This is a genomic window from Cecembia lonarensis LW9, assembly GCF_000298295.1.
Classification (GTDB): domain Bacteria; phylum Bacteroidota; class Bacteroidia; order Cytophagales; family Cyclobacteriaceae; genus Cecembia; species Cecembia lonarensis.
Genome location: NZ_AMGM01000003.1, coordinates 55,396 through 113,066, shown reverse-complemented (window position 1 = coordinate 113,066; position 57,671 = coordinate 55,396). Strand labels below are relative to the sequence as shown.

General features: G+C 41.8%; 50 protein-coding genes and 4 tRNA genes (2 of these 54 only partly in view). 41 read left to right on the top strand and 13 right to left on the bottom strand.

Annotated elements, in window-relative coordinates; all coding sequences use genetic code 11:
* Window positions 1-990 carry the 3' portion of a threonine synthase gene (thrC, locus tag B879_RS01865; RefSeq protein WP_040400110.1) on the top strand. The gene continues 315 nt to the left of window position 1, outside the view, so 990 of the gene's 1,305 nt are visible here — the last part of the coding sequence; its start codon lies off the left edge, out of view; the stop codon is at window positions 988-990.
* Between the two features lie 53 nt (window positions 991-1,043).
* Here the strand turns inward: thrC and B879_RS01860 are convergent, their stop codons facing one another.
* Both B879_RS01860 and B879_RS01855 read right to left on the bottom strand, forming a co-directional pair.
* A complete protein-coding gene (locus tag B879_RS01860) occupies window positions 1,044-3,011 on the bottom strand; it encodes a M56 family metallopeptidase (protein ID WP_009183429.1) in 1,968 nt (655 codons plus the stop codon).
* 5 nt (window positions 3,012-3,016) lie between these two features.
* Entirely contained in the window at window positions 3,017-3,391 is a 375-nt protein-coding gene (locus B879_RS01855; protein WP_009183428.1) for a BlaI/MecI/CopY family transcriptional regulator, read from the bottom strand.
* Between the two features lie 140 nt (window positions 3,392-3,531).
* On the opposite strand from B879_RS01855, the gene B879_RS01850 reads away from it, so the two are divergent.
* From B879_RS01850 to B879_RS01835, 4 genes are read left to right on the top strand one after another with little or no spacing between them, the layout of a single operon-like run.
* Entirely contained in the window at window positions 3,532-4,317 is a 786-nt protein-coding gene (locus tag B879_RS01850) for an NRDE family protein (protein ID WP_009183427.1), read from the top strand.
* A 15-nt stretch (window positions 4,318-4,332) separates the two neighbouring features.
* Window positions 4,333-5,310 carry a YpdA family putative bacillithiol disulfide reductase gene (locus tag B879_RS01845; RefSeq protein ID WP_009183426.1) on the top strand — a complete coding sequence of 326 codons (978 nt, stop codon included), beginning with the start codon at window positions 4,333-4,335 and terminating at the stop codon, window positions 5,308-5,310.
* Between the two features lie 44 nt (window positions 5,311-5,354).
* Window positions 5,355-5,588, top strand: coding sequence for a DUF433 domain-containing protein (locus B879_RS01840; protein WP_009183425.1), 234 nt, complete (start codon window positions 5,355-5,357; stop codon window positions 5,586-5,588).
* Window positions 5,588-5,932 (top strand): DUF5615 family PIN-like protein, encoded by a 345-nt coding sequence (locus tag B879_RS01835; RefSeq protein ID WP_009183424.1) that lies wholly within the window; start codon window positions 5,588-5,590, stop codon window positions 5,930-5,932. The genes B879_RS01840 and B879_RS01835 overlap by 1 nt, the downstream gene beginning before the upstream one ends.
* A gap of 187 nt (window positions 5,933-6,119) precedes the next feature.
* On the opposite strand, the gene B879_RS01830 is transcribed toward B879_RS01835, so the two are convergent.
* The 5 genes from B879_RS01830 to B879_RS01810 are packed head-to-tail and all read right to left on the bottom strand — an operon-like array spanning window position 6,120 to window position 13,291.
* Window positions 6,120-8,246 carry an outer membrane protein assembly factor BamB family protein gene (locus B879_RS01830; protein WP_009183423.1) on the bottom strand — a complete coding sequence of 709 codons (2,127 nt, stop codon included), beginning with the start codon at window positions 8,244-8,246 and terminating at the stop codon, window positions 6,120-6,122.
* Window positions 8,247-8,249: 3 nt separating this feature from the next.
* On the bottom strand, window positions 8,250-9,191 hold the full coding sequence (locus B879_RS01825; RefSeq protein ID WP_009183422.1) for a nucleoside hydrolase: 942 nt from the start codon (window positions 9,189-9,191) through the stop codon (window positions 8,250-8,252).
* A 49-nt stretch (window positions 9,192-9,240) separates the two neighbouring features.
* Complete coding sequence (locus B879_RS01820; RefSeq protein ID WP_009183421.1) at window positions 9,241-10,536, bottom strand: APC family permease; 1,296 nt, start codon at window positions 10,534-10,536, stop codon at window positions 9,241-9,243.
* 21 nt (window positions 10,537-10,557) lie between these two features.
* Window positions 10,558-11,616, bottom strand: coding sequence for an NAD(P)H-dependent glycerol-3-phosphate dehydrogenase (locus B879_RS01815; protein WP_009183420.1), 1,059 nt, complete (start codon window positions 11,614-11,616; stop codon window positions 10,558-10,560).
* The gene (locus tag B879_RS01810; RefSeq protein WP_009183419.1) at window positions 11,594-13,291 is read right to left on the bottom strand and encodes a 1-acyl-sn-glycerol-3-phosphate acyltransferase; all 1,698 of its coding nucleotides are present in this window, start codon (window positions 13,289-13,291) and stop codon (window positions 11,594-11,596) included. Before B879_RS01810 ends, B879_RS01815 begins: the two co-directional genes overlap by 23 nt.
* Before the next feature lie 181 nt (window positions 13,292-13,472).
* Between B879_RS01810 and B879_RS01805 the strand changes: the two genes are divergently transcribed.
* The gene (locus tag B879_RS01805) at window positions 13,473-14,447 is read left to right on the top strand and encodes a polyprenyl synthetase family protein (RefSeq protein WP_040400109.1); all 975 of its coding nucleotides are present in this window, start codon (window positions 13,473-13,475) and stop codon (window positions 14,445-14,447) included.
* Between the two features lie 45 nt (window positions 14,448-14,492).
* Here B879_RS01805 and B879_RS01800 read toward each other — a convergent pair whose 3' ends face one another.
* Entirely contained in the window at window positions 14,493-15,725 is a 1,233-nt protein-coding gene (locus B879_RS01800; RefSeq protein ID WP_009183417.1) for a TlpA disulfide reductase family protein, read from the bottom strand.
* A 468-nt stretch (window positions 15,726-16,193) separates the two neighbouring features.
* On the opposite strand from B879_RS01800, the gene mraZ reads away from it, so the two are divergent.
* From mraZ to ftsZ, 13 genes are all read left to right on the top strand, one after another.
* On the top strand, window positions 16,194-16,634 hold the full coding sequence (gene mraZ / locus B879_RS01795) for a division/cell wall cluster transcriptional repressor MraZ (protein WP_009183415.1): 441 nt from the start codon (window positions 16,194-16,196) through the stop codon (window positions 16,632-16,634).
* Between the two features lie 2 nt (window positions 16,635-16,636).
* On the top strand, window positions 16,637-17,542 hold the full coding sequence (gene rsmH / locus B879_RS01790) for a 16S rRNA (cytosine(1402)-N(4))-methyltransferase RsmH (RefSeq protein WP_009183414.1): 906 nt from the start codon (window positions 16,637-16,639) through the stop codon (window positions 17,540-17,542).
* Window positions 17,543-17,544: 2 nt separating this feature from the next.
* The gene (locus B879_RS01785; RefSeq protein WP_009183413.1) at window positions 17,545-17,925 is read left to right on the top strand and encodes an FtsL-like putative cell division protein; all 381 of its coding nucleotides are present in this window, start codon (window positions 17,545-17,547) and stop codon (window positions 17,923-17,925) included.
* On the top strand, window positions 17,922-20,027 hold the full coding sequence (locus B879_RS01780) for a penicillin-binding protein (protein ID WP_009183412.1): 2,106 nt from the start codon (window positions 17,922-17,924) through the stop codon (window positions 20,025-20,027). The genes B879_RS01785 and B879_RS01780 overlap by 4 nt, the downstream gene beginning before the upstream one ends.
* A complete protein-coding gene (locus tag B879_RS01775) occupies window positions 20,028-21,491 on the top strand; it encodes a UDP-N-acetylmuramoyl-L-alanyl-D-glutamate--2,6-diaminopimelate ligase (protein ID WP_009183411.1) in 1,464 nt (487 codons plus the stop codon).
* 2 nt (window positions 21,492-21,493) lie between these two features.
* Window positions 21,494-22,705, top strand: coding sequence for a phospho-N-acetylmuramoyl-pentapeptide-transferase (gene mraY, locus B879_RS01770; RefSeq protein WP_009183410.1), 1,212 nt, complete (start codon window positions 21,494-21,496; stop codon window positions 22,703-22,705).
* Window positions 22,706-24,058 (top strand): UDP-N-acetylmuramoyl-L-alanine--D-glutamate ligase, encoded by a 1,353-nt coding sequence (gene murD, locus B879_RS01765; RefSeq protein ID WP_009183409.1) that lies wholly within the window; start codon window positions 22,706-22,708, stop codon window positions 24,056-24,058.
* Window positions 24,058-25,227, top strand: a complete 1,170-nt coding sequence (locus tag B879_RS01760) for an FtsW/RodA/SpoVE family cell cycle protein (protein ID WP_040400107.1) — start codon at window positions 24,058-24,060, stop codon at window positions 25,225-25,227. The genes murD and B879_RS01760 overlap by 1 nt, the downstream gene beginning before the upstream one ends.
* A 3-nt stretch (window positions 25,228-25,230) precedes the next feature.
* Window positions 25,231-26,340, top strand: a complete 1,110-nt coding sequence (murG, locus tag B879_RS01755; protein WP_009183407.1) for an undecaprenyldiphospho-muramoylpentapeptide beta-N-acetylglucosaminyltransferase — start codon at window positions 25,231-25,233, stop codon at window positions 26,338-26,340.
* A complete protein-coding gene (gene murC, locus B879_RS01750) occupies window positions 26,337-27,740 on the top strand; it encodes a UDP-N-acetylmuramate--L-alanine ligase (RefSeq protein ID WP_009183406.1) in 1,404 nt (467 codons plus the stop codon). Before murG ends, murC begins: the two co-directional genes overlap by 4 nt.
* Complete coding sequence (locus tag B879_RS01745) at window positions 27,724-28,479, top strand: cell division protein FtsQ/DivIB (protein WP_009183405.1); 756 nt, start codon at window positions 27,724-27,726, stop codon at window positions 28,477-28,479. The genes murC and B879_RS01745 overlap by 17 nt, the downstream gene beginning before the upstream one ends.
* Before the next feature lie 11 nt (window positions 28,480-28,490).
* Window positions 28,491-29,807 (top strand): cell division protein FtsA, encoded by a 1,317-nt coding sequence (gene ftsA / locus B879_RS01740; RefSeq protein WP_009183404.1) that lies wholly within the window; start codon window positions 28,491-28,493, stop codon window positions 29,805-29,807.
* A gap of 93 nt (window positions 29,808-29,900) precedes the next feature.
* A complete protein-coding gene (ftsZ, locus tag B879_RS01735; protein WP_009183403.1) occupies window positions 29,901-31,547 on the top strand; it encodes a cell division protein FtsZ in 1,647 nt (548 codons plus the stop codon).
* A 3-nt stretch (window positions 31,548-31,550) separates the two neighbouring features.
* Here the strand turns inward: ftsZ and B879_RS01730 are convergent, their stop codons facing one another.
* On the bottom strand, window positions 31,551-32,075 hold the full coding sequence (locus B879_RS01730; RefSeq protein WP_009183402.1) for an NADPH-dependent FMN reductase: 525 nt from the start codon (window positions 32,073-32,075) through the stop codon (window positions 31,551-31,553).
* 119 nt (window positions 32,076-32,194) lie between these two features.
* On the opposite strand from B879_RS01730, the gene B879_RS01725 reads away from it, so the two are divergent.
* Both B879_RS01725 and B879_RS01720 read left to right on the top strand, forming a co-directional pair.
* Window positions 32,195-33,031, top strand: coding sequence for a purine-nucleoside phosphorylase (locus B879_RS01725; RefSeq protein WP_009183401.1), 837 nt, complete (start codon window positions 32,195-32,197; stop codon window positions 33,029-33,031).
* Between the two features lie 87 nt (window positions 33,032-33,118).
* Window positions 33,119-33,913 carry a purine-nucleoside phosphorylase gene (locus tag B879_RS01720; RefSeq protein ID WP_009183400.1) on the top strand — a complete coding sequence of 265 codons (795 nt, stop codon included), beginning with the start codon at window positions 33,119-33,121 and terminating at the stop codon, window positions 33,911-33,913.
* A gap of 165 nt (window positions 33,914-34,078) precedes the next feature.
* On the opposite strand, the gene frr is transcribed toward B879_RS01720, so the two are convergent.
* From frr to B879_RS01705, 3 genes are all read right to left on the bottom strand, one after another.
* Window positions 34,079-34,639: a ribosome recycling factor gene (frr, locus tag B879_RS01715; protein WP_009183399.1), complete on the bottom strand. Its 561-nt coding sequence runs from the start codon at window positions 34,637-34,639 to the stop codon at window positions 34,079-34,081.
* Between the two features lie 11 nt (window positions 34,640-34,650).
* Entirely contained in the window at window positions 34,651-35,361 is a 711-nt protein-coding gene (pyrH, locus tag B879_RS01710; protein ID WP_009183398.1) for a UMP kinase, read from the bottom strand.
* 102 nt (window positions 35,362-35,463) lie between these two features.
* Window positions 35,464-35,958 (bottom strand): acyl-CoA carboxylase biotin carboxyl carrier protein subunit, encoded by a 495-nt coding sequence (locus tag B879_RS01705; protein ID WP_009183397.1) that lies wholly within the window; start codon window positions 35,956-35,958, stop codon window positions 35,464-35,466.
* Between the two features lie 50 nt (window positions 35,959-36,008).
* Here B879_RS01705 and B879_RS01700 point away from each other — a divergent pair, with 50 nt between their 5' ends.
* The 15 genes from B879_RS01700 to B879_RS01630 all read left to right on the top strand — a co-directional run bounded on the left by B879_RS01700 (window position 36,009) and on the right by B879_RS01630 (window position 52,190).
* Complete coding sequence (locus tag B879_RS01700; RefSeq protein ID WP_009183396.1) at window positions 36,009-38,615, top strand: M1 family metallopeptidase; 2,607 nt, start codon at window positions 36,009-36,011, stop codon at window positions 38,613-38,615.
* Between the two features lie 153 nt (window positions 38,616-38,768).
* Window positions 38,769-38,851 (top strand) — tRNA-Tyr (locus tag B879_RS01695).
* Window positions 38,852-38,893: 42 nt separating this feature from the next.
* Window positions 38,894-38,966, top strand: a tRNA-Gly gene (locus B879_RS01690).
* Window positions 38,967-38,997: 31 nt separating this feature from the next.
* A tRNA-Thr gene (locus tag B879_RS01685) sits at window positions 38,998-39,069 on the top strand.
* Window positions 39,070-39,129: 60 nt separating this feature from the next.
* On the top strand, window positions 39,130-40,317 hold the full coding sequence (gene tuf, locus B879_RS01680; RefSeq protein WP_009183395.1) for an elongation factor Tu: 1,188 nt from the start codon (window positions 39,130-39,132) through the stop codon (window positions 40,315-40,317).
* A gap of 112 nt (window positions 40,318-40,429) precedes the next feature.
* Window positions 40,430-40,500 (top strand) — tRNA-Trp (locus tag B879_RS01675).
* 18 nt (window positions 40,501-40,518) lie between these two features.
* Entirely contained in the window at window positions 40,519-40,707 is a 189-nt protein-coding gene (gene secE / locus B879_RS01670; protein WP_009183394.1) for a preprotein translocase subunit SecE, read from the top strand.
* Window positions 40,708-40,727: 20 nt separating this feature from the next.
* Window positions 40,728-41,285 (top strand): transcription termination/antitermination protein NusG, encoded by a 558-nt coding sequence (nusG, locus tag B879_RS01665; protein WP_009183393.1) that lies wholly within the window; start codon window positions 40,728-40,730, stop codon window positions 41,283-41,285.
* Between the two features lie 3 nt (window positions 41,286-41,288).
* The gene (gene rplK / locus B879_RS01660) at window positions 41,289-41,732 is read left to right on the top strand and encodes a 50S ribosomal protein L11 (protein WP_009183392.1); all 444 of its coding nucleotides are present in this window, start codon (window positions 41,289-41,291) and stop codon (window positions 41,730-41,732) included.
* Between the two features lie 10 nt (window positions 41,733-41,742).
* Complete coding sequence (rplA, locus tag B879_RS01655; protein ID WP_009183391.1) at window positions 41,743-42,441, top strand: 50S ribosomal protein L1; 699 nt, start codon at window positions 41,743-41,745, stop codon at window positions 42,439-42,441.
* 2 nt (window positions 42,442-42,443) lie between these two features.
* Window positions 42,444-42,986: a 50S ribosomal protein L10 gene (gene rplJ / locus B879_RS01650; RefSeq protein ID WP_009183390.1), complete on the top strand. Its 543-nt coding sequence runs from the start codon at window positions 42,444-42,446 to the stop codon at window positions 42,984-42,986.
* A gap of 42 nt (window positions 42,987-43,028) precedes the next feature.
* Window positions 43,029-43,412 (top strand): 50S ribosomal protein L7/L12, encoded by a 384-nt coding sequence (gene rplL, locus B879_RS01645; protein WP_009183389.1) that lies wholly within the window; start codon window positions 43,029-43,031, stop codon window positions 43,410-43,412.
* Window positions 43,413-43,568: 156 nt separating this feature from the next.
* Window positions 43,569-47,444 carry a DNA-directed RNA polymerase subunit beta gene (gene rpoB, locus B879_RS01640; protein WP_009183388.1) on the top strand — a complete coding sequence of 1,292 codons (3,876 nt, stop codon included), beginning with the start codon at window positions 43,569-43,571 and terminating at the stop codon, window positions 47,442-47,444.
* Between the two features lie 47 nt (window positions 47,445-47,491).
* Window positions 47,492-51,802 (top strand): DNA-directed RNA polymerase subunit beta', encoded by a 4,311-nt coding sequence (gene rpoC / locus B879_RS01635; protein ID WP_009183387.1) that lies wholly within the window; start codon window positions 47,492-47,494, stop codon window positions 51,800-51,802.
* A 64-nt stretch (window positions 51,803-51,866) separates the two neighbouring features.
* A complete protein-coding gene (locus tag B879_RS01630) occupies window positions 51,867-52,190 on the top strand; it encodes a DUF3467 domain-containing protein (protein WP_009183386.1) in 324 nt (107 codons plus the stop codon).
* A 13-nt stretch (window positions 52,191-52,203) separates the two neighbouring features.
* Here B879_RS01630 and B879_RS01625 read toward each other — a convergent pair whose 3' ends face one another.
* Window positions 52,204-53,193 (bottom strand): NHL repeat-containing protein, encoded by a 990-nt coding sequence (locus B879_RS01625; protein ID WP_009183385.1) that lies wholly within the window; start codon window positions 53,191-53,193, stop codon window positions 52,204-52,206.
* A 534-nt stretch (window positions 53,194-53,727) separates the two neighbouring features.
* Here B879_RS01625 and rpsL point away from each other — a divergent pair.
* The 5 genes from rpsL to rplC all read left to right on the top strand — a co-directional run.
* Complete coding sequence (rpsL, locus tag B879_RS01620; protein ID WP_009183384.1) at window positions 53,728-54,117, top strand: 30S ribosomal protein S12; 390 nt, start codon at window positions 53,728-53,730, stop codon at window positions 54,115-54,117.
* A 23-nt stretch (window positions 54,118-54,140) separates the two neighbouring features.
* Window positions 54,141-54,608, top strand: coding sequence for a 30S ribosomal protein S7 (rpsG, locus tag B879_RS01615; protein ID WP_009183383.1), 468 nt, complete (start codon window positions 54,141-54,143; stop codon window positions 54,606-54,608).
* 6 nt (window positions 54,609-54,614) lie between these two features.
* Window positions 54,615-56,735 carry an elongation factor G gene (gene fusA / locus B879_RS01610; RefSeq protein ID WP_009183382.1) on the top strand — a complete coding sequence of 707 codons (2,121 nt, stop codon included), beginning with the start codon at window positions 54,615-54,617 and terminating at the stop codon, window positions 56,733-56,735.
* Window positions 56,736-56,747: 12 nt separating this feature from the next.
* The gene (gene rpsJ / locus B879_RS01605; RefSeq protein WP_009183381.1) at window positions 56,748-57,053 is read left to right on the top strand and encodes a 30S ribosomal protein S10; all 306 of its coding nucleotides are present in this window, start codon (window positions 56,748-56,750) and stop codon (window positions 57,051-57,053) included.
* A 251-nt stretch (window positions 57,054-57,304) separates the two neighbouring features.
* Window positions 57,305-57,671 carry the 5' portion of a 50S ribosomal protein L3 gene (rplC, locus tag B879_RS01600; protein ID WP_040400094.1) on the top strand. It continues 266 nt past the right edge of the window, so 367 of the gene's 633 nt are visible here — the first part of the coding sequence; it begins with the start codon at window positions 57,305-57,307; its stop codon lies off the right edge, out of view.

The following is a 57,671-nucleotide window of genomic DNA, read 5'->3' as shown; positions in this document are numbered from 1 at the left end:
TTTAAGGATTTTGGGGCACGCTTCTGTTCCAAGCTCATGTCCATGTTGATGGAAGGAGAGGAAAGGAAAGTTCGTGTTTTGGTAGCTACCTCAGGGGATACCGGTTCGGCAGTGGCTAATGGGTTTTATAAAGTTCCCGGGGTGGAGGTGATCATTTTGTACCCCAAAGGTAAGGTTTCGGCACTTCAGGAAATGCAGTTTACCACCTTGGGAGAAAATATCCATTGCCTGGAAGTGGATGGGGTCTTTGATGACTGTCAGCGAATGGTTAAAGAAGCTTTTTTGGATCAGGAGTTGAATGAAAAAATGCTTTTGACCTCTGCCAATTCCATCAATATTGCCCGGTGGATTCCCCAATGCCTCTATTACTTTTATGCCTGGTGCAGACTTCCGGAAAAGGATAAGAAATTGGCTGTATCTGTTCCCAGTGGTAATTTCGGTAATTTGGGTGCAGGGATTTTGGCAGAGCGCATGGGGCTGCCCATTGATGTTTTTGTGGCCAGCACCAATGTCAACAAGATCGTACCTGATTTCCTGCATGGGTTGAATTTTAAGGCTAAACCCTCCATTGCGACCATCAGCAATTCTATGGATGTAGGCAACCCCAGCAACTTTTACAGGTTGTTGGCTTTGTATGGGAATGACGAAGCTTTGTTAAGGAAAAAAGTGAAAGGCTTTTTCTTTGATGATGAAGATACAGCAAAGGTGATGAAGAAAGTCCAATGTGAAACAGGCTATACGTTGGATCCCCATGGGGCTGTAGGGTATTTAGGGCTTCGCAATTTCCTGAGGATGAATGGGGATGATTATGTGGGAATTTTTCTGGAAACAGCCCATCCCGGCAAGTTCAAGTCCGTTGTGGATAAGGTGTTAGGGATTGATCTGGAATTGCCTGATCGGTTAAAGGAATTTATGAAGGGTAAGAAGAAAGCTGCGGCACTTCCCAATGATTATGGGGCTTTTAGGGAGTTTTTGAGCTCGGCCAATTGAAAAAAATAAGGGCCTGGATAACTATTCCTGGCCCTTTTATGATTTATGTTGGTTTAGTCGTTCTTGCGCTGTGCTTCTTTAAGCTTTTGTTCAAGGGCTTTCATTTCTGCTTCATGCTTCTTTTGCCAGGCCTCCATTTTTTCCTGGAAAGCTTTCATTTTTTCTTCATTGGCCTTTTGCCATTCTTCCATCTTTCGCTGGAATTCTTCGATTTTTGGCTGGTTTTCTTTTTCCCAAGCTTTTACTCTGGCCTGATATTCCTCGATTTTAGGTTGGTTTTGTTTTTCCCACTCCGCCATTTTTTCCTGGAACTCCTTTACTTTGGGTTCGTAGGTTTTCTTCCATTCCTCGGTTTTGGCTATTCTCTCCTGATTCCATTCTTCCCGTTTTTCAGCCTGTGCTTGTTTCACTTTGGCCAAGAATATATTACTTTCTCGTTGTATCTGCTCCCATTCTTCTTTGGACATATTGCTTTTCTTGGCCAACTTTAATTGTAGTGTACTGTCAGCGAGTGAAATTCTGGCTAGGGACAATTCTTTTAACAGGGTGGAGTCAGGGAGTAATTTTTTAAAAGTTTCAGGATCCATTTCCCATTTTGGCATATTGTCAAAATTAAAATTGGGCATAGGTATTTCTATAAGTTCCAGCTGTGGCAGGTTACCAAAATTACCCCAGCCTGCATCGAAGCCCTCGAAAAGGCTTCCTGTTCCCTCAAAAAGGCTTCCCATACCCTCAAAAAAACCTTCTGTACCCTGGAAAAGAACCTCAAAATACTTTATAGGTTCTGCTTGCTTTGTATGCTTTTGAAAAAATAGGGTATCAACGCCTTCATTGGCAGAGGAGTCAATAAAAATTATCTTTCTTGTTGGTTTGGGGATAGTGTCAGCTTCATCATAATTATACACCATTTGATATTCCATATCAATGGTTTGGGTATTGGCTTGGGTCAGCAGCAGGTCTTCTGAAGATTGGCTGTTTTGGTCACTTGCTCCTACCAGGAGGGTTGCGCCCAGGATAAAGGTAATCATCATGGTAATTGTGGATAAAGTAGTTGGTTGTGTTGGGGAGGTTTTCACTCCCATAATTTTTTTGATTCTATCCAAAGTTGGATTTTGTTTTTTGGCAGCTGCCATGGCCATTTCAGGGGCATGATTTTGGGCATGGTTGATGACATTGGCCAAGCCATAGGCGAGGTCTTTTGGATTTGCGCCCAATGCTATTGCCATTTCATCACAGGCCATTTCTCTTTGCTTTTTGGCCTCATGGTTTATCCACCAAAATACGGGATGGAAAAAGAAAAGCATTTCCAAAATGGATTGGATGAGGTTCACCAGGTAATCATGCCTTTTGATATGGGCCATTTCATGGGTAATAATGGCCTCCAATTGCGTTGGGCTCATCTGGAATAACAAAGCGCTGGGGATCAGAATGACTGGCTTCAGTATCCCATAGGTCAGTGGAATATCGATATGGGTACTCGATAGAATTTGAATGGGTCTAGAAACCTGCAGTTTTTTACTGATTTGTTTGACCACAAGCCTTAACCTATCCGGAACTGGAGAATGGCTTTTTCGATGAAGTGAGCGAAGATCAGCCAGTCCGCTGGCAGTTTTGAAGAAAAATAGGAAGGCGCCTATCAACCATACATTCACCAAAAGCGGAATGTGCTTTTCTATTCTTCTAATGATAATCATCCCTTCCGGGCTAGCCTCTTGTGAAGCGTCTATTTGCTTCAAAAAATCAGGTTGGGTGTATAAATACGCCCATTCAGCTTCACTCAGTGTGCTTTCCGGGACCATTGATTGGTTATTTAATTGCCAATTGAAGGTAACCAGGGCGGCAATAGTAATCGTAGCCAAAGCTGCCAAACTCAGGTGATATTTAAAAGCTGCACTTTTCTGATTGAAAAGAGCCAGGCTTAACCATAGCAGTAAGCCTATACCTGCAATCTGCCATAAGGCATGGATAATCATCCAGCCAAGGGCATAGAGGTAAGGTTCGGGAACCAAATTTTCAAGCATTTCCATTATTTGTCTTTTTCCAGTTGGTCCAAAAATGCGCGGATTTCATCTAATTCCTCTCTGGAGGGATTGCTCTGCCCTAAAGCCTGCATGACCAGGTTTTTGGCAGAACCACCAAATGCTGTAGCCATAAAGTTGCCAACAAGGTGCTGCTGGGTAGCTTTTTCTTCTATCAAGGGAAAGTACAAATGGGTGCGACTTTGCTCATCCCTTCCTAAGATCCCCTTGCTGTGCATGATTTGCATGATCTTCAGGGTAGTCGTATAACCGGTATCCTTTGATTCGGCCAGTTTCTCATGGATTTCCCTGACCGTGGCTTTTTTCATTTGCCATAAAAGGGACAAAATTTCCAATTCAGATTCCGTGGGTCTAGTGTTCATAGCACTTAATACGATTTGTTTCGTACAAAGTTATACGAAGGGAGTCGTATATACAAAAAATATTACGATTTTTTTCGTACCCTCTCAAAGTTCTTTTAAAATGAAGACGAACTATTTCGGAATTTTCTTAATTTGCCTCCATGTGTTTATTAGCATTTAATTGGAACAATCATTCGGAATACAAATTGATCCTTGTCGCCAACAGGGATGAATTTTTTGAAAGACCTTCAGCGCCCTTGCAGCAGTGGGAGTCGGGATTTTATGGGGGAAAAGACCTCCGTGCCGGGGGCACTTGGTTGGGCATGCATCCCAATGGCCGCTTTGCTGCCATTACCAATTTCCGTGACCTGAAAAACAAACGGGAGTTTTCTAAATCCAGAGGAGATCTGGTCAAAAATTTCCTTGAAGGGGAGATGGACCCCAAGTCCTACTTGGAGGAAATTGAAAAGGAGAAAACGGAGTATGAGGGCTTTAACCTGCTTGTCGCTGACCAGGAAGGACTTTATTACCTTTCCAACAAGATGGAAGGTGTGCGCCAATTGAGGCCCGGACTTTACGGTTTGAGCAATGCGGTGCTGGAAACTCCCTGGCCTAAATTGACCAAAGCAAAGGAAAACCTAGCCCACCATATTTCCACAGCTTCTTTTGAGCCTCTAAGCCTGATGAAAGGGCAGCACTCGAAGGAGACCGATCCTCAGGAAATACTTCCCGATACAGGTGCTACACCAGAACAGGAAAAATTGCTTTCCGCACAGTTTATCAACGTGGGGAACTATTATGGCACCGTAAATTCGACAGTGTTGCTTTGGAAGCATTCTGGAGAAGTGGACATGATGGAAAGAAAGTTTGATCAGGTGGCGGAAACCTTCCAAGATACACAGGTCAAGTTTAAAGTGGAGAACTTTTTGGAACAGAAGCAGTCTTAAAGCTGTTGTAAAAACATGGAAAATCAAGAGATTTTAGATGTTTTTATCGTGGGAGGCGGGCCAATTGGTTTGGCCTGTGGGATTGAATGTGAGAAAGCTGGTCTCAACTATATCATTGTTGAAAAGGGGGTGCTGACCAACTCCCTTTTCAATTATCCTCTAAATATGACTTTTTTTTCCACCTCGGAGAAGTTGGAAATGGGAGGCATTCCTTTTATGTCCATTGCCCATAAACCTACCCGTACCGAAGCCTTGGAGTATTACCGGAGGGTGGCCAAAACCTGGAAACTCAAGGTGAACCTTTATGAAGCAGTGAAAACACTCCAAAAGAAAGAGGCGCTTTTTGAAATAGTTACAACCAAAGGCATATACCTTACTAGAAATATTATTCTGGCAACAGGTTTTTATGACCTGCCCAACCTGATGAAGGTGCCCGGGGAAGATCTTCCCAAGGTGACCCATTACTACAAAGAACCTTGGCCCTATATCGGTCAAAAGATACTGGTGGTTGGCGGGGGTAATTCTGCGGTTGATGTGGCCCTGGAAACCTGGCGCAAGGGTGCTGAAGTGACCATGGTCCTCAAAAATGAGAGCGTGGACCCCAATGTCAAATACTGGGTCAAACCGGATATTGAGAATCGGATCAAGGAAGGGTCCATCAGGGCTTTTACCCATTCTTTGGTCAAAGAGATCAGGGAAAAGGAGGTAGTTATCAACACGCCTAATGGGGAAGTAACTATTGAAAATGACTTTGTCCTGGCCATGACAGGTTATGTGCCCAATTTTGCCCTTTTGGATCAATTGGGTGTGGAGTTGAGCCTGGATGAAAAGCGGCAACCCTGCTACGATCAGACCAATCAGGAATCTAATGTGCCCGGCGTTTATCTGGCTGGAGTAGTTTGCGGGGGATTGAATACCAGGGAATTTTTTATTGAGAACTCCATCGTGCATGCCGAGCAGATAGTGGGGCATATTAAGACAAAGGATAGTTGATTAAACCCTGCTGTGTATTTAGGAGATAATGATTATATTTGAATATGAGTGAATTGATTTCCAGAATAACTATTGATCCTAATATTTGCAATGGGAAGCCTACCATCAGAGGGAAAAGGATTACCGTGCAAAGCATCCTTGAATTTTTGGCTGCTGGAGACTCTACTGAAGACATTTTGTATCAATTTCCCAGTTTAGCACCTGAAGATATCAAGGCATGCCTAGAATTTGCTTCAAAACTTATGAGCAATAGTTTCACAGTAAAATCAGTAGCCTGATGGCGAGATTTTTAATTGATGTAAACTTACCTTATTATTTTTCTTTATGGAATAATTCGGAATATATCCACCAACTCGATATTGATGATACTTGGACGGATGCTCAGATTTGGGAGTATGCGAAAAAGAAAAAATTAACTATAATCTCTAAAGATGCGGATTTTTACAATAAAATTTTGATGACGAATCCTCCACCAAAAGTAATTCATATCAAAATTGGAAATTTGAAGATAAGGGATTTTCACGAATTGATTTCAAAGAATTGGTCTGAAGTTTTAGAGCTTAATAAAGACAATAAATTGGTACTTGTTTACTCAGACAGAATTGAGGGAGTGAAAAGCTAAAATTGATTTTTTTAAACCACAACTTGTCACGAGCTTCGGGAAAACACAACAAAATCCATAAAAGTTTTTCCGATCCGTCCTGCAAAACCCTAACCATCTGCTATTGAGGCATGTGCTTTTCCTTTTGTTCCCCTTTTGTATCTTGTCCCGATATAAGGGTCAGGTTGTGGTTCACAGACTTTTTTGGTCAATCAGGTAAGGCAAAAGCCACATAAGCATCTCCGGACTTGGTGCCTTTTCCCCCACCGCAGGCGATTACCAGAAACTGTTTTCCTTTTACTTCATATACTGCTGGGGTAGCATGTCCTGCTGCCGGCAATTTGGCTTCCCATAAGATCTTTCCGGTATCTTTATCAAAAGCCCTGATTTTCTCGTCTTTGGTAGCAGCTATAAATACCAAACCACCTGCTGTGGTCACTGGTCCACCATAATTTTCTGTTCCCGTTGGGTCAAAACCTTTCTCAGTCAATTCGTCGAATTCTCCCAAAACAGATTGCCATTTGATTTTCCCGGTATTCATGTCAATGGCAGTCAGCGTTCCCCAAGGAGGCTTTATTCCAGGATATCCATCTTCTGTCAGTAAACGGGAATAGCCCTGCATATAAAATTGTGGTGTCAGCATTTCTTTTCCGCCTTCCAGTTCTTTCTTTTCCCCTAGATCCTCTTTTTCTTCTCCAAAAAGATAGGCGATCATGGCCTTGCGCTCATCTTCTCCTATATGGGAGAAGGCAGGCATGGCTCCTTTTCCGTTTTTGATAAGATTGTCCAGGCTATTTTCGGTATACTTTTTCTCCAAACCTGCCAAAGAGGGAAAGGCAGGAAGATTTCCCTTCCGGTCCATGCCGTGGCAATTGGCGCAATAGTTGGCGTAAATGCTCTGTCCCAAACTGGTGGATTTAGGGTTAGCGCCCATCCTTATTACCCAAGGGATTTCATTGGCATTGATATACAATGTCTGTGTAAATGGATCAAAAGATGAACCTCCCCATTCTGCCCCTCCATCCATTCCGGGGAATAGCACTATCCCATGCTCATGGCTAGGAGGCAACCACATATTTCCAAACTTAACATTATTGAGTTTGCTCCGAATATCAGCTTCCCATTCTGGTGTTAGCCGTAGAATTTCATCCTCCGTGTACACCATGCGCATGAAAGGTTCCGGTAAGGTAGGGTGGGGTTGGGTAGGCCAACTCTTTTCCCCGGGAAGGGTAGATTGAGGCACAGGAATTTGTTCTATAGGCCAAATAGGTTCGCCAGTTACCCTATCAAAAACGAACACATATCCCTGTTTGGAGGTCTGTGCTACAGCATCTATCCACTTGCCATCTTTTTTGATCCGTATCAAGTTAGGGTTGGCGGGAAAATCCCTGTCCCACATGTCATGATGTACGCCTTGGAAGTGCCAGATACGCTCACCTGTATTGGCATCTAAGGCAATTATAGAATTGGCAAACAAATTGGCTCCATGCCTGTAACCTCCCCAAAAATCATAGGTAGCTGAACCAGTAGGCACATACACAATACCCCTATTTTCATCCAGACTCATGCCTGCCCAGTTATTGGCCCCTCCTATGTATTGGATGTAATTTGGATCCCAAGTATCGTATCCGAATTGGCCTTCCTGAGGGATGGTGTGGAATATCCACTCCCTTTTTCCTGTTCGGACATTGTAGGCGCGAATATGGCCTGGTGCAGCATCCAAACCTTCAGAAAGCCGCATGCCAATAATGATTTTATCCTGATAAATCACCCCGGGACTGTTGCTGACCAACAGGAAGTCTTCCATGTCTGTGTCCAATTCTTTCTTCAGGTCCACCATGCCATTTTCTCCAAAATCCTCAATGGGTCTGCCAGTTGTGGCGTCCAAGGCAATAAGGTAATTGGACGCACTGGAAAAAATCCTTTTATCCTCCCCATCTTCCCAATAAGAAAGTCCCCTGTTCAGTCCAGCCCAAGAGTTCTCTCCGCCTAAAATTTGAAATGGATTGAAACGCCAAATGGGCTTTCCGGTATCTGCCCTAAGCGCAAATACATTCAATTGCGGACTGACTCCATAAAGAATACCGTCCACTACTATAGGCTGTGTTTGTATTTGACTCCTTTCGGTCGCATCACCGGTGTTGAATGTCCAGGCTACTTCCAGGTTTTTCACATTCTCCTTATTGATTTGGGAGATGGAGGAATACCTTGCTGCATCATTGGTACCTCCAAAATGCATCCATTTTGAATAATCGGGAAGGGATTGGTCTTCTTTAGACGAGCAAGCCAAAAAAGCCAAACATAACCCAAGGCTGAGTAAGCGTATCAATGTCATGGTTTATTGTTTTAATACTTTCCAGAAATCCTCTATCAGTGCATCTCGATCTATCTTTGAATAAATCCTCACCGTAAAGGATTTGTTTTCAGGAGGACTGTTGACGAGTAACATCTCTGAATGCTGAGGTAAGAGGTAAGCCTGTACCAAAGCCAAATCCCACATCACCCTGGTTTTATCTTGTGGGTTTTGCTCCCTCCATCGATCGGCCAGGATCTTTTCTATGGGTACATTGTCGTCTGTCCTTTCATAAGTATCTTCTCTGTCATACTTTAATGGGAGGGCTGTTTCCAAAGGCATGACCGTGAAATCAAAATCCCTCAAATCTAACAGGAAATCAAATGCATTCAGGTCATTGCGGATGTTGAACTCATTTTTGCTCCAGGCCCTGGTCTGTTGGTTGTACCTGGCTCCCAAAGCGAAAACCCTGATTTTAGGAAGGATTTCGGGGGCCAAAATGATGGCTGAAGCAATATTTGTCAAGGCGCCCAAGGTGAGAATGTCCAATTTTTCTCCTTCTGGAAGGCTTTTTGCGATTTGGATGATTTGTTGGGCAGCTGGAGAATCCCTGGGTTCTGTTCCGCCCCAAGCTCTTGCGATCTGTCTATCAGCTCCTCTGGGATGGGGAATATGTGCCAGACCCATGGTGTTTAGAATCAGCTCATTGAGCCTTTGGGAGTCTTCTAAAGTATTCAAACCCTTGGTGTCGTAGGCGTTCCATTTTTCGAATACCAAAAGGTCGGGATTATTGAAATGGGCTGAACTCAAACCCACTACTTCCACCGATGGCTCTTTCAACAAACGGACGATGGCATAGAGGTCATCCATTTCGTTGCCGGTATCTGAATCCAGCCATACTTTTTGTTTTTGGGCCATTGCAGAAAAAACCTGGGTATTTATCAAGAATATAATTAGGAAGAAGGGATAAATTTTTCGAAAAGACATGTGGTTCAATTAGGTTCTTTTAAATCTAATAAAATCCCATCATTTTCACCTACTTCCTTTTTCTGAGTTTGCTAAAAATCCTGTGAATGGCAAAAATCCCCAATCCCAAGCCTGTCCAAATCATAGTGTCCCAGATTTCTTCTGCCTGACTTCCGGATAATAGCCAGATGGTGGCTACAATGCCCGCAATGGCTAAATGTTCTCCATATGGTATTTTAAAATGATTGCCCTTTGGTTGGGTTTTCCTCAGCTTGATCAAAGCAGCCGAAACCATCGCATACAAGATCAAGCGGGAAATAACAGATACTGCCAAAGAACTCATAAAGCCCCAAACGATGGCTACAAAAGCCACCAAAGAAGCGAAAAAGGCAATTGAAACAAAGGGTGTAGCAAAGCGGGGATGTACTTTTCCAAAGAACTTGGGCAATTGATCTTCCAAGCTCAATGCATAAGGTAATCTTGAGCCGCTTAAGATCTGTACATTCAAGGTACCCATGATGGAAATTACCGCTCCAATGGTGATAAACATGCCGCCATACCAACCCATAAAACCAGTAGCTGCGTCGGCTAGAGGCTTGTCCGAACTGGCCAAATCGGGTAGAGTACCAATGGATACCACTTGAATCATGATATAAAAGCCAGCAATGATCGCAGCTGCAGTAATCAGACCAAAAGGTAAGTTCTTTTTGGGGTTGACAATTTCCCCACTATTGACCAATCCGGCCTCAAATCCTCCAAAAGCAAAAATCAACAAGAGGGTAGAGGCTGAGAAATCCTCCCAACTGGGCAATGTTCCTGGTTCAATCAGGTCAAAGTCTATAAAAAATAAGCCTACACCAATAAATACGGCCAAGGGGAAGAGTTTGGCCACGGTAAGGATATTGCTGATTCTAGCCGTATTTTTGACCCCAATCCAATTCACATAAGTAATCAGGCCCGTTATCAAAAGAATCATCCCAACCCTCACTTCTGTTTGATTAAATACATCAGAGAAGAAGGAGAGGTAAAGAACCATAAGGTTGATCAAAGTAGCGTAGCTGAATAGCCGGGTAAGCATCAACAGCCATCCTATGACAAAAGCCGGTATGGGTCCAAAGGCTTTGAGCGTATAAAGGTAGGGGCCCCCTGTCTGTTCAAATCTGGAACTCACTTCTGCAAATACCAAGATCAGCACCATCATCACCAAGGCACAAACCAAAAAAGCCAACACAGAATAAATTCCTGATAAGGCGAAGACTTTTGCGGGCAGAGCAAAAATTCCTGCCCCAATAACAGAATTGATGATCAGGAAGACCAAATCCCAGCGTTGTATTCCTCTATTAAGTGATTTTTCTGATGCTTTCAATGCGTGTTATTCTCTGATATTTTATAAAAAATCTACATCTACACTAAATGGATATTTCATCAAATACTGAAGGGCATCCTCTATTTTAAGATCTTCAAACAATACCTTGTATAGATTTTCGGTAATTGGCGCTCGCATACCCTTTCCTTCTACAAAAGCCTTCATTAAGCGGATCGTATTTATGCCTTCTGCTACTTCTTCCATGCTTTCAAGGATTTCAGTAAGTTTTTCACCTTTAGCCAATCTAAATCCCACTGTGTAGTTTCTGGATAAGGTAGAATTGCAGGTAGTTACCAAATCGCCTATTCCAGCCAATCCTATAAATGATTTTAGGCTACCTCCCAAGGCATTGCCCAAATACACCAATTCTACCATACCTCTTGAAACCAATAAACCTTTTGCATTTTCACCTAAGCCCATACCAGCTAAGGCTCCTGCTGCTATGGCGATTATATTTTTCAAAACACCACTCAACTCTACACCCACAATATCTGAATTGCCATAAACCTGGAATTTATCGGTTCTCAACAACCTTTGTCCTTCTAAAATGACCTCATTATACTTGCTGGCCACTACAGTAGCGGCTGGCTGACCGGCATATAGTTCTTTTGCTAAATTAGGGCCTGCAAGACAACCGACCCGGATAGCAACCGTTTCTTTCAGTATCACCTCACTCATGGTCAGTATATTGTCTCTACTGATGGTTTGTACATCTGTAAGTTTTTTGCCTTCAGGAAGGTTAAGACACAGACCTTTGGTTCCATGGATAACCAAGTGATAAGGATATAAATAAGGAGAAAATGATTTAATCACTTCCTGAAAAGCTGCTGAAGGTACCATGATGAAAATAGTATCACAGTTTTGACAAAGAAATTCAGGATCTTGGGTGCCTTTGATAGTGGGGTTGATAGAAACGCCATTTACCTTATGTTCGTGGTTGATTTCATCTACCACCTCTGCCCTGCGGGCAAAGGCTATTACCTTGCTTTTCTCTGCCAATATGTTGGCAATAGCAGTCCCGAAGCTACCCATGCCGACTACTCCGACCGATTTTTCTTTAGAAGAGCTTTTCAAGGTCATATCCTATCAATCTGTTGTGGTAAAAATATAAAACCGATAAATCCTGGGTTTCAATGTTCCCGTTGTTATTTTTGATCAGAGGTCTCTTGGCGTGATACATGCCAACATTATCTAACCCATGGCTAATAATCCCGTCTATATCCTGCATCATGTGCGGTGCTACCTGCAACTTGCCCTGTGCTTCCAAGTCCAGTATTTTATTCAATACCATTTCGCAGGCTTCTTTGAATTCAACATACACAATGAATATGTCTTCTTCCGGTAGCCTTAGTAAATTATAAAGATCGAGTTTTCTATTCTCTCTTTTTATCAGTTGAAACGCAGTAAAAGCTACCAGGTGAGAGCTGAACACGCGGTTATTAATATGGAATTCTTCTACAATTCTTCTGCCCAAGTGATGGGTATATTCTTCTTCCCTTTGTTGGTCAACGGTGACTTTTCCATTTGAAACAAAATAGTCACGGGTATCTAACTTCCTTCCGTGTTGGTCAAAACTATTTCCTGCATTATCCACGTAGTTTCCCATTACATCCATGGCTTTGCCAATGGATACGGAAATATCTGATCCCTTTGTAAAAAACTTTACCAGGAATTTTGAAATCTTATAAGAGGTTGAAAATTCATCCCTTTCTTTATAATATCGCTCTTGTCCGGTAATGCTTAAATATTCCTGAATCAGACTAGGTGCTTCCAGTACAAAGTGATAATTTATGGTAACTGGAACTATGAATATTTTCCCCCCAACATTCTGCTGGCCTTTCTGGTAATTAGCACGCTGGGCTTCTACTGCTGTGCTCAACAAGCCCAGTTTTAACTTTTTTTCAATCATCCCACTTCTTGAGCGTGTTCCACCCGGGAAGAAAAGACTGTGTACGCCAAATTGTATCGCTTCAGAGGAGTAAGTTTTTAAAGTTTCCAGGTATAATAGGTTCTTTTTTCTTCGATCTACTTTGTAGGCGCCTAATGCATTCATGAAATATGCAAAAATGCCAATATTGAATAGATTAAGTCCTGCACCATAGATGAAGGGCGGAAGCCCCAAAACTGAGATGATCCAACCGATAAGAATACTGTCCAAATTGGAAAAGTGTGTAGGAACCATGACAATGGTGCCTTTTGAAGCCAGTTCACGGATTTGATCTGTTTCGCCTACAATTTGAATCTTATCCTGAAGGGTAAATTGATTGCTGAAAAGGGACTTAATACCTTTAACCCTTGCAGCATTAAGTAATCTAGCAAAGCCAAAAGTGACCATTCTTCTGGTTACCTTATAATGCGTATGGACAAAATTACTGGCGATTTCTTCGGCATACCGCATCGTAATATCATCCAGTACTTCCAGGTATTTTTTCTTTTTTTGGGTTTTGTTCAAATGTGGATCTGCACTTGTCTGAACCAGCACCTGCCTTACCTTTCTCCAAAAATCCGAATCATCGTCGGGATCTACTGCCCAAGGGTTTTGTTTGATTCTCAGTTTTTCACGGTAGAGGGTAGTCTCCAACTCTTCTTTGAGCAGATCTATGTTATTGCCCGTGATTTCCAGAACCGACTTCTTACTGGCTTCGGCAACTTTCTTAACAAAATCCTTTCTGCTTTTGCTTAGCTTGACTACCGGCCATTCATCCTTTTGCGGTAGTATGGGTTCATATTGATGCTTGATATATCCTTCTGCCAAGTTCTTTACAGTTTAGCGATAAAAGCAAAGATAATAAAATTCGTGAGCGCACTTACTTTTTTCATTTTATTGCAGTTTTGCAAAACGTTTGTGCGTCAATACAGGTTTCATGTATGAATTAATTGATGCAAGGGTTTTGTCTACGCCCAATTCCATTGTATTATTGTACCCTAATTCTTTTATGAAACCCGACCTCAAACAGATACAATCCCCCATAGCCACAGAAATGGAGGAGTTCGAGAAGAAGTTCAGAGACTTTATGAAAAGTAAGGTCAAACTTCTCGATCATATTACCAATTATATTGTCAGACGCAAAGGCAAGCAAATGCGGCCTATGTTTGTGTTTTTGACTGCCGGTGTAAGTGGAGGAATTACCGAATCTTCATACCGAGGAGCGGCTCTAATCGAACTTTTGCACACCGCCACTTTAGTGCATGATGATGTTGTAGATGATGCCAATTACAGAAGGGGCTTTTTCTCTGTGAATGCGCTGTGGAAAAATAAGATAGCAGTCTTGGTCGGAGATTACCTTTTGTCCAGAGGATTATTACTGAGTGTGGATAATGGAGACTTTGATTTGCTCAGAATTGTTTCTCACGCGGTAAGAGAAATGTCCGAAGGAGAACTCCTCCAAATCGCAAAAGCAAGAAAGCTAGATATCACAGAAGAGGTTTATTACAAAATCATTCGTCAAAAAACAGCAAGTCTGATTGCATCCTGTTGCGCAGTGGGGGCATCAACCTCCGGTGCTGGAACTGACCTGATTGAAAAAATGAGGGACTTTGGTGAGAAAGTTGGTATGGCTTTTCAAATTAAAGATGACCTTTTTGATTATGGTGAGGATGAAATTGGGAAGCCTCTGGGTATAGATATCAAAGAGAAGAAAATGACCTTACCACTCATCTATGCCCTTAATAATGCCTCTTGGCTGGAAAAAAAGAAAATTATCTACCTGATTCGCAATAAGAATGAGGATAAAAAGGCTGTTAATGAGGTAATTGATTTCGTCAAAAAATCAGGAGGTCTGGAATACGCTACTGAAGTCATGAACAGGTATTTCGAAGAGGCATTGGATTTATTGAAATCATTTCCTGAATCAGCATACAAATCTTCTCTGGAAGGTTTGGTGAGGTATACGATCGAGAGGAAAAAATAAAGAAACCGGACCTTAAGCTTTTATTGACATCCGGTTCCTCTATTATTACTTAAGCAGTTCATCAATCAGTTGATTATGCTCTTTTACCCATTCTTCATAGTAAATACCTGTTCCTGGCCCATTAAATCCTGTATGGATTTTTCTTACTTGGCCTTGCTTATCCAAATAGATCAATGTGGGGAAAGCAATGACTTGGTTGAGTGCCGGTAAGGCTTCTGAAGCTTTCTGTTTATAGCTTTCTCCCGCGACCAGGAAGGTATAATCTGCCCCGAGACGGGACATTGCTTTTTTTACCCTGCCGCTCGCATAGTCAAAATCAGCTTTACTTTCGAAAGCCAAGGCAATGATTTCGATGCCGCGATCCTTATTGTTTTTATACCATTCGGCCAAAAATTTAGTCTCATCCATGCAGTTGGGGCACCAAGTTCCAAAAAGCTGAACCAATACTACCTTGCCTTGAAATGCCTCATCTTCTAAAGAAACCATCTTGCCTTCAACATCTGGAAAGGTAAAGCTGAAATTCTTGTATTCCGGATTTAAGTAGTTTAAAGAATAGGCATCCGGAAGCTCAAAGTCCTCATCCCTTGAAGCGGTAAACGATTCCTTATATTTTGGCCCACTTCTGAATTTACCGACAAGATCGCCACGCTCATCTAAGCTTCCCTCGAAATAATAAACATGGCTGCCATCAAAAGCACTAAGGTAAAAGGTGTTGCCTTCTACATTGCCATCCAAAAACCTGTAATCGCCCAATTTGGTCAAAAAAGTGCCACTGATTTGATTGTCAATTTGCTCAAAAATACCTACAGCATCATAAGATTGACCATCCTCTTTAACAAAGACGGTTTTCCACTTTCCTGAAAAATCATATGCGGGAGCCTGTGAAGTAACAAACCTTTGATAGTTACCTTGGTTGGCGGTAAAGGGAAGGCTGTAGCCAACCGTATTGTTTTTGATAAATTCACCGCGAAGGCTGCCATCTTGGTCTACTTTTGCCCTGATTTCAGCATCAAATATCCCCATCATGATTTTAATGGAGTCTCCGTTTATATAGACCTCATCGTAATCTAGTACTTCTTTCCCATTGATAATTTCTGCAGACCACTTTTCTGTTTGCCCTCGAATATGTAGAAAAAAAGGGACCTCATCTACACCAATATCCAGCTTGGCAAGGTAAATGCCTTCAAGTTCAAACTCAGTATTTTGTTTTTCAGTACAGGAAAAAAGCCCCAGCCAATATAGCGTAACTAGGATTATTGCAAGTTTTTTCTGTATCATAAGGATAATGTTAAATGGTAGGGATGGAAAGTGATGCATAAAACTCTACAAATATGGTAGGGTAAAAGGAAAACTCCATAAAATTCTTTGTGAAACGATCAACTTTTTTACAATCGGCTGAAATTTGCTTTGGTTTCATGAGTATTTTATCTTTTTCAGGTAAGATATTGGGATTTTCTCCCACTTTGATCCATTTTACTGTTGTTATCCATCTTTGTTTAAAAATAGAAGAACAATTATTTGTAAATATCCTTCAAAACGAAGAAAAATAGGCTTTTTTGACTACTGTTTAATTTTTTTCAAACCCCTTGTAAATCAAGTTATATTGCATGATTTTTTTTCGAAAAAGTTGTGAAATCCCAAACTTTTGGATAGATTTAAAAAAAAGTGGAGAAAAGTGGGGAAAAGTGGTGGATTGTGTGAAACCTTTTTTTACTTTTGTACTTAAAGCAAACTCAAGATAAGCCCATGGGAATGTTCAACAGTCGGTATGAATGTAAAGTAGACGCCAAGGGACGTCTGGCTTTGCCTGCCAAGATCAAGGCGGCAATTCCGGAATCCAATGGTAGCGAACTCATTCTGCGTCAGGGAGACGATGGCTGTCTTGCGTTGTACACCCAGGTTGAGTTTAAGAAACTTTTACACCAGATCAATTCGCTCTCTGATAGAGATCCTGTTCAAAGGAGGATCAAAAGAAGTTTTTTTGAGAGCATGACTGAGGTGGAATTGGACAATGCAGGACGATTTTTGATTCCCAAGACTTTTATGGCATGGGCAGGTATCGACAAAGATGCAATATTGATTGGTGTCGGTGGATTTGTTGAAATATGGAGTCCCGAAAAATACCGTCAGAATATCGTTGCCGATCAGGCGGAGTTGTCCAAGTTGATGGATCAATACCTCTCATAAGCATGACAGATCATGACTACCATATTCCCGTGATGCTAAGCCCTTGCATTGAAGGCTTGGCTATTGACCCGAATGGGGTTTATGTCGACCTTACTTTTGGTGGAGGTGGACATTCGAAAGAGATCCTGAAAAGGCTTGAAAAAGGCCATCTTTATGGTTTTGATCAAGATACAGATGCGGAATCGAATGTACCGGAAGATGAAAGATTCACATTTGTACAAGCAAATTTCCGGGATTTTAAAAAATACCTTCGGCTGTATGGTATACTACAAGTAGATGGTATTTTGGCTGATTTGGGGATTTCTTCCCATCAGATTGACGAACCCATAAGGGGTTTTTCAACAAGGTTTGATGGTGAATTGGATATGCGGATGAGTCAGTCCGCCCAGTTGACCGCCAAGGAAGTGCTCAATACGTATGATGAAAGCCATTTGCATAAGATTTTTGGGATTTATGGGGAAATCAAAAATGCCAAAACCTTAGCTCAGGCGGTGGTTGCTGAAAGGGCATTACATCCTTTCAATACAACAGAAAATTTCAAGAAAGTACTCAATCGTTTTGCGCCAAGAGGTAAAGAGTTCAAGTATTTCGCCCAGGTATTTCAGGCTTTAAGAATAGAAGTCAATGATGAGATGGGTGCTTTGGAAGAAATGTTGAGGCAGACGGTGGAGGTATTGAAGCCCGGTGGACGATTGGTCATCATGAGCTACCATTCCTTGGAAGACCGATTGGTTAAAAATTTTATCAATAAGGGTAAGTTTCAGGGTGAGGTGGAAAAAGATTTCTTCGGTAACCTGATCCGCCCCTTGGAGCCGGTCCATAGAAAGGCCATTACCGCTGATGCAGAAGAAATCCAGCAGAACAATAGAGCCAGGAGTGCCAAACTTAGAATTGCAAAAAAACTGTAAAGATGAAGCAGAACACTTTTAGGAAAAAAGTCAAGCAGGGTGCTGCTCAGCGCAGAAGTGGGAAAAACATCTTTACCCTCATTGAGGAAAAATTGAATGTAAAAGGGATTTTGGGAGATGGCATACCTGTTCAGTTTGTCCCACCCTTTTTATATGTTGCCCTTTTGGCATTGATCTATATTTGGAGCAACCACAGGGCAGAAAACCTGATCAGGAAGATAGAAGTGGTTCAGCTTGAGGTTGAGGATCTGAGGGCAGATGTAACCACCCTGGAAGCAGAATACATGTTGAGCAGCAAGCAATCAGAGGTGGCGAGGAAAATTGCACCTCTTGGAATAGTAGAAATCAGTGAACCACCAGTTAAAATAAAAGCTAAAAAGTGAATATCAAACGTTCCATAGTGCTTAGGGTAAGGATTGCTTTCATAGTAGTCGCCCTAATTGCAGGGGCAATCTTTTATAAGATTGTCCATTTGCAGTTTGTGGAAGGTGAGAAATGGGCTGCAAAATCTGAGTCCATTAATTTTCAGTTTAGGCAGGTAAGTGCTACCCGAGGCAATATATATGCAGCAGATGGAAGCTTGCTGGCTACAAGTTTACCTTTTTACAGGGTAGTATTCGACCCTTTGGTCGCCAAAGAAGAAATTTACAGGGCCGGTATAGATTCACTTTCTTTTTTACTGTCTTCCTACTATAGGGACAGATCAGCTGATGCCTACAAAAGAATGATTGCTGATGCGAGGACAAACGGGAAGCGCTACCTTATCCTTAACAGAAAGCAGATTGGGTATCAGGATATGCAAAAAATGTCAAAATGGCCCATTTTTAGAAATGGAAGAATGGGGGGTGGTGTGATTTTTGAAAAAGTTGAGAAGCGTTACCGTCCTTTCAATAACCTCGCCAGCAGAACTGTAGGTTTCCTCAATGAAGACAAGTATGGGGTTGGCCTGGAATACAGCTTCAATGATTATTTAGAAGGAAAAAACGGAAAAGCCTTGTTTCAGCGCATAGCCGGTGGTTCTTGGAAACCTGTGTTTGATGCTGCAGATGTCAAGCCTGATGACGGTTACGATGTGCTTACAACCTTAGATGTCAATATACAGGATGTAGCAGAATCAGCATTATTGAGACAGCTGATCAACAAGGGCGCTGAATTTGGCAGTGTCATTGTGATGGAGGTGGAGACAGGTCATATTAAAGCAATAGCCAACCTTCAGAAGAACAGAAATGGAGCATATGGGGAGAACTATAATTTTGCCATTGGAGATCAAGGCTTGACTGAGCCAGGTTCTACCTTCAAGTTGCTTAGTATGATGGCATTGTTGGAAGAAGGTAAGATCAATCTGAATGATGAAGTAAATACAGGGAATGGTACTTTCAGGTTTTATGATCGCATCATGCGGGATGTAAAGCAAGGTGGCTATGGTGTAATTTCGATCAAAGAAGCTTTTGAAAAATCCTCCAATGTAGGCATATCCAAATTAGTAGATGAACACTTTGGTGCCTATCCTTCCAAATTTACGGCATACATTGAAAAAGCGGGCCTCGATCAGCCCATTGGGTTTCAGATCAAAGGGGAAGGTGCCCCGTATTTCAAAACACCCGGCAGTAAATATTGGTATGGCACCACACTTCCTTGGATGTCCATAGGTTATGAAGCCAAGCTTACACCTTTGCATACTTTGATGCTGTACAATGCGGTGGCCAATAACGGCAAGATGGTAAAGCCAATGATTGTCCAGGCTATAGCCAAAGGCAATAACATAGAAAAAAGATTCCAGACTGAAGTGCTCAGAAAATCCATTGCTTCTGACAAAACCATCAAACAATTACAGGAACTGCTGGAAGGAGTGGTTAAAAACGGTACAGCTAGAAATATTTATTCAGAGGAATATAAAATAGCCGGCAAAACCGGAACCGCCCAAAAACTGGTTGATGGAAGATACACTCAAAGGTATTATACCTCATTCGCTGGGTATTTTCCGGCTGATAAACCTAAATACAGTGCTATCATCGTAATTGATAGTCCAAAAGGATTTAATGCATATGGGGGCGATGTTTCTGCTCCTGTTTTCAAAGAAATCGCAGATAAAATCTATGCACAGGACCTGAAAATTAACAGCAAAACTGCTCCTAACACATTTCAGGCGCAGTCAGGCAATGAGTTTCCATACATTCAAGCGGGGAAGGTAGACGAATTGCAGTTGATCTGTAATCTATTTGGCATATCCAACCATTTTGATGGTCAGGGAGAGGGATGGGTAAAATCCGTACCTCAGGTGAAGTCCATACAGTGGAAAGCCACCCCAACTGAAGCACCAACTGTACCGGATGTTAGTGGTCTGCCACTTCGTGATGCCCTTTATGTATTGGAAAACAAAGGTTTAAGGGTAGTATATCAAGGTAAAGGAAGGGTGAAGGACCAATCCATCAGCCCTGGTACCCCCATTCAACAAAATAATATCATCAATCTGATTCTGGGATAAATGAAGTTGCTGAAAGATATATTGTATAGGGTTTCTTTGACAGCCACCATAGGGGACATGGAGGTGGAGGTTAAAGAGTTGGTCTTTGACAGTCGAAAGGTTTCGAAAGGTACTGCCTTTGTAGCTGTTAAGGGTACCCAAACAGATGGCCATGCTTTTATTGATGCAGCTTTAGATCTTGGAGCTGCTTGTGTAATTTGTGAGGAAATCCCAGAAGCATTAAGAGAAGGGGTCACCTATGTGAAAGTGATTGATTCTTCACGGGCCTTGGGTATTATGGCCTCTAATTTCTATGAAAATCCATCTGAGAAGTTAAAGTTGGTGGCGGTTACTGGCACCAATGGGAAAACCAGTACCGTCACCCTACTTTATCAACTTTTCAGAGAAATGGGCTACCAAGTGGGATTACTCTCTACGGTAGAAAATAAAATCAACGACAAGGTAGTTCCTGCTACCCATACAACACCAGATGCCTTGTCCCTCCAGTCCTTATTGTCAAGAATGCTGGAAGAAGGATGTACGCACTGTTTTATGGAGGCATCTTCGCACGCCATCGTTCAGGAGCGTATTGCCGGATTGCATCTGGCAGGCGCCATTTTTACCAATATCAGCCATGACCACTTAGATTACCATGGTTCTTTTGATGCCTATATCAAGGCAAAGAAGAAATTGTTTGATGAGTTGCCTAAAGATGCTTTTGCTTTGGTAAATGCTGACGATAAAAGGGGTATGGTCATGTTGCAGAATTGTAAAGGCACCCAGCAAACTTATGCTTTAAAATATCCGGCAGATTTCAAAGCCAGGGTGCTTTCCAATACCATTGAGGGACTTGAACTGGACATCAATAACAGACAGATTTGGTTCCGAATGATCGGTGAGTTCAATGCATATAACCTGTTGGCAGTTTATGGCACAGCGGTATTGCTGGGTGAGGATGAAGAAGAGGTATTGATGCAACTTTCAAAAGTAAGAGGTGCTCAGGGGAGGTTTGATAGGATTTCTCTTCATGGAATTACTGCGATCGTGGATTATGCACATACACCTGATGCACTGGAAAATGTATTGAGAACCATCAAAGGTGTAAGGACAGGAGGGGAGCAAGTGATCACCGTAATAGGCTGTGGAGGTAACCGTGATAAAGCCAAAAGGCCAATCATGGCTAAGATCGCCACGCAATACAGCGATAAAGTCATCCTTACTTCTGATAACCCGAGAGATGAGGAACCAATGGCTATCATCAAGGAAATGGAGGCTGGTGTAAATCCTGTCGATTTCAAAAAAACCATCATCATTGAGGACCGAAGAGAAGCTATCAAAACGGCAGGGATTATGGCCCAAAAAGGCGATATCCTTTTGATTGCCGGAAAGGGACACGAAACCTATCAGGAAATCAAAGGGGTGAAGCACCCATTTGATGATAGACTTGTGGTAAAAGAAATGCTCAATTTGTTGAATAAAAGCTAATTATGTTATATCCGATTTTTGATTATTTGGACAGGGTAATGGACATTCCGGGAACAGGGGTATTTAAATACATCTCCTTCAGAGCGGGTATGGCTGCCTTATTGTCTTTGTTGATCACTATCACTTTTGGACAAAACATTATCAATTGGATAAGGAAGCAGCAGATTGGCGAAACCGTAAGAGATCTTGGTTTAGCTGGCCAAGTTGAGAAAAAAGGCACACCCACCATGGGCGGACTGATGATGATCGCTGGTATCATCATACCGACTCTACTATTTGCCAATGTCAATAACGTTTATATCATTCTTTTACTAATCACCACTGTTTGGTTGGGAGGCATAGGCTTTTTGGATGATTATATCAAAGTCTTCCGCAAGAACAAAGAAGGTTTGGCAGGAAGATTTAAAATAATCGGTCAGATTACTGTGGGCATCATAGTAGGTGCCACGCTTTATTTCCACGAAGGGGTAGTGGTTAGGGAATTTACCAACCCTGTTTCTATTGAAGAAGGAGTGGTAGAAACCCCCGCTTACAGGGATGTGAAAGTGGCAAAAACCACCATTCCTTTCCTTAAAAACAATGAACTCAATTACGAGAACTTCCTAGGTTTTCTAGGTGAAAGCATGACTCCTGTGCTTTACATTTTATTGGTGATTTTTATTGTAACGGCTATATCAAATGGAGCGAATATAACAGACGGTATTGACGGACTGGCAGCAGGTACATCGGCCATCATAGGCCTAACCATTGCCATTTTTGCCTATATCTCCGGTAATGCCATTTTTTCACAGTATTTAAATGTCTTTTTCATTCCTAATTCTGCTGAGCTCGTAATTTTTTGCTCAGCATTTGTCGGGGCATGCGTCGGCTTCCTCTGGTACAATGCCTATCCGGCGCAGGTCTTTATGGGAGATACCGGGAGTTTGATGCTTGGTGGCGTCATTGCGGTGCTGTCGTTGGCCTTGAGAAAAGAGCTTTTATTGCCTGTCTTGTGTGGGATTTTCGTCATAGAAAACCTCTCTGTCATCATGCAGGTGAGCTATTTCAAATATACCAAAAGAAAATATGGTGAAGGCAGGAGGATATTTCTTATGTCTCCACTTCATCACCATTACCAAAAGAAAAATATTCATGAAGCCAAAATCGTGACACGTTTTTGGATTGTAGGTATCCTATTGGCAATCATCACTTTGGCAACCTTGAAGTTAAGATAAATGAGCAGAAAGATATCCATATTGGGCGCAGGAGAGAGCGGAATCGGGGCAGCATTGCTGGCCAGGCAGCAGGGCTATGCGGTATGGGTATCTGAGGCAGGAGCCATAAGCGATTCCAGAAAGGAGATTTTAGAAAAAGCAGCCATTCCATTTGAAGAGGGTGGGCACACATTGGATAAAGTGCTGGAGGCAGACGAGGTGATTAAAAGCCCAGGCATTCCACCTACTGCTCCAGTAGTGAAAGCTGCATTTGAAAAAGGCTTGCCAGTGATTGATGAGCTTGAATTTGCTTTCCGGTTTTCTAAAGGAAAAGTCATTGCCATTACTGGTACCAATGGTAAAACCACTACTGCTTTATTGACCTACCACCTCCTCAAAAAAGGAGGCTTAAATGTAGGGCTGGCGGGAAATGTAGGGAAGAGTTGGGCAGGACAGTTGGTAGAGCAAGATCATGATTGGTGGGTATTGGAGGTCAGCAGTTTTCAGATTGATGGATTTAAGCATTTCAAGCCTGCCATTGCCATGTTGACCAATATCACCCCGGATCATTTGGACCGATATGGGTATCAGCTTGATAATTATATCCTTTCCAAAATGTCCTTGTTCCAAAACATGGATTTGGATCAGGCAGCCATAATTAATGCTGATGACCTGTTGACCAATAAGGGGATAAGCTTCAAGCCATTGACCATGGATTGTTATCCGGTATCCCTGAAGACCAGTCAAAATCAAGGAGGATATTTTGATGGATTGAATTTGGATCTGATCGCCAAAGGGAAAAAGATTTCCATTTCCCATCAAGAGGTGATTTTGAAAGGCAAGCACAATATGCTCAATAGCATGATGGCGACTTTGGGAGCCATCTTGGCTGGTGTGGATGAGATGGCCATTCGAGAAGGCTTACAGGATTTTAAAAATGCTGCCCATCGCATGGAGGCTGTTGCTACGATTCATGGAGTAGCTTTTGTCAATGACAGTAAAGGTACCAATGTGGACGCCACTGCCTATGCCTTGGACAGTTATCAGCAGCCTCTGATTTGGATTGCAGGTGGAGTGGACAAAGGAAATGATTACAGTGTCCTTGATCCTTTGATCAAAGGAAAAGTAAAGATGCTGATCTGTTTGGGAGTGGATAACGAAAAGCTCAAAAAAGCTTTTGAAGGGAAGGTCAAGCAGATAAAGGAAACCAAAGATATCCACCAAGCAGTAAGGTGGGCTTTTGAAAATGGTCAAGCCGGAGATTTGGTATTGCTTTCACCGGCATGTGCCAGTTTTGATCTCTTTAAGAATTATGAAGATAGGGGTGAGCAGTTTAAGGCAGCCGTAAACCAGCTAAAATTACAAAAGGCATGATGACAACATTCAAACAATGGATTGACCGTAACTTGAAAGGGGATCCCATCATTTGGGGGATTGTTATCATTTTGGGGATCATCAGCATTTTGGTGGTCTATTCTGCCACAGGGTCCCTGGCATACAAATACACAGGAGGGAATACCGAAAAGTACCTTTTAGACCATTCAATGATGGTGGCTATGGGCTTTATTGTCATGTGGGTAGCCCACAAGATTCCTTACAAGTACTATGGTTTGATAGGTAAGTTTCTTCTTGGCATATCTATTCCGCTCTTGTTGTTTACTTATGCTTTCGGATCTACCGTAAATGAGGCTAACCGTTGGTTGACCATCCCTGGTATCAATAAGGCTTTCCAGCCTTCAGATATAGCGAAATTGGCTTTGATTGCCACCTTGGCCAGTCTTTTGGCCAAAAAGCAAAAAAATATTGGAGACTTTAAGAAGGCTTTTCTGCCCATGATTTTGGTGATTGGATTGATTACCATGCTGATTGGCCTGGCCAACATGTCTACCGCTTTGCTGCTTTTTGCCACCTGCTTGTTATTGATGTTTATAGGTAGGGTTCCTGCCAAATTTATCATGGCTGTGATTTTGGTTGGCGCCGTATTTCTTTCTGCTTCCGTCTTTTTGGGCCAGCGGGGAGGTACCTTCTTTTCAAGGATAGAAAAATTTGCTTCAAGTGAGGAGATTCCTTTTCAGGCAGAACAATCTTTTATAGCCATTTCCACCGGAGGAATTACCGGAAAGGGACCGGGTAAATCTGAACAAAGAAATACCTTACCCCATCCTTATTCAGATTTTATTTATGCTATTATCATTGAAGAATATGGCCTGATAGGTGGCGCAACAGTATTGTTTCTTTACTTGGCATTATTGTATCGTGGGATGAGGATTGTGGCTACATCAACCAAACCTTTTGGTGGACTGTTGTCTGCAGGTCTGAGCTTTGCACTCGTCTTACAAGCTATGGTCAATATGGCTGTAGCTGTAGGTTTAGGACCTATTACGGGTTTACCATTACCCTTACTCAGTATGGGTGGTACATCATTGGTATTTACAGGGTTTTCAGTGGGAATAATCCTTAGTGTATCTAGAGGAGATCATGCAGATGCTATAGAAAGCGCTGGGGAGGAAAATAAATCCAGAAAAATATTCCAAACAGCTTAATACGTGAAGGAGAAAAATACATATAGAATCATCATCAGTGGGGGCGGGACCGGAGGCCATATCTATCCTGCCATTGCCATTGCCAAGGCCTGGAAGGATAAATATCCCAAGGCTGAGATTCTGTTTGTCGGAGCTGAAGGAAAAATGGAAATGAGCAAAGTGCCTGAAGCTGGTTATAACATTATGGGTTTGCCGGTGGCAGGTTTACAGCGAAGCCTGAGTTTATCCAACCTCAGTTTTCCTTTCAAGCTGTTTAAGAGTTTGAAAATGGCGGAAAAGATTTTGAAGGATTTTGATCCTGCGGCTGTAGTAGGTGTGGGAGGATATGCCAGCGGGCCGGTTTTGTACGCTGCCCAAAAAAGGGGTGTACCTACCTTGATACAAGAGCAAAATTCTTATGCAGGGCTTACCAATAAATTGCTGGCCAAAAAGGCAAAAATCATTTGTGTAGCCTATCCGGGAATGGAAAAGTTCTTCCCCAAAGGAAAGATTCAATATACAGGCAATCCGGTAAGAAAAGATATTCTTGAATTGACGGGGAAAAAGGAAAATGCCATGGCACATTTTGGACTCGAGCCTGACCGAAAAACCATTTTGGTTTTGGGTGGAAGTCTTGGTGCCCGAACCATCAACAGGGCTGTATTGGCAGATATGAAAGCTTTTGAAGATGGGGGTTACCAGCTAATATGGCAGAGCGGGAAATTTTATTTCGAAGATATGGCTGAAAAGGTCAAACTTTCTGCACTAAAGCACATCCATTTGAGTGCATTCATCAAAGAGATGGATTTGGCCTATGCTGCAGCAGATTTGATTGTGTCCAGGGCGGGTGCTTTGTCTGTGTCGGAATTAAGCTTGGTGGGGAAACCTGTAGTGTTTATCCCATCTCCAAATGTCGCAGAAGATCACCAAACAAAAAACGCCATGGCCTATGTGCAGGAAGAGGCAGCCTTATTGCTGAAGGATGCTGAAGCCATAGGTAATTTAAAAACAAAAGTAGACACCATTTTTTCAGATACCGCAAAGGTTGAGAAGATGGGTAAGAACATAAAAAAATTAGCCAAGCCAGAGGCAGCACATCAAATTGTCAAAGCATTGGAAAGTATTATTGCATGAATCTGAATTCCTTACATAGCGTCCACTTCTTAGGTATCGGAGGTATCGGGATGAGTGCTTTGGCCAGGTGGTTTAACCATATCGGAGTCAAAGTAAGCGGTTACGATCGTACCCCATCACCACTTACGGCTGCCTTAGAATCTGAAGGGATGGAGATCAGTTATGTGGACCAGGTAGCCACTGTTCCCACCAGGATATTGGATAGCAGTTCGGATTGCCTGATTATATGGACACCGGCTATGCCAAAAGATTCCGTTCAACTCAACTATTTCAGAAAGCATGCTTACAACCTGAAAAAGAGGGCTGAGGTACTAGGGCTGATCACTTCCGGTATGCCTTCTATAGCTGTTGCAGGTACGCATGGTAAGACTACGACCTCTTCAATGATCGCCCATTTGCTAAAGTCAGGGGGGAAAAATATTGCAGCTTTCTTAGGTGGGGTTACCCAAAATTATAACAGTAATTTGATTCTTCACGATGAAGAAGGGATGGAGGCAAGGGTAGTCGTTGAAGCGGATGAATTTGACAGGTCCTTTTTACACTTGCACCCTAATGTGGCAGTACTGACAAGTGCAGATCCTGACCATTTGGATATCTATGGTGATGATGCGCATATGATGGAAGGGTTTAGGGCCTTTGTGGCATTACTTCCGGAAAACGGTTGTTTGTACATTCAGCATAAAGCCTTTGAAAAACTTGGTTTGGCAGAAAGTAATCCTTGGAAAGTTAAGCAGTATGGCGTGGACAAAGGAGATATAAGGGCTGAAAATGTGCAGGCTCTTCCTGGTATTTTCCGCTTCGATTTCCTTGGGGATGGTCATAAGATTATTGGCTTATCATTGAGAATGCCCGGCTTCCACAATGTAGAAAATGCACTGGCCGCAATAGCCATTGCTTTGGATGAAGGTTTGAGCGAAGAACAGATACGTGAGGGGCTGTCTTCCTACAGAGGGGTGAAAAGGAGATTTGAAATTTGGGTTCAGGAGGAAGACAGGGTATTTATTGATGATTATGCCCATCATCCTGAAGAGATCAGGGCGTTTTTGACTTCTGTCAAAGCGATGTATCCTGATAAGAAACTGACTGCGGTTTTTCAACCGCATTTATTTACAAGAACTAGAGATTTTGCAGAAGGCTTCTCTGAAAGCCTTTCTTTAGCAGATGAAGTTGTTTTGCTGGATATCTATCCGGCAAGGGAGCTCCCGATTGAGGGGGTTAGTGCTTCCATGTTGCTCGACGGTATACGTTCCCCACAGAAGTCTTTGCAGACTAAAGAAGGGCTATTGGATTACCTGGGCAGTACAGAGATAGAGGTCTTGGTGACCATTGGAGCAGGAGATATTGATAGATTGGTTGAACCACTTGCAAACTGGATGAAAACTCATGAAAATCAGGTATAAAAGAGGCTTTATAGTTGGGCTGCTCGTCCTGATACTGCTTGTCTTTATCGGGTTTATAGAAAAAAAGAGCGCTGAGAGGACACTGACGGGAATTGAAGTATATGTCAAGGCGGTGAGTGACGTGTACTTTGTGGATGAAAAAGACATTCTTGCTGCCTTGAAAGTGGAATTTCCATTATTGGCGCCAGGTGTAGCTTTCTCTGAAATCAATCTTAACAACATTGAGAAAAAAGTGGAGAGTCATCCTTTTGTCAAGAATGCAGAGGTCTATGGGGATCAGAAAGGCAACCTCAAGGTGGAAATTGAGCAGCATGTACCATTGGCCAGAATTTCCCGACCAAGAGCAGCAGATGGGTATATTTCCAAGGAGGGGATGATTTTACCCACTTCCAATCATTATACCTCCAGGGTTTTGATTCTTCATGGCAACTATGCAGAGAAGCTTTTGGAGATGGATAATGTTGAAGCAGTACATCCAGAGTTGATGGAACTGATCCGATACATTTATGAGGATCCCTTTTGGAGAGCTCAGATCACCGAACTTGAAATCCCAAGGAAAGGAGATATCCGCTTATACCAACAAGTGGGAAAGCAGGTCATTGAATTTGGGGATGCTGTGGATATTGAAGAAAAATTTAAAAAAATCAACCTGTTCTATGATGAAATTCTTCCCAAAAAAGGATGGAATACTTACAGCAGGGTAAATATTAAATACAAAGGCCAGATTGTTTGTGAATAATTGATGATGCTATGGAAAACGACAAATTTATTGTAGGACTCGATATTGGAACTACCAAGATCTGTGCGGTGGTGGGCCGCAAAAACGAGTTCGGGAAACTGGAAGTGTTGGGCATGGGTAAGGCCGTCTCTGACGGTGTAATCCGTGGGATTGTGACCAATATTGACAAAACAGTCAATGCAATCCAAAAGGCTGTCGGTGATGCTTCTGATATGGCAGAAGTTGACATTGCCAATGTGATCGTAGGGATAGCAGGTCAGCATATCCGCAGCACAGTCCATCATGGGGCCATCATCCGAAATCCCAATCAGGATGAAATCACCATTGAAGATGTGCGCCGACTGGCCAATGATATGGAAAACATCGTCGTACCTCCTGGAAATACCATCATCCATGTCATGCCGCAGGATTACACGGTTGATTATGAGGATGGCATCAAAGATCCTGTGGGTATGTCGGGTTCCAAATTAGAGGCGGATTTCCATATCATCACAGCACAGACCACTGCAATCAACAATATCAACCGATGTGTTAAAAGAGCAGATTTAGTGTCCAAAGACCTGATTCTTGAGCCTTTGGCCAGTTCTTTATCTGTGCTGAGCGAGGAAGATAAAGAGGCCGGTGTATGTCTGGTAGACATTGGTGGTGGAACCACTGACATTGCCATTTTTTATGACAATATCATCCGTCATACAGCAGTCATTCCTTTGGGCGGCAACATCATCACTACAGACATTAAAGAAGGTTGCATGGTCCTTCACAATCAAGCAGAGCTTCTTAAAACCAAGTTTGGTAGAGCCATAGCAGAAGAAGCCAATCCAAATGAAATCGTATCTATTCCTGGGCTAAGAAATAGACCGCCAAAAGAAATATCCATAAAAAATCTTGCAGCCATCATTCAGGCCAGAATGGAAGAAATCATCGAGCATGTACAAAATGAACTGGTAGCCAGTGGGCATTACAAAAAACTGGCAGGAGGTATTGTATTGACCGGGGGTGGTTCTATGCTCTCAGGAGTAGCCCAATTGTTTGAGTACATGACAGGTCTGGATACCAGAATTGGATATCCCAATGAGCACCTGGGCAAATGTAAGGTAGATGAAATCAAGAGCCCCATGTATGCGACTTCTGTAGGCCTTGTGCTGGCAGGTTTCAAATCGTTTGATGAAAGAGAAGAAACTTACAGAAAACGCTATGAGACAGGTATGTATACCAAACAGGATCAAAAGGAAAAGAACAGCGACATGGCGTCCAACATATTTTCCAAAGTAAGGATGAGACTAAAAGATATCATCACCAGTGATATCGGCGAAGATAATAATTACTAGGGCTTATCATACTGGGGAGGTGATGGGTTTTGCCCTTCACTTCCCTCATTAACTACTCGAAATTAAATTCACCAACATAAAACGTCAGATAACATGAAAGATTACCAATTTGATCTTCCCAAAAACCAAAAATCCATCATCAAGGTGATTGGTGTTGGAGGGGGTGGTTCCAATGCTGTGAACCACATGTATAATCAGGGCATCAAAGATGTCGAGTTTGTGGTCGTCAATACCGACGCACAAGCATTGAAAAGCAGCCCAGTGCCTTTAAGGTTACAATTGGGTGCTAACCTTACTGAAGGACTTGGCGCAGGAGCAAATCCGGAAAAGGGTAAAAATGCAGCCATTGAAAGCAAAGAGGATATCCGTGAACTTTTATCCGATAACACTAAAATGGTCTTTATTACTGCCGGTATGGGTGGTGGCACAGGAACAGGCGCTGCACCTGTAATTGCGAAAATTGCCAAAGATATGGATGTCCTGACAGTGGGTATTGTAACGGCTCCATTTGTTTTTGAAGGCAGAAAAAAAATGCAGGCAGCCCAACAAGGTATTGAAGCTTTAAGGGCAAACTGTGATACCGTACTGGTCATCTTAAATGATAAATTGCGGGAAATTTACGGCAATTTGGCCATAAGATCAGCTTTTGCCAAGGCAGATAATGTTCTGACTACAGCCGCCAAGTCTATTGCTGAGATCATCACGGTTCACCAAGATGTGAACGTGGACTTTGAGGATGTAAAAACTGTCATGAAAGATGCAGGAGCAGCAGTGATGGGATCAGCCTCTGAAGAGGGCGAAGGCAGGGCTATCAGGGCAGCTGAAAAAGCCATTGCATCTCCCTTGTTGAACAATGTGGATATAAAAGGTGCCCAAAAAATTCTTTTGTCGATCATGTCCGGGGAAGAAGATGAATTGTCAATGGATGAATTGAGTGAAATCACTGAATATATCCAAGAAAGAGCAGGAGATGATGCCGATGTGATCTTCGGTCAAGGGATTGATCAGGATTTGGGTAAAGCCATCCGCGTGACGGTCATTGCCACAGGCTTTGAGATGGATAAGCTGACCGGAGTAACGCCAAAAAAGCCGGTTGAAAATAGGGTCGAAGAAAGTCCTGCTCAAGAGGAAAGTGATTCTGTAAAAAAGGTAATTGACCTTGAATCAGGTAAAACTTCTAAAGTGGATGAGGATGATTTAGCTGAGGCGGGAAAAACTTTCACTTTTACCTTCAAAAAGCCAATTTTCACACCTGCTAATGATGAAAATGAAAGAGAGGAAAATGTCAATTCCATGCAGGAAAGAAAAAATGAGCCGGTGAAATCCGTTGAAGTAGATGAGGAAGAAGAAGCTGAATTTGAATTTGTGCCAGCACAACCAGAATCCCAAAGGGTAGTTTTTGAATTGCCGGCTGAGAAAGAGCAAGAACCGGAATTGCCAAAAACCAATTTGCCTAAAGAACAGCCTGCAACGGCCTATTCCAATGATTATTATGAGCAATTAAGGCAAAAGGCCATCCAAAAGGCCTATGAGCGCTTTGAAAAGCTTAAGAATTTAAAAACCTACTCTCAGTCTCCTGAGGAATTCAAAGACAAACTGGAAACCCCAGCTTTCATTCGTAAGCAAGTGAAGTTGACGGATGTTCAGCACAGTTCCGAAAGAAGCATTTCCAGGTTCAACCTGAGTGATGAAAACGAGTTTCTGAAAAACAATAGGTTTTTACATGATAATGTTGATTAACTTTTAAAAGTCAATCAACATTTCAGCTTGGGTATGAAGCAATTCTATGTACAGCCTGTTGGTGAGCAGGTTATCTGACATATTTTCCTCAATCTTGGCTAGTTTAGGCTTGAGGGGAAGTACATGCATCCCCAAGTAATGGAAGATGTCGGTGAGGTGGCTCAATGCGATGCCACCCCCGCCTACTCCTGATGATATACCCACCAAGGCGCATTTTTTATTTCTGAAGGTATTGGGATAGGTCATACCGTCTATGAATGTTTTTAGAATACCTGGGAAGGAACCGTTGTATTCAGGCACAATAAACACATACTTTTCTCCGGATTTTATCTTATCATGAAAAGCATTATATGCCGGGTTTTTGCCGTTATTTTCATAAAGTGCTGAAAATGCAAAATCATGGGGTAAGTCCCGTAAGTTTAAGATTTCGGATGAACTGCCTTTTTCCAATAAGATTTGCTGGTATAATTTTGCGATGGTTAGGGATAGCGCATTTGTTCTGTTTGTCCCTACGATTATTTTGATCATGCTTTGGTTTTGAAATCTTTGAAGATTACTACAATGCCAAAAGTCAAATAGTTTCCTTATTGTTTAAATTTCATGGCCAAAAAGCCATTATTCCTTACCTTAGGCAAAATTTTAGTTGCATGAGAGAAGAACCGAATATTTCATATCAAGAGCAGATCCGCCATGCCTATGAATTCATTCATCATAAATTTGAAGAACCTCTGGAAGCAGGGATTATCCTTGGCACAGGTCTAGGTCAACTTATTCATAATATCAACATAGCGCTGGAAATTCCCTACGAAGAAATTCCTTTTTTCCCTTTATCTACAGTAGAAAGCCATAAAGGGAAGCTTATCCTTGGGGAGCTTTCTGGTAAAAAGGTAGTAGCTATGCAAGGCCGCTTTCATTATTATGAAGGCTACTCGATGAAAGAAGTTACTTTTCCAGTCCGTGTGATGAAATTGCTGGGCATCAAACATCTTTATGTTTCCAACGCTGCCGGAGGTCTAAATCCTGATTTTGGGATAGGAGAATTGATGATTATCAATGATCACATAGACTTGTTTCCCGAAAATCCACTTCGGGGAAAAAATTTAGATGAATTTGGTGTAAGGTTTCCGGATATGTCTGAACCATATGAACAGTCCCTGATTGAGAAGGCTTTTGGTATTGCCAAACAGCACAATCTGAAAGTGCACGAAGGGGTTTATGCAGCTGTGCAGGGCCCTAATTTGGAAACAAAGGCAGAATACAAGTATTTGCGTACCATTGGTGCGGACGCCATTGGCATGAGTACCATTCCGGAAGTGATAGTGGCTAGACACATGGAACTACCTGTTTTTGCCATTTCTGCCATCACAGACCTTTGCTCTCCCGGCAACATCAAAAAAGTAAGGATTGAAGAAGTTTTGGCTGCTGCTGCTAAGGCTGAACCGGGAATGAGTTTGATTATTCGTGAGTTGGTGAAGCGAGTATAAGCTTCAAATTTAAACGTTTCGGTAAATTTCCATTACAGTAAAGAATAACCTAGTACATTGTACCTTGTACTTTGTACAAATGAAATTATGCTGCAAGAAGCTGTTCAGTATCTAAAGGGTAAAGTCTCCTTTATACCGGAAACCGGGATTATCCTGGGTTCTGGTCTTGGAGGATTGGTCCACCAAATCGAAGTCAATCATAAGTTCTCCTATGCTGAAATTCCAGGCTTTCCTGTATCGACTGTTGAAGGGCATTCCGGTGAGTTGATTTTTGGACATCTTGATGGTAAAGCTGTCATGGTAATGAGTGGGCGTTTTCATTACTATGAAGATTATCCCATGAAGACGGTAGTTTTTCCGATTCGTGTCATGCGTCTATTGGGGGTAGGTCTGCTTGTCGTTACCAATGCCGCAGGAGGCCTAAATGAGGATTTTGAAGCGGGAGATATCATGCTGATAGAGGATATGATCAGTTTGCTCCCTGACAATCCACTAAGAGGGCCCAATGAGGAAAATTTAGGGCCTAGGTTTCCGGATATGTCAGCTCCTCTTGATGCAGATTGGATCGAAAAAGCAGGCCTAATTGCCAAAGGTTTGGGTCTGGATTTGAAGAAAGGAGTATATGTGGGGGTTCAGGGTCCCAAATTAGAGACTAGGGCAGAGATTCGATACCTGCGCATCATTGGTGGAGACGCAGTGGGCATGAGTACTGTTCCTGAAATCATAGCTGCCCATCATATGGGTATGAAAGTTTTGGCCTTTTCAGTCATTACAAATGAAAGTATCCCAAAGGTAGCCAAGGAATTCACCCATGAAGAAGTAGTAGCGGTGGCCAACCTTTCTGGTGAAAAGTTGGTAAGACTGGTAAGGGGGGTGTTATAGGGAAAAAATACGGAAGTTTAAGCAAGCAGTATTTTTGCCTGAATGCTGTGCTCTAAATGTTTTTGGTTTTCAAATTACTCCTGCCCTCAGGTTTTGGCGAACAAAAAAGCCAGCTTTTTTGGCTGGCTTGATGATTTTTAGCGATTTGGAAAAGTAACTCCCTAACTATATTGTCATGATTTCAGCCTCTTTCTTGGCCAATAGTTCATCAATTTTGGTAGAAAATTTATCAGTAAGTTTTTGAACGGTATCTTCGGCTCGCTTCACTTCATCTTCCGGAGCACCGTCCTTTTGCAACTTTCTTAATGATTCATTGGTGTCCTTTCTAATTGTCCGGATAGATATTTTGCCATTTTCAGTTTCCTGCTTGGCTTGTTTCACCAATAATTTCCTTCTTTCTTCCGTCAAAGGGGGAATCGTCAAAATGATCACTTCTCCATTGTTTTGAGGAGCAAGACCCAAATCAGAGTTGATGATGGATCGCTCTATTTCACTGATAAGTGTTCTTTCCCAAGGTTTGATCGCCAAAGTTCTGGCGTCAGGTGTCGTCACCGAAGCTACCTGCTGCAGTGGTGTGGCGGCTCCATAGTAGGTCACCATGATCCCATCCAATAAGTTGGGCATGGCTTTTCCCGCTCTGATTTTTACCAATTCTGCTGCGGTATGGTCTACCGCCTTTTGCATCATCTCTTTGGCTTCGTCCAGGTATAATTGAATCTCTTCCATGTGTTTCTGGATTATTTTGAAGTAATTAAGGTTCCAATGTCTTCACCTGCAACAATCTTTTGAAGGTTGCCAGGCTTGTTCATGTCAAACACCACAATGGGCAGATGGTTTTCCTGACATAGGGTGAACGCCGTCATGTCCATGATGTTGAGGTTTTTTTCATAGGCTTCCTGAAAAGACAGCACATTGTATCTTGTGGCATTTTTATCTTTTTCCGGGTCAGCAGTGTAGACGCCATCTACTCTGGTGCCCTTCAATACCACATCTGCTTCAATTTCAATGGCCCTAAGACTGGCTGTGGAATCGGTGGTAAAATAGGGGTTGCCTATTCCCGCACCAAATATCACAATTCTGCCTTTTTCCAGGTGCCTGATGGCACGCCTTCTGATAAAAGGTTCACAGACACTTTCTACTTTTATACCTGACATCAGACGGGTAAACATCCCATTTTGTTCTAAGGCACTTTGCAAGGCCATGGCATTGATCAAGGTGGCCAACATGCCCATATAATCTCCCTGTACCCGGTCTATTCCAGTCTTTTCGGCCTGAACACCCCTAAAAATATTGCCTCCTCCAATGACGATGGCAACCTCTACACCAAGATCCTTTACTTTTTTGATTTCCTGAGCGTATTGTTCCAGCCTGTTGGAGTCTATCCCGTAGTTTTTTTCTCCCATCAAAGCTTCGCCACTCAATTTCAACAATATTCTGTTATATTTCATTATTGATGTTGGTCTAAGAAAAAGGTATTCTATTTCTTTTTTTCTGTTTTATAAATCCGCCAAATATAAGGCCTTCCTTAAGAATTCTGAAACTGTGCCTATTTAAAATTGGATCAATACCTGATTTTTTTCCACACTGTCCCCTTTCTTAACTTTGATGCTTTTGATTGTACCATCCCCAGGTGATTTCAGGATATTTTCCATTTTCATGGCTTCCAGAATAAGTACAGGATCTCCCTTTTTCACTTCCTGACCCTCTGAAACTTTGATGTCATATATCAGTCCCGGCATAGGGGCTTTGATATCTTTGGCAGCTTGATGCTGCAGGTTATTCATGCCAAGTTTTTCCAGCAGGAGATCAAATTTGTCCTTCAACTGAATATCGCAGGGCTTGTTGTTTAATTTGAGTTTGACCATTTTGGTCTGGGTATCCACTTCTACTACTTCCAGGTTGTAAGACTGTTCTTTATAGATTACCAGAAAGTGCCTGTCGCGCACTTTGGAAATGGTCCAGTCCAGTATATTGCCGTTGACAAGAAAATACTCCTTGGACTTTTCTACCTCAAATACGGAATTTTTAATGCTTGCTGAATACATTTCTATTATTTTGCGCTAAGATATAGGATAAATATTTAAAAACCATTTTCATGAAAGACTGCAAGTCGTATCTAATTTTGGTGTTGACAGCATTTGTTTTTTGGTCCTGCCAAACCTCTAAAACCATGTTGGTTGATCAGGAAGAGGTAGAAGAACCTTTCTTTGAACTGGACACTGCAGTGGCAAGTGGACCTGAACGGACTGAATTGATCCGACTCCTCGAAGACAAAATTGAAGGCTATCAGGCCAGCAGGCAAAGAGATTTCGATTTGTTGCACACGGCTTTGGATCTGAGTTTTGATTATGAAAATGAATGGGTGCTGGGAACGGCAGAACTGACGCTGAAGCCATACTTTTTTCCACAAAATGAACTGGTGCTTGATGCCAAAGATTTTGAAGTGCATCATTATGCTTTATTGACGGATGATGGTGAGCAGGCCCTTAACTTTAGGTATAATGGCAGAAAGTTGACCTCCTATCTTCCAAAATCCTTCACCCGTGAAGACACCCTCAAAGTAAGGATCAAATATACGGCTATGCCAAATGAGAAAGCCGGAGGAGGAAGCAGAGCAATAACAGATACCAAAGGCCTTTATTTTATCAATGCCAGAGGGGAAGAACCCAATAAACCTACCCAAATATGGACACAGGGAGAAACAGAACACAATTCCAAGTGGTTTCCCACCATTGATACACCCAATGAACGGGGAACCCAAGAGATTAGGCTTACAGTGGATGCTGATTACCGCACGCTGAGCAATGGTTTGTTGCAGTCCAGTAAAGACAATGGAGATGGTACCCGAACAGATCACTGGTTGATGGATTTGCCCCATGCTCCATATTTGGCCGCTGTAGTGATTGGGGATTTTGTGGAAATACAGGATGAGTGGGAAGGGATGCAAGTCAATTATTATGTGGAAAAGGAATTTGAGGAGGGCGCCAAAAAGGTGTTTGCCCATACTTCGGAGATGATCGGTTTTTTTTCCGAGCTTTTAGGGGTACGCTATCCATGGCAGCGATATGATCAAGTCGTTGTGAGGGATTTTGTATCCGGCGCCATGGAAAACACCACCATTTCTATTTTTATGGAGGAACTTAACCTGACAGCCAGAGAGGCGATTGATTCCGAATGGGATGGTATCATCGCTCATGAATTATTTCATCAATGGTTTGGTAACTATGTAACCAATGAGTCCTGGGCTAACCTCACCTTAAATGAAGCCTTTGGCAATTATGCAGAATACCTTTGGTACGAATACAAAAAGGGTAGGGATGATGCTGATATGCATCAGGTGGCAGAAATGGAACAATACTTTGATGAGTCACGGGAAAAGCAGGTGGACTTGGTGCGATTTTATCATGAGGATGGAGAGGATATGTTTGACAGTCATTCTTATGCTAAAGGGGGAAGAATATTACATATGTTGAGAAGGCATTTGGGTGAGGATGCTTTTTTCGCTTCCTTGAAACATTATTTGGAAAAGCATGCTTTCAGTGCCGTAGAAGTTCACGATTTGAGGCTGGCTTTTGAGGAAGTAACAGGGATGGACATGAATTGGTACTTCAATCAATGGTTTTTGGCTTCAGGTCATCCCATCTTAGCGTATGAAGTAGATTACAGCCAACCTGAAAACCTATTATTGACGGTGGCCCAGCAACAAGATTTCACGAATACCCCACTTTACAGAATACCATTCAAAGTCAGCTGGTATCATCAAGGTCAGCGCTATGAAAAGGAATTGGTCCTTGATAAAGCTTGGCAGCAGTTTGCTATCCAAAATGAAGTTCCGGTCAATACCTTATTGGTAGATGAGGCCAAAGAAATATTGGCAGAAAAGCGTTCCTACAGAGGGAAGGAGCATTTTATACATCAATACAGAAGTTCACAATTGGGTGTAGCCCGGTATGAGGCCTTGGACAGCCTAGCTACTTATTATGCTGAGGATATGGATGTGGCTGCTTTGATAGGTAAAGGGCTTGATGATGAGTTTTGGGCCATCCGCGAACTGGTTATTATGAAAATATCACAGCATCCAGAGTGGCTAATGGCCATAGAGCGGCTGGAAGACAGACTCTATGAAATGGCCGATAATGATCCAAGGCATACGGTAAGGCTAGGAGCCATAGAACTCCTTTCATTGATCGATGGGGAAAAGTATGCGCCGGCTTTCATGCGTTGGATGAACCATCCTTCCTATTACGTGGCTGGTGCAGCATTGAGTGCTTATTTGGAAGAAGAGAGTAATTCCAATCGAGATGAGATTGCTGCCAGGTATGAATCTGAAAAAAATATACGAATGGTTGTCGCATTGGCAGATTACTATTTATCAGAGGAAATTTCCGGAAAGGGAGAATGGTTTCATGAAAAGCTTGATGTTTTAACCGGGCAGGCTTTGTATTACTATTTGGGGTACTATGGAGATTATTTCGCCAAATTGCCTCAGGAGGGTGCGCCAAAGGCCATAGAACAGCTACAGACACTCGCTGGAGCTCATAGGGCTAACTATATAAGGATTGCAGCATTTATTGGGCTTTTTGCTTTTATTGATGATTCCTCGGTTTTGGAAAAGGCAAAAGAAATCTGGAATCAAGAAACCGATGAAATGGCAAAGCGTTACATGGAATTTTTCATCTCATCTTACACAGAAGAAAATTAATTCCTTGATTCTAATCGGATTAATAGATGCTGGTAAAAAATACTTTGAAAATTTTTGACAATATTTTGAATGTTTAGGAAAAGGGTATAATTTTGCCATCCGTTAAGAGTACAAAAACCTTTGTAAGGTTAAAAATCTTAAAAAAATTCAGTTGGGGGAATACCAAAGCGGCCAACTGGGACGGACTGTAAATCCGTTGACTTATGTCTTCACAGGTTCGAATCCTGTTTCCCCCACTAAATTAAAATGATCTTGAAAAAGATCAAAGCGTAATATAAGCGGGAGTAGCTCAGTTGGTAGAGCGGCAGCCTTCCAAGCTGCAGGTCGCGGGTTCGAGCCTCGTCTCCCGCTCTATGCTTTTTATAGCATATTAGTGTTATCAGCCGACGTAGCTCAGGGGTAGAGTACTTCCTTGGTAAGGAAGGGGTCACGGGTTCAAATCCCGTCGTTGGCTCTGAAACATTGAAAAATTTAACTAATTCATATCTTTAACTAAAACAGAGGATTTTCACGCATGGCAAAAGCAACCTTTGACCGTTCCAAACCGCACGTTAACATCGGTACGATTGGTCACGTAGACCATGGAAAGACAACTTTGACTGCTGCCATTACAACAGTATTGGCCAAAAAAGGTCTTTCTGAATTAAGAGATTTCTCTTCTATCGACAACGCTCCAGAAGAAAAAGAAAGAGGTATCACCATCAACACTTCTCACGTAGAATATCAAACTGAAAAAAGGCACTACGCTCACGTAGACTGTCCTGGTCACGCTGATTACGTTAAGAACATGGTTACCGGTGCTGCACAAATGGATGGCGCTATCCTTGTGGTAGCAGCTACTGATGGCCCAATGCCACAGACAAGAGAACACATCCTTCTTGCCCGTCAGGTAGGTGTACCTGCTCTTGTTGTATTCTTGAACAAAGTGGACATGGTAGATGACCCTGAGCTTCTTGAGCTTGTGGAGATGGAAGTAAGAGAATTGCTTTCTTTCTACGACTTTGACGGAGACAACATTCCAGTAATTGCAGGATCTGCCCTTGGTGCACTTAATGGTGAAGCTAAGTGGGAGGATACAGTAATGGAATTGATGAATGCAGTTGATGAGCATATCCCACTTCCTGAGCGTCTGATCGACAAAGATTTCTTGATGCCTGTAGAAGACGTATTCTCTATCACTGGCCGTGGTACTGTAGCAACCGGTAGAATTGAAAGAGGTGTGATCAACTCTGGTGACCCTGTAGATATTATTGGTATGGGTGCTCAGGGCTTGAAGTCTACTGTTACTGGTGTGGAAATGTTCCGTAAGATCCTTGACAGAGGTGAAGCAGGTGATAACGTAGGTTTGTTGTTGAGAGGTATTGAGAAGTCTCAGATCAGGAGAGGTATGATTATCTGTAAGCCTGGTTCTGTAACTCCTCACGCTCTATTCAAGGCTGAAGTTTACGTTCTTTCAAAAGAAGAAGGTGGACGTCATACTCCATTCTTCAACAAGTACCGTCCTCAGTTCTATTTGAGAACTACTGACGTAACCGGTGAAATCAAGCTTCCTGAGAACGTGGAAATGGTTATGCCAGGTGACAACGTTACTATTGAGGTGAATTTGTTGAATGCAGTTGCTTTGGAAAAAGGTCTACGTTTTGCGATCCGTGAAGGTGGTAGAACTGTAGGTGCTGGTCAGGTGACTGAAATTCTTGACTAATCATCGAGATTGATATAAAATCAAATGCGATCCTGAAGAATTTTTGGGATCGCATTTGTTTCTTATTCCAGTTCTAACTACCTTTGCGTTCCTTTTGGGAACCAAAATATCTACGGGCATAGTTCAATGGTAGAATAGCGGTCTCCAAAACCGTTGATGGGAGTTCGAATCTCTCTGCCCGTGCAATTAATGATGTAAACCATGAATATAAAAAGTTTTGTCATCGAATCCATTGATGAAATGAAGAACAAGGTCACATGGCCTACTTATTCATTTCTTCAAAATAGTGCCGTTTTGGTAATTGTCGCTTCATTGATTTTTGCGTTAGTTATAGGCCTGATTGACCTTGGATTCGAGAACCTGATGAAATGGTTTTACGATTTATTCTAATCGAAGATTAATAATTACTGATGGCTGAACATAAGTGGTACGTACTTAGGGTGGTAGCTGGACAAGAGAAAAAAGCCAAGTCTTACTTGGATAATGAAATTGTCCGTGCGAAGCTTCAGGAGTTTATTCCTGAGGTGTTGATACCGTCCGAGAAAGTTTACGAAATGCGCAATGGCAAAAAGAGGGTAAGGGAAAGAAATTTTTTCCCAGGCTATGTTTTGATCAATGCGGATTTGAGCCATGGTGAGGCCAATCATGTGATTACGAGTATCCCGGGTGTTATCGGTTTCTTAGGTTCAAACCAAGGGGGAGCTTCCAAAACCCCTGAGCCATTACGACAATCAGAAGTCAACAGGATTTTAGGTCGTGTTGAGGAGATTGATGAGTTTGCGGAGAAATTGGATACACCATTTATAGTCGGAGAGACCGTTAAAGTAATGGACGGACCTTTCAGTGGTTTCTCGGGAACAATAGAAGAGGTGTTTGAAGATAAAAAGAAATTGAACGTTATGGTCAAAATCTTTGGTCGAAATACACCTGTCGAATTAAACTTTATACAAGTAGAAAAACAAGATTAAGAAATGGCTAAGGAAATCACTGGGTATTTGAAATTACAAGTGAAAGGTGGCCAGGCAAATCCATCGCCTCCGGTTGGTCCTGCTCTTGGTTCCAAGGGTTTGAACATCATGGAGTTCTGTAAGCAGTTTAATGCCCGTACCCAAGAAAAAATGGGACAGGTATTACCTGTTTTGATTACTATTTTCTCTGACAAAAGCTTTGAATTTGTTGTTAAAACGCCTCCTGCAGCTATCATGTTGTTGGAAGCAGCAAAAGTGAAAAGTGGATCTTCAGAGCCAAATAGGAAAAAAGTAGGTTCTGTTACCTGGGATCAGGTAAAAGAAATTGCTCAGGTTAAAATGCCTGACTTAAACGCTTTCAAAGTAGAATCTGCCATGAAAATGATTGCAGGTACTGCTAGAAGTATGGGTATCACAGTTTCTGGTAAAGCTCCTTGGGAGGAATAAAAATAATACTATGGCTAAGTTAACAAAAAAGCAAAAAGAAGCTCTTTCTAAGTACGACCCAAGCCTGCAGTACTCCCTAGAAGACGCTTCTTCCATTATAAAGGATATCACCAATGTAAAATTTGATGCTTCCGTAGATATCGACGTCCGTTTGGGTGTGGATCCTAGGAAAGCTGATCAAATGGTCAGAGGTGTTGTAGCCCTGCCTCACGGTACCGGTAAGGACGTGAAGGTGTTGGTGTTATGTACTCCTGACAAAGAGGAAGAAGCTAAGGAAGCTGGTGCAGATTATGTGGGTCTTGACGATTATATCGCCAAAATTGAAGGTGGATGGACTGATATTGATGTGATTATCACCATGCCTAACGTAATGGCAAAAGTTGGTAGACTAGGTAGGGTATTGGGTCCTAGAGGTTTGATGCCAAACCCTAAATCAGGAACCGTTACTTTAGAAGTAGGCAAAGCTGTAAAAGAGGTGAAAGCCGGTAAAATCGACTTTAAAGTTGATAAATTCGGAATCATTCATGCAGGTATTGGTAAAGCATCTTTCACACCTGAGCAAATTCAGGAAAATGCAAAAGAGCTTATCAATACAATCTCCAAGCTTAAGCCTGCCTCTTCAAAAGGTACATATTTCAAGAGCATACACTTATCAAGTACAATGTCTCCTGGAGTGAAAGTAGATAAAGGAAGTATTCAAGGTATTTAATCATGACTAGAGAAGAAAAATTACAAATAATCGAAAGTCTTACCGAGAAGTTGAAAGAAACACCATACTTCTATATCACGGATGCTTCAGGTTTCTCTGTGGCTCAGGTAAATGCTTTCAGAAGAGTATGTTTTGAAAAGGGTTTGGAATACAAGGTGTACAAAAATACCCTTATAGCAAAAGCTTTGGATAACCTTGAAGGAGATTACAAAGACTTCGCTGATCAAACCTTGAAAGGTTTTTCAGGTATCATGTTTTCCAAAGAAATTGGAAATTTACCTGCAAAAGTACTCCTAGATTTTAGGAAAAAATTAGGCAAGAAAGAAACAAGACCAGTATTCAAAGGTGCTTACATCGACACTGATGTATTTGTTGGAGAAGCTAATCTTGAATTACTTTCTAATCTTAAATCCAAGCAGGAATTGCTTGGCGATCTTATCGGATTGCTTCAGTCCCCTGCTAAAAACCTTGTATCTGCGTTACAAAGTGGTCAGAACAACATTACGGGTGTTCTTAAAACTTTGGCCGACAGAGAAGAAAAATAATCGTATCAAATCATTCAAAAAACAATTTAAATTAGTAATAAAATGGCAGATCTTACACAACTTGCAGAACAGTTGGTTAACTTGACTGTAAAAGAAGTAAAAGAATTGACAGATATCCTTAAAGATCAGTACGGTATCGAACCTGCTGCAGCTGGTGCTGTAATGGTAGCTGGTGGTGGTGCTGGTGCTGGTGAAGCCGCTGCTGAAGAAGAAAAAACTGCTTTTGACGTTATCCTGAAAGCTGCTGGTGGTCAAAAATTGGCTGTTGTGAAGCTTGTTAAGGAATTGACTGGTCTTGGCTTGAAAGAAGCTAAAGAATTGGTTGATAGTGCTCCTAAAGCAGTTAAAGAAGGTATCGCTAAAGACGAGGCTGACGCTTTGAAGAAGTCTCTAGAAGAAGCTGGTGCTGAAGTAGAAATTAAGTAATTTGAATAGCCTTTCCTTTTTATAGGTAAGGTTATGCGCTTAGACCTGACTAACTAGTCAGGTCTTTTCCTGTTTGTGCTCAGGTATAAAATTGCACTATTTCAAGCGAAAATTGTCGCTTTTGGTTATTTATTTTCACTAAAAACATATACTGCCTTGGCTATCCAGAATCAAACCGCAAGGAAAAGTTTCTCATCAATAAAGGTAGTCAAAGACTATCCGGATTTCCTAGATATCCAATTACAATCTTTCAAGGACTTCTTCCAGTTGGATACTCCAGCAGAAAGAAGAAGACAGGATGGTCTGTTCAAGGTTTTTTCAGAAAATTTCCCTATTTCAGATTCCCGGGAAAATTTCACCCTTGAGTTTATTGACTACACAGTGGACCCTCCAAAATACAGCGTTGAAGAGTGTATTGACAGGGGTTTGACATACTCCGTTCCCCTTAAGGCAAAATTAAGACTGCTTTGTCATGATGAGGATAATGAAGACTTTGAAACAATTGAACAGGAAGTTTTCTTAGGAAACCTTCCATACATGACCGAAAAAGGTTCCTTTGTTATCAATGGCGCTGAAAGGGTTATCGTATCTCAACTTCATAGGTCTCCCGGCGTGTTCTTTGCTCAAAGCAAGCATACCAATGGTACTAAATTGTATTCGGCTAGAATTATACCCTTCAAAGGGAGCTGGATAGAATTTGCCACTGACATTAATAATGTCATGTATGCTTATATCGACCGAAAAAAGAAATTCCCTGTTACAACCTTGTTAAGAGCCATTGGATACGGTTCTGATAAGGAAATTCTTGATCTTTTTGGTCTTTCTGAAGAGGTTGAAGCGCACAAGAGTACCTTGAAAAAAATTACAGGCCGTAAGCTTGCAGCCCGTGTTTTGAGAACCTGGGTGGAAGATTTCGTTGATGAGGATACTGGTGAGGTAGTATCTATAGATAGAAATGAAGTTTTGTTAGAAAGGGATTCCGTTCTGACAGACGAAGATATTGAATTGATTCTTGAATCCGGTGCCAAATCTGTTATCCTACATAGGGAAGATGTGAATGTGGCGGATTATTCCATTATCTACAATACCCTTCAAAAGGATAACTCCAACTCTGAAAAAGAAGCAGTTGAAGTGATTTACCGTCAGTTAAGGAATACGGAAGCTCCTGATGAGTCTACGGCCCGTGAGGTAATCCATGGCCTATTCTTCTCAGACAAGCGCTATGACCTTGGTGAAGTTGGTAGATATAGAATCAATAAAAAGCTGGGTCTGAGCATTGATCCTGAAAAAATTGTATTGACAACTGAAGATATCATTAACATCGTAAAATACTTGATCGGATTGATCAATTCGAAAGCCGTTGTAGATGATATCGATCACCTTTCAAATAGGAGGGTAAGAACTGTAGGAGAGCAACTTTACAGTCAATTTGGTGTAGGTTTGGCCAGAATGGCCAGAACTATCCGCGAAAGAATGAACGTTAGGGATAATGAAGACTTCAAACCTGTAGATCTGATCAATGCCCGTACGCTTTCTTCTGTAATCAATTCTTTCTTTGGTACCAATCAGCTATCTCAGTTTATGGACCAAACCAACCCGCTGGCCGAACTTACGCACAAACGTAGGCTGTCTGCTTTGGGGCCCGGTGGTCTATCCAGAGAAAGGGCAGGATTTGAGGTCCGTGACGTTCACTATACACATTATGGCCGTCTCTGTACCATTGAAACACCAGAAGGTCCAAACATCGGCTTGATATCTTCTCTTTGTGTTCATGCAAAAGTGAATACGATGGGCTTCTTGGAAACACCTTATAGAAAGGTGAAAGAAGGCAAAGTAAGCATGGATGCCAATGACATTGTGTTCCTGACTGCAGAAGAAGAAGATGATAATAACATAGCGCAGGCTAATGCGCCGTTGGATGAACAAGGTAACTTCATTAATGAACGTGTAAAAGCAAGATTTGAAGGTGACTTCCCTGTGTTGGAGCCTAAGGAAATTAGCTACATGGATGTGGCGCCAAACCAAATTGTATCTGTTGCTGCTTCCTTGATTCCATTCTTGGAGCACGATGATGCTAACAGGGCTTTGATGGGTTCTAACATGCAGCGTCAGGCGGTTCCATTATTGAAGCCTGAGTCACCAATCGTTGGTACTGGTCTTGAGTCCAAAGCTGCAAGAGATTCCAGGGCCCTTATTGTTGCAGAAGCCGATGGGGTAGTGGAATATGTGGATGCGAAAAGCATTACCATCAAATATGACCTTAGTGACGATGAACTTCTGGTTAATTTCACCGATCAGTATAAAACCTACAGTCTGATAAAGTTCAGAAGAACAAACCAAGATACTACTATCAACTTGACACCATTGGTGCTTAAAGGAGATAGAATTACCAAAGGACAGGTACTTTGTGAAGGATACTCCACCAATCAGGGTGAGCTCGCTCTTGGTAAAAACCTAAGAGTAGCTTACATGCCTTGGCAGGGGTATAACTTCGAAGATGCGATTGTTATTTCTGAAAGGGTAGTTAGAGAAGATATCTTCACCTCTATCCATATTGAGGAGTTCCAATTGGAAGTAAGGGATACCAAAAGAGGAGAAGAGGAATTGACCTCTGAGATACCTAACGTTTCTGAAGAAGCAGTTAAAAACCTTGACGAAAACGGTATCATCCGAGTGGGAGCTGAAGTAAAAGAAGGTGATATCATCATTGGTAAAATCACGCCTAAAGGTGAAACCGATCCAACTCCGGAAGAGAAATTACTAAGGGCTATCTTTGGTGACAAAGCCGGTGATGTGAAAGATGCTTCTTTAAAAGCTTCACCATCTTTGAATGGTGTGGTAATTGAGACCAAGTTGTTTTCAAGACCTAAAAAGGATAAAGATTTAAGGGCTAAGGCAAAGGCTGAAGTTGAGAAATTAAAAGCGAAGTACTCCAAAGACCTTTTGGGTATCCGGGCAAAAATGATCAATAAGCTGGTAACCTTACTCGATGGTAAAACTTCACAGGGTGTTAAACATAAATTTGGTGATGAGATCATCAGCAAAGGGATGAAATTTAATGCTAAGAACATTGAACAGAACCTTTTCCCTGCCAAAAACCCTTACAGAGATGAGTCCAATTACAATGTGCCTGAAGAGGCGAACTTAATTTCGGACATCATTTTGGATGATTGGACAGAAGATCTTCATACCAATGACCTGATCCAACAATTGGTGAAAAACTATGTCAACTCCAGAAATGAAATTTCCGGTAGGTTCAAGAGAGACAAGTTTACACTGGAAGTCGGGGATGAGCTTCCTGCAGGTATCGTACAGTTGGCTAAGGTATACATTGCCAAAAAGCGTAAGCTGAAAGTGGGTGATAAGATGGCCGGCCGTCACGGTAACAAGGGTATTGTGGCCAAAATCGTAAGAGATGAGGATATGCCGTTCTTGGAGGACGGAACGCCTATGGATATCGTATTGAATCCATTAGGTGTACCATCAAGGATGAACATCGGACAGATTTATGAGACAGTATTGGCATGGGCAGGTTTGAAGCTAGGTAAGAAATATGCTACCCCAATATTCGATGGTGCTACTATGGAAGAAGTATCCACAGAATTGGATGCAGCAGGCTTACCGGCATATGGCAGGACTTACTTGTTTGATGGTCTTACCGGGAATAAGTTTGACCAACCTGTAACTGTAGGTATTGCCTACATGCTGAAGCTAGGTCACTTGGTAGACGATAAGATGCACGCTAGGTCTATAGGACCATACTCACTCATTACGCAACAGCCTTTGGGTGGTAAAGCACAGTTTGGCGGGCAGCGTTTCGGAGAAATGGAAGTGTGGGCTTTGGAAGCATTTGGTGCATCCCATGTACTTCAAGAGATCCTGACAGTTAAGTCTGATGATGTAGTAGGTAGAGCTAAAGCTTATGAAGCTATCGTGAAAGGTGAAAACCTTCCAAAGCCTAATATTCCGGAATCATTCAATGTATTGGTTCATGAATTGAGAGGTTTGGCTCTTGAAATTACCCTTGATTAATTCAAAAAAAATGGGCCGAAAGGCCCTTAACATACTCTTCAACAATTATGGCGTTCAGAAAAAATAAAAAACTAAACAACGACTTTTCCAGAGTCACTATTAGTTTGGCCTCTCCAGAATCCATTCTGGATAGTTCACATGGTGAAGTAACGCAGCCTGAAACCATCAACTACAGAACCTATAAGCCTGAAATGGGTGGTTTGTTCTGTGAGCGGATTTTCGGTCCTGTGAAAGATTGGGAATGTCATTGTGGGAAATATAAGCGCATAAGGTATAAGGGCATTATCTGTGACCGATGTGGTGTTGAAGTGACTGAGAAAAAAGTAAGAAGAGAGCGTATGGGCCATATTGAATTGGTGGTTCCGGTAGCGCACATCTGGTACTTTAAGTCCCTTCCTAACAAAATCGGTTACCTTCTTGGCCTGCCTACCAAGAAATTGGATCAGATTGTTTATTATGAAAGATATGCAGTAATCAATCCAGGTATCAAGGCCGAGGACGGTGTTCAGTATTTAGACTTTTTGACAGAAGATGAGTATTTGGATATCATGGACAAGCTTCCAAAGGAAAACCAAATGCTTGACGATGAAGATCCTAATAAGTTTATAGCCAAAATGGGTGCGGAAGCCATTGAAATGCTATTGGCAAGGTTGGACTTGGACGACCTGTCTTACAGCTTAAGGCACCAGGCTGCTACTGATACATCTCAGCAGCGTAAGGCGGAAGCATTGAAAAGATTGAAAGTTGTTGAGGCTTTCAGAGATGCCAGAACCAGAATTGAAAACCGTCCTGAGTGGATGGTGATCCGTATGGTTCCTGTTATACCACCGGAATTGAGACCATTGGTACCTTTGGATGGTGGTAGATTTGCTACTTCTGACCTTAATGATCTGTATAGAAGGGTGATCATCAGAAACAACCGTTTGAAGCGTTTGATCGATATCAAAGCTCCTGAGGTGATTTTGAGAAACGAAAAGCGTATGCTTCAGGAAGCAGTTGATTCCTTGTTTGATAATTCCAGAAAAGTAAATGCAGTAAGATCAGACGGTAACAGGGCACTTAAATCCCTTTCAGACATGCTGAAGGGCAAGCAGGGCCGTTTCCGTCAGAACCTTTTGGGTAAAAGGGTGGATTACTCCGGTCGTTCTGTGATCGTAGTCGGACCAGAATTGAAACTCCATGAGTGCGGTCTTCCTAAAAATATGGCCGCTGAATTGTTCAAGCCTTTTATTATCAGGAAGCTGATTGAAAGAGGTATTGTGAAAACGGTAAAATCTGCCAAAAAGATTGTAGATAGAAAAGATCCGGTAGTTTGGGATATCCTAGAGAATGTATTGAAAGGGCACCCGGTACTACTAAACCGTGCCCCAACATTGCACAGACTGGGTATTCAGGCCTTCCAGCCAAAACTGATCGAAGGCAAGGCTATTCAGCTGCATCCATTGGTGTGTACAGCCTTCAACGCTGACTTCGATGGTGATCAAATGGCGGTACACGTTCCTTTAGGACATGAAGCCATCTTGGAAGCATCAACATTGATGCTGTCCTCACACAATATCCTTAACCCTGCCAATGGTGCACCGATTACGGTACCTTCGCAAGACATGGTACTTGGTCTTTATTATGTGACCAAAGGTAAAAAATCCACTCCTGAGGAGCCTGTTTTGGGCGAAGGAATGACCTTCTATGGCGAAGAAGAGGTGATCATTGCCATGAATGAAGGAACGGTCTCTAAACATGCATTGATAAAATGTAAAGTCAAAGTCAGAAATGAAGAGGGCGCTCTAGAGGAAAAAGTGATTGATACCGTTGCCGGTAGATTGATCTTCAACCAGTTTGTACCTGAGGAAGTAGGTTTTGTGAACGAACTGCTCACCAAGAAAAAACTGCAGCAGATTATCTCTGAAGTAGTTAAAATCTGCGGTGTAGCCAGAACAGCTCAATTCCTTGATGACATCAAGCATCTTGGTTTCCAAATGGCATATTCCGGTGGTCTTTCAATGGGGTTAAATGATGTAATCATCCCGGATGATAAAGACATTTTGATCAATAAGGCCAAAGATGAGGTTGACCAAGTATGGAACAACTACCTCATGGGTCTGATCACGGACAATGAAAGATACAACCAGGTAATTGATATCTGGACCAGAACCAACTCCTTCTTGACCAACATCCTGATGAAACAGATGGAAGAGGATAAGCAAGGTTTCAATGCCATCTACATGATGATGCACTCAGGGGCCAGAGGTTCCAGAGAGCAGATCCGTCAGTTGGGTGGTATGAGAGGTTTGATGGCGAAGCCACAGAAAAACCTTCAGGGTTCTGTTGGTGAAATTATCGAGAACCCAATCCTGTCCAACTTTAAAGAGGGTTTGGACGTATTGGAGTACTTTATCTCTACCCACGGTGCCCGTAAAGGTCTTGCCGATACCGCTTTGAAAACAGCTGATGCCGGTTATTTGACCAGAAGGTTAGTAGACGTGGCACAGGACATGATCATCTCTGAAGATGATTGCGGTACTTTGAGAGGTTTGGTTGTCTCTGCATTAAAAGATAACGACGAAATTGTAGAACCTCTATCTGAGAGAATTTTGGGTAGGGTGTCCGTTCATGATGTATATGACCCGATAACTGATGAACTCGTTATTCCTTCTGGAATAGAGATTACAGAAGAAATTGCTAAGACAGTAGATGAATCCACAATCGAAGAGGTTGAGATCAGATCAGTATTGACTTGTGAGACCAGAAGAGGTGTTTGTGCCAAGTGTTACGGCCGAAATCTTGCGACTGGAGGAATGGTTCAATCAGGTGAATCTGTTGGTGTTATTGCAGCACAGTCCATTGGTGAACCGGGTACTCAGTTGACTTTGAGAACTTTCCACGTAGGAGGTACAGCATCAAATATCTCTGTGGAGGCAAGTATCAATGCTAAATTTGATGGTGTTGTTGAATTTGAAGAAGAATTAAGGTGGATTGATACTACCAATAAAGATGGTGACGCTATTTCCATCGTTATGGGTCGATCCGGTGAAATCAAAATCAATGATGCCAAGTCTGGCAAAACCTTAGTATCCAATCACGTGCCTTATGGTGCGGTATTGAATGTAAAGGATGGCCAGAAAATTGCCAAGGGTGAGTCATTGTGTACATGGGATCCATATAATGCAGTCATTCTTTCTGAGTTTGACGGTTCTGTAGAATTTGAAGCCATTATAGAGGGTATCACTTACAAAGAAGTTGCCGATGATCAGACAGGTTATCGTGAAAAAGTGATCATCGACACAAAAGATAAGACTAAAAACCCAGCCGTAGTGGTTAACTATGGTGAGGAAAGTAAAGCGTATAACATTCCTGTTGGTGCCCACCTTGCTGTGGAATCTGGAGATAAAGTAAGAGCTGGTCAGATTTTGGTTAAAATCCCAAGGTCTGTAGGTAAAACCAGAGATATTACCGGTGGTCTTCCAAGAGTAACTGAATTGTTCGAAGCCAGGAACCCATCCAACCCGGCTGTAGTTTCTGAAATTGACGGTGTGGTAACTTATGGTGGAATTAAGCGTGGTAACAGAGAGATTTTCATTGAGTCAAGGGATGGTGTGAAGAAAAGGTACATGGTTTCCTTGTCCAAGCACATTCTGGTTCAGGAGAACGACTTTATCAGAGCTGGTGAACCACTTTCTGATGGCGCTATTACGCCAAATGATATCTTGGCCATCAAAGGGCCAACTGCGGTTCAGGAGTACTTGGTGAATGAAATTCAGGAAGTTTATCGTCTGCAAGGTGTGAAAATCAACGATAAGCACATTGAGGTGATTGTGAGCCAGATGATGCAAAAAGTTGAAATCCTAGAGCCGGGAGATACAAACTTCCTACAGGGACAAACTGTAGACAAGTGGGCTTTCAGAGAGGAAAATGACAATATCCTCGATAAGAAAGTGGTGATGGATGCCGGTGATTCTTCTACTTTGAAGCCTGGTATGATCATTACTGCCAGAAGGTTGAGAGATGAGAACTCCAGCTTAAAGCGTAAGGACTTGAAATTGGTTCAGGTGCGCGATGCTGAGACTGCGGTTTCCAGACCAACACTTCAAGGTATCACGGCGGCATCTTTGGGCACTGAGAGCTTTATCTCAGCGGCTTCCTTCCAGGAGACTACCAAAGTGTTGAGTGAAGCTGCCATCAGAGGTAAGCGTGATGAACTTTTGGGCTTGAAAGAAAACGTAATTGTAGGGCATTTGATTCCTGCAGGTACCGGCCAGAGAAACTTCAAAAGTATCATCGTGGGGTCTCAAGATGAGTATGATAGAATGTCAGCAGAAAAGGACAAGACCATCAGAAAGTCTAAAGAGGCTGTTAAGTAATCGAATTACATAGATCATCATAAAAGGCCTGTAGTGAAATACAGGCCTTTTTTAATCAAAAAATATGGAAGACGGAAAGAATACCCCCCAGAATCAACAGATTGATGTAGAATTACCCGAAGAGGTAGCTGAAGGCATTTATTCCAACTTAGCGATGATTGCCCATTCGAATTCAGAGTTTGTCATTGATTTTATCCGCTTGATGCCAGGTGTGCCCAAGGCCAAAGTAAAATCCAGGATCATCATGACGCCGGATCATGCCAAAAGGTTGTTGGCGGCATTGAAGGATAATATTGCAAAATATGAGCAGTCTTTTGGAAAGATTCAATCCGGTGCTGAAGGTCCAAATTTCCCAATGAATTTTGGTGGGGGCTATGGTGAGGCATAATATATGCCTCACTTTATTTCAGTTCAAAAATATGAATGTCGCTAGTTTGCAATTCAAATGCTGCAATTTTGTTGGGTGGAATTATGCATATTTTTGAATAATAGCTGTTTATGTCACCGATATTATATTTCTTTTCTAATCTTATCTTTTCGTTTTGATGAATATTGAAAACAATAATTTGCCTGGGATTAGGTCTCTCCTCTGGTTTTCTGTTATAAATCAATATGAATAATTTGTCATCAAATAATTTACAATCCGAAACAATATCGATAGTGCTGTTTGGTGTTGTCTTGTAAAAGTTGTAAATATCTTCCTTGACAGATTTCAAATTTATCTCCTCTAAAATGTTTGTACTATAGGATGAGTTTAAATCTGAATCATAAATTGTTATTTCGCCTGTTGTGGGTAAAACTGTAATGAACCCCTTTTTTAATGGGAAAATATAACCTTTGCTGTTATAAATTTCTTGAAATTTGTTGAATGAAACGTTGGTTAATTCTCCAAACCTTTTTATTTCATGTGAGTATTGATCATGGATAATAAATTGACCTTGAAGATCATCTGGTAAAATTGAGTAGACTAATTTATTGTCTAGCTGAGCAAAATTCAAAAGCTCAGAATTCACCTTTAAAGATAAATTTTCAATAAATTTCCCCTCATTGGTGTAAAAATCTATTCTTTGTTTGCCTGAATTGTAGACAGCTATTTTGTTGTTAATAGGGGTTGAAAATGTAGGATAGCTTACTCCAGAATTTTCGTGCGAATCATCAATTAAAAGTTTCTTCGAAAAGTCTCTATCTAAAATTAATAATCTGCTATAGTCATATTCGGTTATATAGAAGGTACCATTGACAAACTCAATCGAACTGAGTGAGGAGAGGAAGTAATCAAGATCATAGTCTGAAAATTTTTCTGTAGAGAATAATTGGATTTTTTCAGTTTGAACTTTTGAACATCCTAAAATAAATATTATTATAGTCAGATAACTAATAAGTTTGATCATAAACAATTGTTTTTTTGTAATCTGCCTTGAAATTTTCAAGGCAGATTATTTAATGATAGTTATGGAGTTGGTTGACCATAACAATAACTTGTAACCCCATCACATTTTACCCAAGGATTTACTACCTCAGGCCTAGATCCAGTACAAGATGTACCATTGCATGAAAGTGAACCGGCACTACCGCAATACCTAGTTACAGTACAGCCTGCTTGTGAAATTAATGGGATTGAGACCCATAGCGAAAATGTTAGCAGGCCAAATAAGATTAAATTTTTCATAATATGTTGTTTTTTTTAGTAACAATCTTTTTCCGGTAGATTTTTCACCGTTACCTTTCAACTCATCGATGCTTGGAATGATAATTAAAACTATTTTTTTTTTTTTTTGATTTTCAAAATATTTCTAACTTTTTTTTTCGATAATAATATATTCAATAAAATACAACAGCTTAATTTTGTTTGTTTTATCGATTTCCCTATCTTTGCAGTCCAAAATTTACAAGTTTAAAGGAAGTATTTATAAATCTATCAGTTAATGCCTACTATACAACAGTTAGTAAGAAAAGGTAGAACCACCCTGGAGACCAAGTCCAAGTCAAGAGCTTTGGATGCTTGTCCTCAGAGACGTGGTGTATGTACAAGGGTGTACACTACCACCCCTAAGAAGCCTAACTCAGCGATGAGAAAAGTGGCCAGGGTAAGGTTGACAAATGGTAAAGAGGTGAACGCTTACATCCCAGGTGAGGGTCACAATTTGCAGGAGCACTCTATCGTATTGATCAGAGGTGGTCGTGTGAAGGACCTTCCAGGTGTTCGTTACCACATTATCAGAGGTGCATTGGATACTGCAGGAGTAAAAGACCGTAAGCAAGGTCGCTCCAAGTACGGTGCTAAGCGTCCAAAGGCCGCTCCAGCTAAAAAATAATCGATTAAAAACATTACAAAGAAATGAGAAAAGCGAAACCAAAGAAGAGATATATTCTTCCTGATCCAAAGTTCAACGATACTTTGGTAACCAAGTTCGTTAACTGTATGATGGTTGATGGAAAGAAGAGTATTGCTTACAAAATCTTCTACGACGCAGTCGAGAAGGTAGAACAAAAAGTAGGTGAGAACGGTCTTGAGGTTTGGAAAAAAGCGCTTAACAATATTACTCCTGCCGTAGAGGTGAAGAGTCGTAGGGTTGGTGGTGCGACATTCCAGGTTCCGATGGAAGTTAGACCCGAAAGAAAAGTGTCCCTAGGTATCAAGTGGATGATCACTTATGCCAGAAAAAGGGGTGAGAAGACCATGACTGACAGACTTGCAGGTGAAATCATCTCCGCGTCAAAAGGAGAAGGTGCAGCTGTAAAGAAGAAAGATGATACGCACAGAATGGCCGAAGCAAATAAAGCATTCTCACATTTTAGATTTTAATTCATAATGGCAAGAGATTTAAAATATACCAGGAACATTGGAATCGCCGCGCATATTGATGCCGGGAAAACTACGACTACAGAAAGGATTCTTTTTTATTCCGGAGTGAGCCACAAAATAGGTGAGGTTCATGATGGTGCAGCTACTATGGATTGGATGGCTCAGGAACAAGAAAGAGGTATCACCATTACTTCTGCAGCCACCACAGTTTTTTGGAATTACAGAGATCAAAAATACCAAATTAATATCATCGATACCCCAGGTCACGTTGACTTCACAGTAGAAGTTAACAGGTCTTTGAGGGTTCTTGATGGTCTTGTCTTTCTTTTTAGTGCTGTTGATGGTGTTGAGCCTCAGTCAGAGACTAACTGGAGACTTGCTGATAATTATAAAGTAGCCCGTATCGGTTTTGTTAATAAAATGGACCGTGCCGGGGCTAACTTCCTTGACGTTTGTAAACAAGTAAAAGAAATGTTGGGAAGCCATGCAGTTCCATTGCAGCTTCCTATCGGTGCCGAAGATAAGTTCAGAGGTGTTGTTGATTTGATCAACAATAGAGCTATCGTTTGGAATGAAGAAGATATGGGTATGACATATGAAGTTGTGCCTATTCCTGAAGACATGCAGGAAGAAGTTGACCAATGGAGGGAACACTTGTTGGAATCCGTAGCGGAATTCGATGAGTCCTTGATGGAAAAATTCTTTGAAGATCCAGATTCAATTACTGAAGCTGAGATTCTAGCGGCATTGAGGGAAGCAACTATCCAAATGAAAATTGTTCCTATGGTTTGTGGATCATCCTTTAAGAATAAAGGTGTTCAGACCATGCTGGATCTTGTGATGGAATTGTTGCCATCTCCTTTGGACAAGGATGATATTTTTGCTTCTGAGGTTGGAAGTGAAGAGAAAGATGTAAGAATTTCTCCAAACGAAGATGAGCCATTTACCGGTCTTGCATTTAAGATTGCCACCGACCCTTTTGTTGGTAGGTTATGTTTTGTAAGAGCATATTCAGGTGTATTGGAATCTGGTTCTTATGTATTCAATAGCCGTTCAGGTAACAAGGAACGTATCTCCAGGGTATTCCAGATGCATGCCAATAAGCAAAACCAAATCCCTAGGCTTCAGGCCGGTGATATCGGTGCGGTTGTAGGTTTTAAAGATATTAAAACAGGTGATACCCTTTGTGATGAAAAGCGCAAAGTAGTATTGGAATCCATGGTTTTCCCTGAGCCAGTTATCGGTTATGCAATTGAGCCCAAAACTCAGGCGGATGTTGACAAGCTTGGAATGGCTATTGCCAAATTAGTAGAAGAAGATCCTACCCTTGTAGTCAATACAGACCATGAAACTGGTCAGACTATTTTGAGAGGTATGGGGGAACTTCACTTGGACATCATCATTGACCGATTAAAAAGAGAATTTAAGGTAGAGATCAACCAAGGTGCACCTCAGGTAGCCTATAAAGAAGCCCTTTTTGGTTCTGTTGAGCATAAAGAAGTATACAAAAAGCAGACCGGTGGTAAAGGTAAATTTGCCGACATCGTGTTTGAACTTAGCCCAAGAGACGCAGACGCTGAGACTGGAGAGGTTAAGACAGGTCTTGACTTTGTTAATGGTATTGTAGGTGGTGTCATTCCTAAAGAATTTATTCCATCTATTCAGAAGGGTTTTGCAGAAGCCATGAAAAATGGACCTTTGGCAGGATACCCTATCGAATCCATGAAAGTAAGGCTTTTCCATGGTTCCTTCCACGATGTCGATTCTGATGCACTTTCATTTGAAATGGCTGCAAGACTTGGTTTCAAAGAGGCAGCTAAGAAATGTAAGCCTCAATTGTTGGAGCCTATCATGTCTGTGGACGTGGTAACACCTGATGAATATACCGGTCCTATTACTGGTGATTTGAACAGAAGAAGAGGTTTGATGAAGGGTATGGATACCAAAGGTACTTCTACAGTGGTTAAAGCCTCAGTACCTTTGTCAGAGTTGTTTGGTTACATTACTGATTTGAGAACAATCTCTTCAGGAAGGGCTACTGCTACATTGACCTTCTCGCATTATGAGCCTGTTCCGACCAATATTGCAGAGGGAGTAATCGCAAAAGTTAAAGGTGAAAAAGCCTAAATTTTAATCGACATGAATCAGAAAATCAGAATAAAATTGAAATCTTACGATCACAGCCTGGTGGATAAGTCATCAGAGAAGATCGTTAAAGCGGTGAAAGCGACCGGAGCCATCGTTGTTGGGCCTATTCCTTTGCCTACCAAAAAGGAGAAGTTTACCGTGTTGAAATCGCCACACGTTAACAAGAAAGCAAGAGATCAATACCAGCTTTGTACTTACAAGCGTCTGGTAGATATCTACAGCAATAGCTCCAAAACCGTGGATGCTTTGATGAAAATCGAATTGCCGAGCGGCGTAGATGTAGAGATCAAAGTCTGACAGTTTAACAGTGATATATTTGGAAAACCTGTCCGCCAAGTCGGATGGGTTTTTCTTTTTATTGTTTTTATTGACAATAATCAGTGCATAGTCCCCCAGTCTTTGGGGTTTACACCAAATTTATTTTCGTAAATAATTGAAAATATTAAAGTTGGGGTTTGTAAGGTGGAATTTAATTTCTAACTTTGCAGTCCTTAAAAAGCACCCTTGTGCGTAAGCGCTTGGGTTTCAAGTTTATTATATAACAGAAGATGTCTGGAATAATAGGTAAAAAAGTAGGAATGACTAGCATTTTCAGTGCCGATGGGCGTAATGTCGCATGCACGTTAATAGAAGCTGGTCCTTGCGTAGTGACGCAAGTAAAAAATGTTGAAACAGACGGGTACAACGCTGTTCAATTGGCATATGGTGAGCGTAAGGAGAAAAATACGCCTAAGCCATTAATCGGTCATTTCAAAAAGGCCGGTACTACGCCAAAACAGAAAGTTGTTGAATTCAGAGACTTTAGGGTCGAATTCGAAGGTCAGGTTGATCTTGGTAAATCTGTAAAAGCCGAAGAGGTGTTCGTTGAAGGTGACTTCGTAGATGCTATCGGAACTTCTAAGGGTAAAGGTTTCC

Coding starts and splice junctions, on each gene's coding strand:
- B879_RS01775 (WP_009183411.1), top strand. CDS start 20,028: ATGAAGTTGCTGAAAGATATATTGTATAGGGTTTCTTTGACAGCCACC.
- ftsA (WP_009183404.1), top strand. CDS start 28,491: ATGGAAAACGACAAATTTATTGTAGGACTCGATATTGGAACTACCAAG.
- rplA (WP_009183391.1), top strand. CDS start 41,743: ATGGCTAAGTTAACAAAAAAGCAAAAAGAAGCTCTTTCTAAGTACGAC.
- B879_RS01815 (WP_009183420.1), bottom strand. CDS start 11,616: ATGACCTTGAAAAGCTCTTCTAAAGAAAAATCGGTCGGAGTAGTCGGC.
- tuf (WP_009183395.1), top strand. CDS start 39,130: ATGGCAAAAGCAACCTTTGACCGTTCCAAACCGCACGTTAACATCGGT.
- nusG (WP_009183393.1), top strand. CDS start 40,728: ATGGCTGAACATAAGTGGTACGTACTTAGGGTGGTAGCTGGACAAGAG.
- B879_RS01745 (WP_009183405.1), top strand. CDS start 27,724: ATGAAAATCAGGTATAAAAGAGGCTTTATAGTTGGGCTGCTCGTCCTG.
- B879_RS01700 (WP_009183396.1), top strand. CDS start 36,009: ATGAAAGACTGCAAGTCGTATCTAATTTTGGTGTTGACAGCATTTGTT.
- fusA (WP_009183382.1), top strand. CDS start 54,615: ATGGCAAGAGATTTAAAATATACCAGGAACATTGGAATCGCCGCGCAT.
- rsmH (WP_009183414.1), top strand. CDS start 16,637: ATGACAGATCATGACTACCATATTCCCGTGATGCTAAGCCCTTGCATT.
- rplL (WP_009183389.1), top strand. CDS start 43,029: ATGGCAGATCTTACACAACTTGCAGAACAGTTGGTTAACTTGACTGTA.
- B879_RS01720 (WP_009183400.1), top strand. CDS start 33,119: ATGCTGCAAGAAGCTGTTCAGTATCTAAAGGGTAAAGTCTCCTTTATA.
- rpsG (WP_009183383.1), top strand. CDS start 54,141: ATGAGAAAAGCGAAACCAAAGAAGAGATATATTCTTCCTGATCCAAAG.
- mraZ (WP_009183415.1), top strand. CDS start 16,194: ATGGGAATGTTCAACAGTCGGTATGAATGTAAAGTAGACGCCAAGGGA.
- B879_RS01835 (WP_009183424.1), top strand. CDS start 5,588: ATGGCGAGATTTTTAATTGATGTAAACTTACCTTATTATTTTTCTTTA.
- B879_RS01725 (WP_009183401.1), top strand. CDS start 32,195: ATGAGAGAAGAACCGAATATTTCATATCAAGAGCAGATCCGCCATGCC.
- rpsL (WP_009183384.1), top strand. CDS start 53,728: ATGCCTACTATACAACAGTTAGTAAGAAAAGGTAGAACCACCCTGGAG.
- rplK (WP_009183392.1), top strand. CDS start 41,289: ATGGCTAAGGAAATCACTGGGTATTTGAAATTACAAGTGAAAGGTGGC.
- B879_RS01705 (WP_009183397.1), bottom strand. CDS start 35,958: ATGTATTCAGCAAGCATTAAAAATTCCGTATTTGAGGTAGAAAAGTCC.
- B879_RS01845 (WP_009183426.1), top strand. CDS start 4,333: ATGGAAAATCAAGAGATTTTAGATGTTTTTATCGTGGGAGGCGGGCCA.
- B879_RS01825 (WP_009183422.1), bottom strand. CDS start 9,191: ATGTCTTTTCGAAAAATTTATCCCTTCTTCCTAATTATATTCTTGATA.
- murC (WP_009183406.1), top strand. CDS start 26,337: ATGAATCTGAATTCCTTACATAGCGTCCACTTCTTAGGTATCGGAGGT.
- B879_RS01760 (WP_040400107.1), top strand. CDS start 24,058: ATGACAACATTCAAACAATGGATTGACCGTAACTTGAAAGGGGATCCC.
- B879_RS01840 (WP_009183425.1), top strand. CDS start 5,355: ATGAGTGAATTGATTTCCAGAATAACTATTGATCCTAATATTTGCAAT.
- B879_RS01785 (WP_009183413.1), top strand. CDS start 17,545: ATGAAGCAGAACACTTTTAGGAAAAAAGTCAAGCAGGGTGCTGCTCAG.
- rplJ (WP_009183390.1), top strand. CDS start 42,444: ATGACTAGAGAAGAAAAATTACAAATAATCGAAAGTCTTACCGAGAAG.
- B879_RS01730 (WP_009183402.1), bottom strand. CDS start 32,075: ATGATCAAAATAATCGTAGGGACAAACAGAACAAATGCGCTATCCCTA.
- secE (WP_009183394.1), top strand. CDS start 40,519: ATGAATATAAAAAGTTTTGTCATCGAATCCATTGATGAAATGAAGAAC.
- B879_RS01830 (WP_009183423.1), bottom strand. CDS start 8,246: ATGACATTGATACGCTTACTCAGCCTTGGGTTATGTTTGGCTTTTTTG.
- B879_RS01800 (WP_009183417.1), bottom strand. CDS start 15,725: ATGATACAGAAAAAACTTGCAATAATCCTAGTTACGCTATATTGGCTG.
- B879_RS01855 (WP_009183428.1), bottom strand. CDS start 3,391: ATGAACACTAGACCCACGGAATCTGAATTGGAAATTTTGTCCCTTTTA.
- B879_RS01850 (WP_009183427.1), top strand. CDS start 3,532: ATGTGTTTATTAGCATTTAATTGGAACAATCATTCGGAATACAAATTG.
- ftsZ (WP_009183403.1), top strand. CDS start 29,901: ATGAAAGATTACCAATTTGATCTTCCCAAAAACCAAAAATCCATCATC.
- mraY (WP_009183410.1), top strand. CDS start 21,494: ATGTTATATCCGATTTTTGATTATTTGGACAGGGTAATGGACATTCCG.
- pyrH (WP_009183398.1), bottom strand. CDS start 35,361: ATGAAATATAACAGAATATTGTTGAAATTGAGTGGCGAAGCTTTGATG.
- B879_RS01630 (WP_009183386.1), top strand. CDS start 51,867: ATGGAAGACGGAAAGAATACCCCCCAGAATCAACAGATTGATGTAGAA.
- rpsJ (WP_009183381.1), top strand. CDS start 56,748: ATGAATCAGAAAATCAGAATAAAATTGAAATCTTACGATCACAGCCTG.
- murD (WP_009183409.1), top strand. CDS start 22,706: ATGAGCAGAAAGATATCCATATTGGGCGCAGGAGAGAGCGGAATCGGG.
- rpoC (WP_009183387.1), top strand. CDS start 47,492: ATGGCGTTCAGAAAAAATAAAAAACTAAACAACGACTTTTCCAGAGTC.
- frr (WP_009183399.1), bottom strand. CDS start 34,639: ATGGAAGAGATTCAATTATACCTGGACGAAGCCAAAGAGATGATGCAA.
- B879_RS01625 (WP_009183385.1), bottom strand. CDS start 53,193: ATGATCAAACTTATTAGTTATCTGACTATAATAATATTTATTTTAGGA.
- B879_RS01860 (WP_009183429.1), bottom strand. CDS start 3,011: ATGCTTGAAAATTTGGTTCCCGAACCTTACCTCTATGCCCTTGGCTGG.
- B879_RS01805 (WP_040400109.1), top strand. CDS start 13,473: ATGAAACCCGACCTCAAACAGATACAATCCCCCATAGCCACAGAAATG.